The following is a 57,671-nucleotide window of genomic DNA, read 5'->3' as shown; positions in this document are numbered from 1 at the left end:
TGGCTGGACGCCGTCCGCAGCCGCGACTCCAAGAGGCTGTATTGTCCCGTCGAGGCCGGTTACGGTCACTCCATCGCGTGCATCATGGCGACCGACGCCTACTGGAGCGGAAAGCGCATGGTGTTCGATCCGAAAACACGGATCATTCATGCCGGCTGACAAAGCGCCAGGGCCCCGCGGTCCGGGCAGGAACTTCGATCCTGTTTCAAATGCGGCCCAGGCCGTTCGCAGGTGCCGGTTTCAAACCCGGACGCAATATGAAATTATTGTGGCGCTGGCGTGATTTTCTCATGACTGGGCTGAGCGCATCGAACCATCCCCATCTCATGGGATTGCGTCGGAGGCATCGTACATAATGTTGACCAACTTGCACACGCACCCGGACTGAACAGTACTAACTATTTGGAGGCACATCATGGCGTCATCGTTTCCGCGAAAGCAGTGGTTTCCTGAATGGCTGTGCTTGCGCGCAGCCGGCGTACTTGCAATACCGATTCTGGCAACGGTAATGGCTACGGGTTCTGTTGCCGGCCAATGTCTTGAGGTCCGGGTCCTGGATCAGTCAGCCGCGGCAATAGCGGGCGCGTCGGTCCTGATTGGAGATCAGGAACAGACCACCGACGAATCCGGTACGGTGGAATTCTGCGATCTGGGCCCGGCTCCCCATGCGGTCGTGATAGTCGCACCCAACTTCCAGGTGCTGGAAGACCTGGTGGACAAGTCCGAGGGCAGAGTCTCTTTCACACTGGAGGTTTTGCTGGAGACCGAACTGATCGTGGTCGGGACTCGTGCCGAAGCGCGGTCCAGCACCGAGTCGATGGTTCCCGTCGACGTGATCGGCGGCACGGATTTCACCAATCAGGGGGCGACTGACGTCACCGACCTGATGCGCACGCTGACACCCTCCTTCAACGTCAACACCCAGCCCATCAGCGACGCGGCCACCATCGTGCGGCCGGCCAACCTGCGCAACATGGCCCCGGACCACACGCTGATCCTCGTCAACGGCAAGCGCCGCCACCGCGCGGCCGTCATCGCCTGGCTGGGCAATGGTATCGCCGACGGAGCGCAGGGGCCGGATCTGTCCACCATACCCGCCATCGCTCTGCGGCAGGTCGAGGTGCTGCGCGACGGCGCGGCCGCGCAATACGGTTCCGACGCCATTGCCGGCGTCATCAACTTCGAGTTGAAGAACGCCCGCTCCGGGGGCAGCATGGAATTCCGCACCGGCCAGTACTTCGACGAGAACGACGGGGACGCGGGCTCGTGCGGTGCCATCGGCCGCTCGTGCAACGGCATCGGCGGTCGCGGCAGGAACTTCGCTTTCGCCGGTAACGTGGGTCTGCCGCTCGGCCCCGAAGGGTTCCTGAACGTCAGTGTCGAGTACGGCGGCACGAACCCCACCAATCGGGCCATCAATGACAGCGGTACGGCGGCGGTGATCAACGGCGGCAACACCAACGTGCGCACCACGTCGCGTGTCTGGGGCGTGCCGCTGGTCGAGGACGACCTGAAGCTGTTCGCCAACTTCGGCACCGGCGGGGACCAGGTGGAGTTCTACGGCCATACGAACTACGCCAGTAAACTGGTGACCGGCGGGTTCTACTACCGGAATCCCAACAACCGCAGCAACGTTTATTCGATCGACGGCGGCGAGACGTTGTTGGTCGGCGACGTGCAGGAGGCGAAGGGCCTGGGCGTGGGCGTGTCCAATTGCCCGACGGTCAGAGTCGTCGACGGCACGCCGGATCCGGCCGCCTTCGCGGCGGTCCGCAACGATCCGAACTGCTTCACATTCCACCAGCCGTTCCTTGGCGCACCGAACGGCCTGCCGGGCGGCTTCACGCCCCAGTTCGGCGGCGACGTCTACGATTACTCATTTGTCTCCGGCTTGCGCGGGACCCTGGCGAACGGACTGCACTGGGACGTCAGCGGTTCCACCGGCCGGAACCACGTGCAGACCTTCATCTTTGACACGGTCAACGCCTCTCTCGGCCCCGACAGCCCGACCCGGTTCGAGCCGAACCTGCTGCAGCAGACTCAAAACAGCTTCAACACGGACCTGTCGTACGCCGCGAGCGACATGGTCAACGTCGCCGGGGGCTTCGAGTGGCGGAACGAGCAGTACCACCTCGGCGAAGGTGATCCGGCGTCCTGGGCGATCGGCCCTTACGGGTCTCAGGGCTTCAGCTCCGCCTCCAACGGCTACAACGGCACGCGGCCCGAGAACGCCGGCACCTGGGACCGCGCCAATTACGCGTTTTACGGCGATGTCGAACTGCACGGCGGCGCCAACGACTGGAACGTCGGTGGCGCGGTACGCGTCGAGGACTTCTACGACAGCTTCGGCACGACCATAAACGGCAAGCTGTCGGCGCGCTACGGCTTCACCGACATCTTCGCGTTGCGTGCCGCGGTCAGCAGCGGCTTCCGCGCCCCGACGCCGGGTCAGCAGAACGTGCTGAACGTAACGACCGAGTTCGACTACGCGCTGAACGACCTGATCAACAACGGCACCATCCCGTCCACGTCGCCGGTCGCGGCGCTTCGGGGCGGGGTGGCACTGCAGCCGGAACAGTCGATCAACTACTCGCTCGGGGCGGTTGTCGACACCGGTGGGCCGTTCACCTTCACCGCCGACTTTTTCCGCGTCGACGTGTCGGACCGGCTCACCATCACGAGGAACTACAACCTTTCGGAAAACGAGGTCGAGACGCTGCTGGCCGACGGGATTACCGAAGCCGGCAACCTTGCCGCGTTCCGCTTCTTCGTGAACGACTTCTCGACCCTCACGCAGGGGGTCGATCTCGTCGCGTCCTGGACGCCGCTGGCCATCGGCGGGCGGACCACGTTCACCGGCGTCTTCAACTTCACCGACACGGACGTGACCGAGTTCAGCGCGGAGCACTTCGACACGGACCGGGTCACGTCGCTGACCCTGGGGCTGCCGAGGATTCGCTGGAACTTCGGGGCCACCCACACCACAAGCCACTGGACCCTGATGGCCCGGATGCACTACTACGGTTCGTACTGGGATCGGGAGGACGCGCGCTCGGCGATGGGCGTGGCAAATTCGCACCTGTATCCGCTGTACGCCGGCAAACCGCTGGTCGACGTCGAGCTCGGCATCCCGATCAAAAACGTCACGCTGTCGGTCGGAGCGCAGAACGTCTTCAATACCTACCCGGACGAGAATCCGGGCGCCCTGGCCGGAGTGGGCAACCGCTACGGCCAGTTCGGGCCGTTCGGCTTCAACGGCGGCTACTACTATGTCCGGGTCGGCTACACCTGGGGCAACAACTTCTAGGGAGCGGCGACATGGAGCGGCGACATTCCTGTCGCCGAGGGAGCGGAGCGACCCATTCCCGGCGATATGGAGCGGCGATTGACCAGTCGCCGGGAATGGCGTGCTTCAGGCTCCGCGAGGGATTTCCAGGGGGGACGTCAGTCCCCCCTTTCCATTTCCCGAATAAAGAGGGCACCCAAAAGGGGTGCCCCTACATCCGGTAATCGATAAACACCTCCACCCCCTGAACCCGCACCGGTTGGAGCGGTCCCCGCCCGCCCCGTCGCCGCAGCCGAATCGTCAGCTCATTGAGGCCCTGCCGGACAGGCGCATTCTCGAAGCGCAACCGACCGTTTCCCATCTCTCCCCGCAACCTCCGCCCATTCAGCACCAGTCGCAGGTCGTCGTCCCACCGGCTGTTTGCGCTCAAACTCACCACCAGACGCAGCGATTCCAGGACCCCATCCTGACTCGCTGCTTCCACGTCGTCGCCCACAAATAGGCGGAGAATCCTCTCCCGGTCCTCGTCAAGATCGACAGGAAGCTGCATCTCTCCCCCCTCCTCCGGCGTCCGGCCCGCCATGTCCCTGGTGATGAAGTAATGCTTGTCCTTCCGCGAGATGAGCTCCGGATCGCCGATCTCCGTCAGCATCTGCCGCTCTTCAGGACTCAGGAGCGGCTGCCGGGAGGTATCGATCAAGGAATTGACGGCACTGTGCCCCTGGATGCCGCTGGCGTGGCAGTCGAAGTTGAACAGGTGCAGCCCGCTCACGCCCTGCCCCCAAAAACTCTGGGCCGCCGCGCGCATCATCTCCGGACTGGCCCGTCCCGTCTTGGAGCCGGTGTAGTCTCTGACGTAGAGGTCCGAGATCCCGCCCAACACCTGAACCTGCGTCCCTCGGGCCGCCTCCACGAAGCTGGCCAGATCCGGGTTCATATCCAGGTAACCTCGAGTGGCAGGAGCGATCACGTCCACCAGTCCCTCCCGAATCCAGGTCACGACGTCGAAACCGATCTCCCGGTTCAGGCCCACGGTCGGCAGAACCCGGACCATGAGGGTGATCCGGCGCCCCTTCCGGCGCCCGATCTCTTCCAGCCGGTCGCGAATCCGCCGCACGAAGCCGGTCATGATGGGCATGCCCGCTTCCTCCTGCCCCTTCCTGAAGACCATGGGGTGGCTCAGAAAGTCGAGTTCGATTCCGTCCACGTCGTAGTCGCGGCAGATCTCCTCCACCAGTCCGAATTTCAGGTCCCTGACCTCCTGCCGGGCGTAGTCGAAGGCGTAGCTGAAATCCCGTCCGTAAAGGCTCACGTAACGGTCCGGGACGTCCTTGCCGATGGCCACGTGTGGCCGCTCCCGCTCCCACCGCCCCCGCTTCGAGGGCCAGCGGTCGACCCAGTCCTTGTGGATGTCATTCATCCTGAGGCTGGCCCAGAATTTCATACCCAGCTCGTGGGTCCGGGCCGCCCAGATCTCCAGGGGGTCTGTCCCCTGTTCCAGGAGGCCCAGGACGTTTTGGGCCAAACGCCCGAAGTTGGGATTCTCGAACTCGGTCATTCCGCGGCCGTACACTTCGCCGACCTGAGTGTCATAGAGCACGTATGTCCCATACGATGCGCACTGGATGAAGACGTCCACCTGGGTCCCTTCCAGTTCGTTGACGACGCGGCAGACCTGATCGGGCGTGATGGGAGGGCCGTTCGCGTACAGGGCTCCGCTTCCCCCGTCGCTGTTGAGGTAGAGGCGAGCCATCTTCGGGGACGGCACCTCCGATTCCTCTGAATCGATCGAGTTCCGCTCGGGCCCGGCGCCTCCGCAGCTTCCGAGAAGGAGCAGAGCCACCAGCCCGCAGGCCGCCATCTTCCGGTTCACGAGTCTCATCTCCACCTCTCCTGGACCGCCGGATCCTTCACCTCTTCAATCCCGGTAATCGATGAACATTTCGACGCCTTGGACCCGGATGGGTGCCTGACGAGAGGCCGGCCGGTTCCGGAGGTTCAGCGACAGCAGGTTCTTTCCCCGCTTCGGGGTCACGCCCTCGAAACGGAGGGCGCCCCCCTCGAACCTCCCCCGTAGCCTGTGGCCGTTCAACTGCACCCTCAGATCGTCGTCCCAGCGATCGTATCCCTGCAGCGAAACCAGCAGGGAGGTGGATTCCAGAGTTCCCTCCTCACGGGCCGCCGCCACGTCGTCCCCCACCAGGAACCGGAGTTCCCGGGTGTCGCCCCGGACCATCTCCGTGGGAAGCTGCATCTCACCTCCCGCCTCCGGGGTCAGCCCCCCCATTTCGCGAGTCACGAAATAGTGCTTGTCCTTGCGGGCGATCACGGACGGATCTCCGATCTCCTTGAGAGCCTGAAGCTCGCCGGGACTGAAGAGCACTCCCGGCTTGCCCTTGCCGGTGGCGTGGCAGTCGTAGTTGAAGAGGTGCAGGCTCGTCACGCCGGACTGCCAGGCGGCCGACGCTGCCGCCCGCAGCATTTCGATGGTGGCCCGGCCGGTCTTCTGTCCGGTGTAATCTCGCACGTAGAGGTCGGACAGGCCCCCGGAGATCTCGACACCGGTCCCCCCGGCCAACTCCACGAAAGGAGTCAGGTCCGCCGAGATGTCCAGGTAGCCTCGGGTCGCCGGCGCGATCAGGTCCACCCACCCCTCCCGGATCCAGGTGGGGAGGTCCAGCCCGATCTTCCGGTTGAGTTCCAAAGAAGGGAGGACCCGCGCCATGAGCGTCAGCTTGCGCCCCTTGGCCCGGCCGATCTCGTCCAGCCGCGCGCGGACCTGGCGCACGAAATCGTTCATCAAGGGCAGGCCATGGGCTTCCTGTCCCTTTTTGAAGTAGTAGGGGTGGCTCAGAAAATCCATTTCGAAGCCGTCCACGTCGTAGTCGGCGCACACTTCCGCGATGATGGCCAGCTTTCGGGTCCGAACTTCTTCCAAGGCGTAGTCCATGGCCCAGGAGTAGCCGTGAGAGGGTTGGGGCGAGCGGTTCGCCTGGTGCAGATAACGGTCGGGGACGGCGGATCCGAGCCGCACATGAGAATTGTCCCGTTCCCACCGGCTCCGGAAGGAGGGCCAACGCTCCGACCAGTCCTTGTGAATGTCGTTCATCCTCAGGCTGGGCCAGAATTGCATTCCCGCCTCACGGCTCCGCCGGCTCCAGATCTCCAGGGGGTCCCGGCCCGCGTCCAGCAAGGAGCCGACGTTCCGGGCCCAGCGCCGGATTCCGGGATACTCCTCGAAGTCCCGCTCGTGTTCCTCGCTGATGGGCTTGGCATAAACTTCGGCGACCCGGGTGGGATAGAGCATCTGCTCGTCGCTCCACTGGACGCATTGGATGAAGACGTCCACTTGGGTTCCTTCGGCCTCGTTCACCACCCGGCAGAGCTGGCCCGGAGTGATGGGCGGCTCGAAGGCCATCAACGCGCTGTCGCCGCCGTCGCTGTTCAAGAGGAGCCGCAACTGGCCTTGGCGCCGGGTTTCGCCGCGGGTCTCGGAAGAGGCCGGCTTTTGGACGGCGCAACTCGACGTCACGAGAATCACGACAAGGGTCGGCATCAGGCGGAAAAACTTGTCCATCGAAACCCTCCCGGCAGGTGTCCGTCGGGGGTGAGTATAGGAACGTCACAGCCCGAAGTGTAGTCTCTGTGAGACATACTCCAGGGCCGTGGGCTCCAGTCGGAAACTCGTTGCCTGCATCTGGTGCTGGCCGCGGCGTTGAGTTGCGGGTCTCTTCTCGGGGGCGGAGAGTCTCCGCTGCATGCGGGGAGCACGAAACAGCTCTTCCTGGGTCCCTGGACGGAGGACGCCGGGCCGAGCCTGGGAGACCAAGATGAAACACCTTTTGGAACGAATCTTCGTCCTTGCCGCGACTCTCCTTTGCGCGTGTACCGGCGGACTCCAGACCCCGATGCCCGAAGCGGGTCCGAGACCCGGCCTGGAGGAGGACGGGGCCCAGTTGGGCCGCATGCGATCCGCCTTCATTCGCGCCATGAACGAAGGAGGAGTGGAGGAATGGATCCGGTCCCACCTGGACGCGGGCGTGGCCGTCATGCCCCCGCAGCAACCGACGATCTCGTCGCGGCAGGAGGTGGCCGTCTGGGCCCGAAGGTTCCTGCAGGAGCACCGGATCCACGATTTCGCCTTCACCGGGTCCAAGACCGTAGCCGGCGACTGGGCCTTCGAAAACGGGGTCTACCTGCTGGAGTCGAGTCCGTCCGCCGGAGGCGAGAAACAAAGCCGGCGGGGCAAGGTGATCTTCATTTGGAAGCGGGGACCCGATGGATGGAAAGGGGCGCTCATTTCCTTCAACTTCGATGGCTATTGGCCCTGAGGTTCCACCTGCAGGGGCAAAGCTGGGCGGCAATAGACGCTGCCGGCGGCAACCTGTCGCAATAGTGATCCAGCTTCGGAATCGTTGCTGCCCGCCGGCTGGTTTGAGACTCCGGTCACCGATGAAGATTGCCAGACTATCGTTTCCAATTACTCAATAGAAAGAGTAATATTACTCATTGTGTTGAGTAATTTGGGATATACGCGCCCTCATGCTGCAGAATTACACTCTCGTCTACGCGAACCGCGCCGTTTCCTCCAGATCGTCACCGGGGCTCGCCAAGTCGGCAAGACCACCCTGGTCACACAAGTCGCCGAACAGTGCGGTTTGCCCCATCACTATGCCAGCGCCGATGAGCCGACTTTGCGCGGCCCGGATTGGATCGCCGGACAGTGGGATGTTGCGCGGCTCCTGGCTGGCGGTGCGAAAGCCGGGGGTGGTCTTTTTGTACTGGACGAAGCGCAGAAGGTGCCCAACTGGGCCGAGGCCGTAAAGCGCCTGTGGGATGAAGATACGCGGCGCGGGCGCCGGCTCAAGGTGGTGTTGACCGGTTCGGCACCGCTCCTGATCGGCCGGGGCCTCACCGAAAGTCTGGCCGGACGATTCGAAATACTGCATCTGCCGCACTGGGAATTCCCCGAGATGCAGACCGCCTTCGGTTGGTCCTTGGAGGAATTCCTGTTCTACGGCGCCTATCCCGGCGCAGCTCCGCTGATCAAACAGCCGGAACGGTGGTCACGTTACATCCGCGACTCGCTCATCGAAACCACCATCTCCCGGGACGTCCTGCTGCTCTCCCGGGTGGATAAACCCGCCCTGTTGAGACGGTTGTTCGAATTGGGCTGTACGTATTCGGGTCAGATCCTTTCCTACACCAAGATGCTGGGGCAGCTCCAGGATGCCGGGAACACCACGACCCTCGCTCACTACCTCGATCTGTTGGCGGGTGCCGGCATGCTGACCGGTCTGCAGAAGTACGCCGGTGCTGCTGTTCGCCGAAGAAGCTCCAGCCCGAAGTTGCAGGTCCTCAACACGGCCCTGATGACGTCCGGTTGCGGCCTCACTCTGCAGCAGGCCCGCGCAGACACCGAGTTCTGGGGAAGACTGGTTGAGTCAGCCGTTGGGGCTCATCTGGCGAATGCGGCAGCTGCCGGCTCCTGCCAGGTCTTCTACTGGCGAGACCGAAACCGCGAGGTCGATTTCGTCGCAAGTGCCGGCCGGACGCTAACGGCGATTGAAGTCAAAAGCACCAGCGGTCGCCAGTCACTGCCGGGAATGGCAGCCTTCACCAAAGTATTTCACCCGACCCGTTGCTTGTTGATCGGGTGGGATGGCATCAGTGTAGAGGAATTCCTGTCGAAACCGATAGAAAGCTGGGTGGGTCCGTGATGAGATTCAAGTCTTCGTTTGCAGTCTTGTTTTTCTCGCCGAAATGCACCCGATCCAAATGAGGTCAGGCGTATGGCCGGGTACATAGGAACCGGAGTGTAAGGAAGCGGTCGAAACCAGCCCAGATTGCCGCTGCAGGGATCCTCGACTGACTCCTAGAAACTGCTTCCCCACGAATAGTTGAGGCGGGCGTAGTAATAGCCGCCGCTCAGGCCCCAGGGGGTGAACTGGCTGTAGGGGAGCCCGAAGATGTCGGCGAAGAGGTCCATCCGTTGGGAGAATGTGTTGAACACGTTCTGGCCGCCAAATGCCAAGGTCACGCCTTCTCCGAACCGGATGCTCGCCTCCAGGTCGACGATGTAGCGGCCCTCCAGAAGTGGCGAGTCGGCGCCTCGGACGAACCTGGCGTCGAAATGGTCGACCCATGACCCGAAGTAGTTCAGGCGGCCCAGCAGGCCGACCCGGCCCACCCTCTGGTTGACGGCGGCGTTCCAGCGGATCCGGGGCACGCCGCGCTGCAGGCCCAGGACGTCGCCGGGGGTGAGGAGCTCCGATTCTTCCGTCAGTTCCGTGTGGGTGTAGTTCATGGCGAAACTGAGCACCGTGCCGCCGCCCAACCCGGGCGGAGTATAGGTCGAGACCAGGTCGATTCCCTGGTTCCGGCTCGAGAAATCGTTGATGAAGAACCGGAAGAAGGCCAGCGTGCCGGCCGAGGCGATTCCCTCCGAGATCAGCAGCGCCCGTTCGTCGTCCGTGAGGGTGAACGTTTGCGAAAGAGCGAGGCGGTTGGAAAGGTCGACGCGGAAGTAGTCAGCCGTCAGCGTGAATGGTCCGTTGTCGATCACCAGCCCGGCCGTGGTGTTGACCGACGTCTCCGGCTCCAGCGGTTTGCCCCCCTTCAGCTCCGCCGCCAGAAAAGTCGAGGGCACGTTGGCGCTGTCGACCAGTTGCAGAGTGTCCGGGTCGATGGTGGTCTGCACGTTGAGCGTATTTTGCTGGCCGGGCGTCGGAGCGCGGAACCCGGTGCTGACGCCGCCCCGCACCGAAACCGCGTCGCTCAACCCGAAGCGGGCGGACAGCTTCCCGTTGGTCGTGGAGCCGAAGAGGTCGAAGTGCTCGAACCGGAGGGCGCCGCCCACCGTCCACCGGTCCCCCGGGTCCCGCAGTTCCAGGTCGCCGTAGAGCGCCACGTTGCTGCGATTCCAGGCGCCGGCCGTATAGTCGGGGAAGCCCGGAAATCCGTTGGAACCGGAGACGAATCCCTGGGCCGCGTACGGTCCCACCTCCCAGGACGGCCGGCCGCCGGCGCCGATCTCGAAACGCTCGTTTCGCCACTCGCTGCCGGCGGCGATGTTGATCATGTCGGTCGCGGCGTAGGAGACGTCGAAATTGAGGTTCACGTCCTCCTGACGGTAGAGGCCCGGATCGAATTCCGTGGGAGTTTCGGGTCCGAGCGAGGCGTTGACGGTGTTCTTGAAGAAGAAATCCGACTCGTGGGCGCCGTAGCTGGCGCTGGCGTCCCAGTTCAGCCCGTTGGCAAGGACTCCACGGACGCCTCCCACCACCGACATGTCGGTGACCACGCCGCCGAACTGGGGTGTAAAGCCGCCTGGGAACAACTCCCGGAAGGAGAAGCAGTTCGGGTCTGCGGACACCCGCGCCAGGGCTTCCTGATCGGGTACGTTGCCGGTGATTCGCACGACGGGACAGTTTGCCGATCCGTCCACGACGCCGTCGCGCGCGTCCAGCAGGTCGGCGATCATCAGGGTCTCGCCGCCGTCGAGGCTGTAGATGTTGGCCCGGTTGTTGGGATTCCGGAAATAGAAACCCTCCGTCACCTTCTTCTCCGCGAAATTGGTGTGGCCGTAGATCTGTGTGCCATTGGAGAACAGGTGGCCGAAGTTGCCGAAGAACTTCAGGTCGTCCTCGATGGTCGGGTTGCCCCAGATCTGGGCCGGATCGGCCACCTGGGTGTTGCCGGCCGCGATGAGGGCCGCCGCGTCGGCGCGTTGCACGCTTCGGTTCGTCGGGTCGGAGTTGCCGTACTCCAGGCTGAGGTTGGCGAAGCCGGTTTCGCCCAGCGGCAGTCCCACGTTGCCGGCGAAGGTGTAGGAATCACCGTCCCCCGCGTGGTAGGTGCCGGTGTTGAACTCGACGCTGCCTCCTTCCCGGGCGTCCTTGAGCAGGAAGTTGATGACGCCGGCGATGGCGTCCGAGCCGTATTGGGCCGACGCGCCGTCCCGCAGCACCTCCACCTGGCGCAGCGCGATGGCGGGAATCGTCGAAATGTCCGGACCCTGCGCGCCGTCCGTGACGCCGGAGAACCAGGCGATGACCGACGAGCGGTGGCGGCGCTTGCCGTTCACCAGCACCAGCGTGTGATCGTGCGCCAGGTTTCGCAGGCTGGCCGGCCGCACCAGGGTGGCGGCGTCACTGATGGGATGGGTGGCGACGTTGAAGGAGGGAACCAGTGTGCGCAACTGGTAGTCGAGGGTGGTTGAGCCTTGGCTGATGACATCCTCCAGGGGGATGGCGTCGATGGGGACTGGAGATTCGGTCACCGACCGCGGCTGGGCTCGGCTCCCGACCACCACCAGCTCCGTCTCCAGGAGGGCCTGGAGGGTGATGGCGACCATGCCCTCCGAATGGTCCACGGAGCGTTCGTCGACCTGAAAGTTCTCCGCCGAAACGATGACCCAGTGTGGCCCGGAGCCGAGACCGCAGAATGTGGCGACGCCGGAGTTGCCGGTCCTCTCCTCCCGTTCCCCGATGGTGACCGTGGCGCCTTGTATGGAGGCGGAGGAAGGGTCCAGGACCCGAACCTCGAGGCATCGTTCTTCCTGTCCACCTGTCTGTTGCCCGAACGCGGGTAACATCAAGGCGAGCATGAGCAGAGTCGATAAACCGGTTGTGGGGCCGGTCAGTCTTCCTTTCATTTTCGCTTTTCCTCGCTTTCCGTAAAACGCAATACGGCCCGAACCTATGAGGCCGCAGTGTGAGCACCTGACTGAATGGGTGGAAAATACCGGACGGAAAAAAACGGGTGAGGTTGGTAGCGGGGGGGGGATTCGAACCCCCGACCTTTGGGTTATGAGCCCAACGAGCTACCAGGCTGCTCCACCCCGCAACAGAGACGGGAAATCGTAGTCGAAGGCGGGAGAGCTTGTCAAGTTCTCCGGTCGCCTGGGTCATGGGCCGATCGCTGCGGCTACTGCTCTCCGCCACCCTCCGCGGGAGCCTCTTCTTCGGCATCCTTGGCGCAGCGGAAACCGGTCCCGTACTGAGCCTTGGCCGGGTATCCGCTACGGGTCAACAGATTCATGCTGCTTCCCTTGAAGGCGAAGGACGAACCTCTCAAGGAGTAGAGCCTGAACCGGGACGTGAATGCAGGATTGTTGCGGACCTTTCTCGTGCTCTGCGGATAAGGCCGGAGCCGATCGCTGGTCCACTCCTGGACATTGCCCATCATGTCGTAGACGCCGTAACCGCTCTTGTCCGTCTCGAAGCTGCCGACTTCGACCAAGCCGTTGAAATTCATGTCGTTGGTGTTGGACTTGCTCGGATCGTAGACGTCTCCCCACGGAAACCGGAGGTTCTCCGGCCCCCTGGCGGCCCGCTCCCACTCCGCCTCGGTGGGGAGGCGTTTTCCGGCCCACTCGCAGTAGGCCTTGGCGTCGTCCAGAGTCAGATTGGCGACGGGAACGTCCTCCTTGCCGATGGAGTACATGGGACGCCAGTTGCTTTCCACCTTGGTGCGGCTCTCGGTCAGGAACTTGATCCACTGGCCGTTGGTCACCTCGTAGACATCGATGTAGTAGGGGTTGTCAAAAGTCACCTTGTGAGCCGGCGTCTCCAGACCTGCAGCGTTATTCGGGACGCTGTCGGTCCCCATCATGAACTCCCCGGCGGGGATCAGGACCATGTCTCCCGGTTTGGGCGGGGGCGGGGGTAGATCGACCGGAGCCTCAGGCTCCGGTGGCGGCGGTTCCGAGCAACTGAACCAAGCCAGCGATCCGATCACGAGAACAACGAAGAACGGGATTCTGGGTATCATGGTGTCCCATTTATAACACCCGACTCGGCGATAAGATAGTTGCGCGGCCCCGAATCGTCAGTGCCGCCGGCTATGTTCCATGCGTCTTCCGAACCCATGACAAAGCCTCGTCCCGCGCGGTCAGGATCCCCTCCAGTTGGAGGTCTTCGGCTTGCTTCAGGATCTCCGAGAACAGGGGCCCCGGCTCCAACCCCAGCGCGATCAGGTCGTGCCCGTTGATGAGCGGCGGGGGAGCCAGCGCCTCCCGATCCAGTTCGCTCAGTTTCTCCCGGCAGAAGTCATAGTTGGAAAGATCGCCGTGGCTGGCCAGGCAGTCCAGGCGATGCAACTCCAGGTGTTCTTCGAAACCTTCCGTGCGAAGAAAGCGGCGAAGCGTGCTCTCCCGCATCTGCCGGACGTGCATGAAGCGGAGGTGATCCTTGACCAGACGCACCACGTGCTGAATCTGAACGCCCGGGAGCTTGAGCCGGCGGCAGATTTCCTCGGCCATCCGGGCCCCCAATTCGGCGTGGCCGTCGAACCGGATCCGGTCCCCAAAGGCGAAGGTGCCGGGCTTGCCCACGTCGTGAAACAGCACTGCCAGAGCCAGGGTCGGACTCAGGTTCCGAACCAGGGAGAACATGAGCCGTGTGTGCTGAAAGACGTCCCCTTCCGGATGGAATGCCGGCGGCTGCATCACGCCGTGCATGTCGAAGACCTCCGGCAGCACCTCCTCCAGCACGCCCGAGTCGGATAGCAGCGACAGGCCCCGCGCCGGTGCGGGACCGCAGAGAATCTTCAGGAGTTCGTCCCGGATCCTCTCCCGGCTGATCTGCGAGAGCCGATGAGCGTAGCGGGTCACGCCGTCGTAGGTGGGGCCGTCGATCCGGAAGCCGAGCTGGCAGGCGAACCGGATCGCCCTGAGCACCCGGAGCTTGTCCTCTTCGAACGTCAGCAGGGGGTCCCGGACGGTCCGGATCAGGCCCCGGTCCAGGTCCTTCCGTCCATTGGTGTAGTCGATGACTTTCCCGGTGACCGGGTCCAGGAAGAGGGCATTGACGGTGAAGTCCCTGCGCAGGGCGTCCTGCCGGGCGTGGGTGAAGCGGACCTGGTCCGGACGCCTTCCGTCCGTGTACCCCGACTCGGCCCGGAAGGTGGCGATCTCGTAGTTGGTGCCGCCGACCACGGCCACGACGACGCCGAATTCGCGCCCCACTCCGATGGTCCGGGGAAAAAGTCTCTCGACAACGTCGGGAGGAGCCGCGGTCGCGATGTCGATCTCGTCGAAGCGGCGGTTCAGGAGAAGGTCCCGGACGGCGCCTCCCGCGAAATAGGTCCGATAGCCCTCCGCGGCCAGAATGTCGTGGATGTGGAGGGCGCCCTCCCGAAGACGCGCCTCGATTCGTTCCAGCACTCGCCGCCCCTTCGGTTCGATTTCAGGATGGAAGGATCGGGTTCCTCGTCAGGTTCGGATCGTGGCCCGGCCCGGACTTATTGTGACATCTTTGATGCCGTACGGCATGGTGAAAGGCTTGCGGGGATCGTCGGAGAGCTGGGTCGCCTCCATGAGGCGGTCCACGAGGGAGTCCAACAGCATGGCGGGAAAGGGCACCCCATCCAGATTCAATCCCACCAGCCGGTATTGGCCGCGCCCATCCTCCACCTCCAGGACTCCGTCCACTTCCACCTGGTGGCGCCCGCCGAGGAGCGCCGCCAGGAGACCCGCTTCGGGAGCTTTCCGGCTCGAAACGACCTTGCTGAGGTCGACGTCGGCCCGAACCAGCAGACGATCCTGGCGGAAGACCACCCTCACCGATTCGACCCCCTTGGGATTGTATTTCCGCAAGCGAAAGGCCAGAAACGCATTGAGGTCCTCTTCGCTGAGGACGTAGGTTTCGGGAGGGGACCCGGGAGACTCGGAACGCGTCTCCAACTGCTGGAAGAGCCGCTCCACCCGGGCGGCCGCCTCGTCCGCCTCCCCGAAGGCGCCTCCGGAGACGGTAGCCAGGAACGCGGCTGAGAGCAGGAACCCGGCGGCTCCGCGAAGAGTCCCAGCGAACCGCATCATGAGGGGCCGTTCCCGTGGCTGAGGACGGTCTTGGCCGCCGGCAATTCCGAGGGAATCGATTCGAAGATCTCCCGTTCGGCGCCGGCCAGTGCGGCCGCCACCAACTCTTCCACGTCCAGTGCGGCCTCGATCTCCTCGATGGCGGCCGCTCGCGCGCGAGTCTCGGGGTGCTTGGGAACGAAGAGGGAGCAACAGTCCACGTCGGGCAGTATGGAGACGGGAAAGGTCCCGATCCGCCTGGCCGTCTGAATGATCTCCTCCTTGTCGTCTCCCACCAGCGGACGGAGCACGGGCATGCTCACGGTACTGGAAATCACTGACAGGTTGGCCAGCGTCTGGGAAGCCACCTGGCCGATGCTGTCTCCGGTCACCAGGGCCAGCGCGCCCTCCTTGAGAGCCAGCCTTTCGGCGATCCGCAGCATGAATCGACGGTAGAAGACCACCCGGGTCTCCGGCGGAGTCAGGGCGACGATCTGCCGCTGAGTGTGGGCGAAGGGCACTCGGTAAAGGACGGACTCGAACTGGAATTCGTTCAACAACCTCACCAGGCGCCGGACCTTCTCCTGGGATTCCAGGTTGGTGAAGGGATAGCTGTGAAAATGGACGAAGATCACCGGGCAGCCCCGCTTCATGATCTTGTACGCCGCCACCGGTGAATCGATCCCGCCGGAGAGGAGCACGACGACCCGGCCCGAAGTGGTGACGGGAAGGCCGCGGGCGCCCGGCAACCGGGTGAAGTAGAGGAAGGCGTACCGTTCCACGATGTCGACGTGGCAGGTCAGATCGGGAGCGGTGAGGTTCACCCCTTTGCCCGAACGCTCCACCACATGGGAACCGAGCAGTCGGTTCAGTTCGGGTGACGTCAACGGAAAGCTCTTATGGGCGCGCCGGGCCTCGATCTTGAAGGTGTCGAACTCCCGGTCCCGGACCAGCGTCCAGAGGTTTCGCTCCAGGTCCTCCAGAGATTGCCCGGAGAGCCACGCGGAAGAACAGGACGCCACCCCAAAGACTTTCTGGAGGCGTTGTCCAATCCGCTCGTGAGGGGCATCCTCCGGCACTTCCACCAGAATCCGCCCGGAGATTCGCCGGACCGACTTGTACGGATACTCTGCCAGAGCCTTGCGGATGTTCTCGCAGAGTCGCCTCTCGAAGAAGGCGCGATTCCCCTTCTTGAGGCCGACCTCATGATAGTGGCAGAGGAAGAAGCGGCGCACGAAGGCAATTATAGACCGAACCGGAGCGGCGGTTTCCTAACCGCCAAATCCCGCACCGCACACGTAGCGACGTGGAACCGGACGACAAAACACCCGTGCCTTCAATCGCGTCCCTTCAATCGTCCATCCTGCCTCGAAAACCTGGCGCAGACGGCGAGTCCGATCGGCGTGCGGTAGAATCACCGCATGAATCGTCGCAACTGTCTTCTTGGTTTTCTGGGAATCGGCCTCTTTTCCGGCCGCGCTTCCGCTGCTGCCCATCACAAGCCGATCCAGCTTCACGTGGACCTGGAAGTGGACCCGGCCCGGGAAGGAGAGATGGTGGAGAACTTCCACAAGATCTTCCGGCCGGCCATCAGCGCCCAGCCCGGCTTCGTCGAGGTCCGCCTGATGAAGCTGCGGCAGGCCCTGGCGGGTCCGGCTCCCGGCAACTTCAAGTACCGGCTCCTCATCAGCTTCAAAACCGAGGAGCAGCGCCAGACCTGGGTGGCCACGGATGAACACCAGAGGGTCTGGCCCACCATCGAGAAGACCCTCACCGGGTCGAAGTACGGTGTCCTGCTCTACGACGTCGTCTGAAGCTTTCTTCGAGCCGTCAGGTGACGATGTTGCGCGGACGCCCCTCGAGGAAGGCGATGACGTTGTCCACGACCCCCTGATTGAGGAGGTCGTAGCCTTCGGGGGTCTGGTCCGCGCTGTGCGGGGTCAGGACCACCTGCTCGCACTCAAACAACGGGTCGTTTCCGGGGAGCGGCTCGGTGTCGTACACATCCAGACCGGCGCCGCCCAGATGCCCTGAGTCGAGGGATTCCACCAGCGCAGCCGTGTCGACGATGGCTCCCCGTGCCGTATTGACCAGCAGACTCCCCGGTTTCATCAGCGACAGCTCCCGGGGGCCGATCAGATGCCGGCTCTCCGGGGTCAGTTTGAGGTGAAGCGTCACCACGTCCGCCAGTTGCAACAGCTCGTCCAGCTCCAGGAAGCGCACCCCCAGCTTTCGCTCCCGCTCGTCGGTCGGATTGAACGTCCAGGCAACCACATCCATTCCCAGCGCCCGGCAGAGCTCGATCATCTTGGCTCCGATGGCGCCGGTCCCGATGACGCCGGCGGTCTTGCCCCGCAGGTAGACGTTGTTCATGCCGATCCATCGGCCCGCCCGCAGCTCGGCCGTCTGGTAGGAGACCCGCTTGGAGGCGGCCAGCATGAGAGCCAGTGCATGCTCGGCCACCACCGCGGCCGTCATCCCGGGAATGTTGGAGACGATGATGCCTTGCTCCCGTGCCGTCTCCAGATCAATGGAGTCGGTGCCGATCCCACACACGGTGATGAAACGCAGGCGGGGAAGTTGCTTCAACAGGTGCCCGGGCCATTTGACGGCGCCCCGGGAATTGATCATCGCCTGCGCGTCCCGGACGCGGGCCAGTTTCTCGGCGTCGCCGTCGGGACGAGTGGAGTAGAGGGCCACCTCTCCATAGGGGCGCAGCCGCTCCAAGTGAGGTGATCCGGCCAGTTGCACCGGGTGGTCACCGGGAACCACGATCAAGGGTTGCTTTGCCATTGCAGTAGTACCTTTCCTCTGGACGATGGTAGGATCGGGGCCAGATTTTCTTGCTGAACGCCGACCGGAACAGCGTTCACATTAGTACTTCGGGCCGGGGTGCGGCAAGACCCACCTGAACGAGACCCGTGAAATGATCAGGCGCCGAGATTTCCTCCGGAAGACTGCCGCAGCAGGGGTCCTGGCCATGAGCGGGAAGGTGGTTCCAGGCGCCGCCGCTTCCGGCAGAGGAGACCAGGGAACCGCCGTTCCCGTCCCCTTTTCGTACGAGATTCCCCACACCCGAAAGGCGATTCCCATCCAGGGCGCCAGGATCTACCCCATGTCCAGCCCCTTCTCCCGGACCGACACGCGGACCGGCCTGACCCCGGACGGCCGCGTCTTCGCGGCGGGCAGCGGCTATTTGTGGGAGTCCACGGACCGCGGCAGGACCTGGACCATGCGAAAGCTCCCGGTGGGCACCGGCGGCGGGTTCGGAATACTGGACGACGACGTTTTCATCCTGATCCACGACGCGCCGGACCACTCGGTGACCTATGTCCAGCGCTCCACGGACTACGGTGAGTCCTGGAGCGAGCCCTTTCCCCTGGACGTGAGCCCCTACACCTTCAGCGGCTCCGGGTGGAGCGACGTCTACCAGCATCCGGACGGAACCGCCATGATCACCGTGACCCTCCGCCACCGCGACGGGGTCGACGAATGGGACAACCCTCGAATTCGGGGTTTCCACGACCACATCTTCCGGTCCCGGGACGGGGGCCGGAGCTGGGGAGACCGGACCCTGATCCTACCCTATTCGGCCGAGAGCACCTTGATGGCGGTCAAGGACTCGAACCGGATGTTGGCCTACATCCGAGCCCAGAGACCGATGCTCCAGGAGGACCCACCCGACTTCCGGGAGAAGACCGGAGCCAGCCCCACCGAGCAGTGGGTACTGAAAAACGGGGTGATCGCCGAGTCTTCCGACGGCGGCCGAACCTGGGTCAACCCCAGGCTTTTCGACCTGCGGGGCAGCATCCCCGGCGAGTTCGTCCAGGTTCCCGACGGAAGGATCGCGGCCATCTGGTTGCAGCGCTACCCCTACGAGCTGGCCGGGATCCGGGCGCGCATCAGCTCCGACGGAGGACGGACCTGGGACCCGACGACCTATTCGCTCATGCACGGGCACGGCTACCCGGACAGCGTCGTCTACCCCGACGGCACCATCGTCACCGTCTGCGAAAATACGGACTTGAACCACCGGGGCCGGGTGGTGGGGAGCCGCACCATGGCAGCCCTCCACTGGCGCCTCGGAGGGGCGACATCCTAGCCGCCCATCGGGAGCGGCGGCTTTCTTGCCGCCGATCGGAGGGGCGACTTTCTTGTCGCCCACTGGGAACGGCGGCTTTCTTGCCGCCGGTCTCCGGAGGAACAACACGCGATACGAGTTGCGGGAGACTCGAAATTCGCCTTTCTCAGGGAGTCAACATGCACCGATTTCACATAATCCACTTTCTGTGGGCGCTCATGTTGAGCTTCGGCTGCAGTCCGTCGACGCGCCCCGCCGGCGAGACCCGGGACGCGCCGGCCCCTCCCGCCCCCTTCACCCCCAACGGAGAAATCCGGATCACCCGGGACCACCAGGAAATCGGAACCCTCCCCGCCGAATACATCCCCCTCGACTATCCCGATATGCCCTGGCGGGGCGACCCCGGCATCGGCATGACCGGGGACGGACGTATCTACGTCTCCCTCTATGCTCGGGTTTTCCTCTCCCGCGACGCTGGAAAGACTTGGGAGAGCCGCTCCATCGACGTCGATTCTCTGGACCCGCCCATGCGGGCCAAGAACTATGACTCCTTCGGAGTGTTGCGGGACGGCACCCTGCTCTGGGCCTACCGCGCCGACGATCCGCCCACCGACTTCCTGCTGCGCAGCACCGACGGCGGCGAGTCGTGGCACTCCTGGAGCCGTTTGGACAACCTGTCTCCTTTCATGCGGGCGGGGGGGAACCAGAACTGCCTGCTGGAGCTTCGGGACGGAACACTTCTGTGGCCCACCATCATGGCTGCCCAACACGCCTATGACAGAGAGGACGCCTCGAAACCGCCGCCCACCACCTATGTCTTCCGTTCCACCGACGGTGGAAAGAGCTGGGAGGAGAAGCATTCCTTGCAGCAGTGGGGCACCGAGACCAATCTGCTGGAACTTCACGACGGCCGCCTTCTGGCCGCCATCCGTTACCAGCGCAGATACGAGGCTCCTCCCCCGCAGAACGAACCGCCGTCCCTGATCGAGGATCACGCCCGGCGGGAGATACAGAAATCCACCGTGGGAAAACGCGTCTTCCTGTCCGATTCCGCAGACGGCGGCAGGAGTTGGCAGAATTTCCGCCCCGTCTGGCGTCAGACCGACGGGCCCATGGATCTTGAGTTCGGCCAGGCCCACGGGCACATGGTCCAGCTCTCCGACGGGACGGTGGTCCTGGTGGTGGAAGACCGCTACCCCTATCCGGAGGGGGACGTCAGGGCCCGGATCAGCCGGGACGGCGGACAGACCTGGTTGCCCGAGGTCTACCATCTGAGCCCGGGTCACGGCTACGGCGCCAGCGTCGTCCTGGAGGACGACACCATCGTGACCGCCTTGGGGAACACACCGCTGGACGAGAGAGGACGCCCCGTCGGAAGCTACACGGCCCAAGTCGTCCGGTGGCGTCTGCCCAACTGAAACCGAAGCCGAACCGGGCCGTCCCCACGGACTGCTATCTGAAACGGATCGAGTAGAGGTCCGCGTCCTTGAGGACGAAGCAGAGGCGGACCGGTTGCCCCGCCAGGGGGGAGACATCCGTCCCGTTTTGCCAGGCGGCGACACGCTCGATCTCATCTCCCACGATTTCCATGGAGTCCTCCAGCGCGTAGCCGGCGACGGGCTCGCCGTTGGAGGACTGAATTTCCACCCGGACGCTTCCGGCGCCCGACGTGGAGGTGTTGAGCAGCAGTTCCTTGCCCGAGAAGGTGAGCGGGCGGGTCACCATTTCTCCGCCGTCATAGGGAGCGTTGACCGACGCGAACCCGTCCACCCTCAACACGTACCGGCGGATGTGCCAGTGTCGGGTGCCGGTCTCGCGGCTGACGTACATGGAGATCTCCCGCGGGCCGGTGGGCACCACGCCGCGAAGGGCGAAGGTGGTGCGCGTGATCCAGTTCCGGGCTCCCGGTCCGGGACGAATGAAACCCTCCCGGAACGTCGTGTCGTAACGGTTGCCGGGTCCACGCGTGGTCATGAGGACCGTCTCGGAAGTGTCCATCCACCTTCCCTCCGGTACCCCGGCCGCCTGGGCATCCTCATCGGTCAGCACCTGCCGGCCCACCATGAGCCGGGCCGGAAACGCGAGATAGATCTGGGGCGCCCGGTAGTAGGGCAGCGTCAGGTTGATGTAGAGGTGATTTTCGGGAATGGTCCCGCCATCCCCATAGCTCATGGGTTGGAATTCGGACCACTCGTACAGGTTGGGAGCCGTGAGCCGGGCGATGGCCCGCCGTCCCACCGATCGGTTGGGGGAGGTGAAGTAACGCGAGTAGATGACGTACTGCTGCTCAACCTCCGACCAGAAGAAGGAAAAGTCTCCGTCGAGCGTTCCGTAAAGGTTGTTCCGGAACAGCGGCTTGTCTCCGAGCCTCTCCCAGGCCCTCCCATCTTTGGAGACCCAGGGGATGACGTCGGTGGGGCTTCCCTGCCAGAAACCCTCCTGATTCACCGTGAGCCTGCGGGCCAGTTCCTCTTCGGTGGGATTCGCACGGTGTCCTTCGTCCAACTTGAGCGCTATCAGGCGCCGTCCGGCTGGCACACCGGGCCGGGTGTCGAGATAGACCCTGGCGGCAGGTTCCTCCAGGTGATCGTAGAGATACTCGCCACCGGCCGTTCCCACCAGGTTGTTCTGCCGGCTCCCGCCGGCCTCGATGAGGCCCAGCGCCGGTTTGGTCCAGTGGACCCCGTCCCCGCTCTCGGCATAGCAGAGCTTGTTGGACCCGTGGTAGTACAGGAGGTACTTGCCCTGGTGCAGGATCACCGTCTGGCCGAAACCGAGTTCGCCTTCCCAGGGGCGGTCTCCCCGGATCACCGTCTCCGCGGGACTGGGGTGATGGAGCTTGAGGCGAGCGCCCTCCAGACGATCGATGAGGTGATGGTCAACGAACAACTCCAAGCGGTCTCCCATCTCGACCAGGGCGGGACGGTTCAATAGGCCGGGAGTGCCGGCAACGGCTCCTTGGACCGTCAGGAATACGAACAGGAACAAGTGAAGTAAGAAAAGCCGGAATCGCATCATTTGGGGTTTCTCTGGTAGAGAATTCGGCTCATGATACTGCAAGCCATGCGTAAGACAACCCCGAGAATCCACATCCCCCTGTTTTTGGCAGCGGCCGGTTTCCTCTCTTGTGGGGCGCCGCGAGACGAGGAACCGCCTCCCGCCATTCAATTCAGCGAACATCTGATCATGGAGGGATACACCTATCCCTTCGGAATCGCGGCCGCCGATCTGGACGGCGACGGCGACCTGGATCTGACCAGCGCCGACGCGCTTCCGCACAACGACCTGTACTGGTTCGAAAACAACGGCGCGGGCGAGTTCACGCGACGTTTCATCCAGCAGGACGACCCCGAGCGGCTCGAGCGCCACGCCGTGGGGGACGTCGACGGCGACGGACATCCGGACGTGGTGATCGTGAAGAACCTGCACGGAGACCTGCTCTGGTTCGAGAACAACGGCAATCCGGCGGACGGACAGCTTTGGAAACGGCGGAACATCGCCAAGGGGACGCTGCCGGGCGCCTATGACGTGGCCCTGGCCGATCTGGACGGCGACGGCGATCTGGACGTGGCGGGCTCTTCCTGGTGGTTGGGCTACCAGTTCGCCTGGTTCGAAAATCCGGGGAACCCGGCGGACCCGGAGGTCGAAGCCTGGGAGCAGCATCTGATCGAAGGCGATCTTCGGGAGACCACCGCCATCCGGGCGGCGGATTTCGACGCCGACGGCGACTGGGATCTGCTGGCCACCGCCGCTCTCGAGGAGATCGTTCCCATCCACACTGCCGAAGCGGGCAACGCCATCGTGGTCTGGTACGAGAACAGCGGCCGGCCATCGTCCGGAACCTGGACGAGGCGCCTGATCGCCGAAGCTCCCCGGGCCCTTCACGGACAGCCGGTGGACATGGATCTGGACGGCGATCTGGACGTGGTCCTGGCCGGCGGACGGGAGCTCACGCCGGGGCAATCGACCCACTCGGTCCTCTGGTACGAGAACGCCGGCGATCCCACCGAAGGCCCGTGGCCGGTCCACGTCATCCGCGAGCCCTACCAGAATGCGTTCGAGGCGGATGCCGCGGACCTGGACGGTGATGGAGACGTGGACGTGGTGGCCACCGGTTGGGGCGACCCGGGCCGTGTCGCCTGGTTCGAGAACGGCGGAGATCCCAAGGGCGCATGGACCATGCATGTGTTGAAGGACAACTGGCGCCGGGCCAACCAGGTCATCATCGCCGACCTGGACGGAGACGCAGATCCGGACCTCGCCGCCGTGGCGGAACGGGGCACGCTGGAATTCCGCTGGTGGCGGAACCAGGGGAGACAGCCATGAAGGTCGTGGAAAGAGGCGTCCTGGCCGAGAGCGAACCCGGAACCCATCGTGCCGTGACCACCTTTCCGGCGCTTGCCGTCCTGGCAAACGGCGGCCTTCTGGCCACCTGCCGCGCCGGTTCCAGCAAGGACGGCGCCGACGAGTGTGCCGAGCTCTTTCGTTGGGACGGGGAGGAGCGGTGTTGGAGCGCTCCGAGCCGTCCCTGGAACGCTCCCACCGTGGACGGAGTCGGGGGGACGCTCAAGATCTGCTACCTCACGGAGACGGCGCCGGGGCGTCTTCTGGCCGCCGGAATGTGGGTGGATCGCCAGACCTACCCGGGCCAGGGCCTGTTCAACGCGGAGACCGAGGGCTGCCTCCCCATGGCGGTGGTCCTGGCCGAGTCGGACGACGAGGGGAGAACGTGGTCGCCCTGGCGGGTCGTTCCCATGCCGGAGGAGATCGGTCCGCCCAGTCTCACCAGTCCCGTCTTTCGCCTCGCCGACGGCACTTTGGGGATGAGCATCGAGACCAACAAGCACTACGACGACGGGTCCAAGTGGTACCAGAAGGTGGTCCTCTTCCACTCCCGGGACGGCGGTCTGAATTGGGAAGATCCAGTCGTTGCCGGTGAAGATCCGACCGGACGCATCTTCAACTGGGACCAGCGCGTGGGGGTGGCGGCCGACGGCCGGATCGCGGCCTTCCTCTGGACCTACGACAGCGAAACCAGGAAATACCTGAACGTCCACCGGCGCCTCAGCGCCGACGGCGGCTGCACCTGGTCCCGCGCCCAGGATCTGGGTTTCCCCGACCAGGCGGCCCATCCGGCCATGCTCCCCGACGGGAGGGTCGTTCTGGCCTGGGTGGACCGGTACGGGACCCACTCCATCCGGGCGCGGCTGGCCGGGAGCGTAGATGCGGATTTCGATCCGGACACCGAGGTGATTCTCTACACCCATGGCCCTTCGGGATCGCAGGACTCGCCGGAGGACGAGACCGGGGAACTGCTTTCGGAAATGTCCCTCTGGAGCTTTGGCTTGCCGTTCGCCGAAACCCTGCCGGACGGGACGGTGATGGTGGCCTACTACGCCGGTGACGCCGGTTCCATGAACTGCTACTGGGCCCGCCTGGATCCGGATGCCTGAAGCCGGCCCGGAAACCCCGGGTATTCTCATCGAGATGAACGTCGGGGTCCCCGTCCGGGACGGCGTCGTCCTCCGCGCCAACATCTTTCGCCCTGATGTTCCCTCTCCCTGTCCCGGTCTGCTGACGCGGACCCCCTACGGGAAGGCGGAGAGCGGATTGGAGCCGCTGGTGCGGGCCGGCTACGCGGTGGTCGCCCAGGACAGCCGGGGCCGATATGCCTCCGATGGGGAGTACGTTCCGTTCACGGTGGAGCGGACTCAGGACGGGGAGGACGGGTACGACAGCGTGGAGTGGCTGGCCGCGCAGCCATTCTGCAACGGCAAGGTGGGCACCTTCGGAGTCTCCTACAACGGCTGGATGCAGTGGTCCCTGGCCCGGCTCCGGCCGCCTCACCTGGTGGCCATGTGCGCCAATTCCATCCCCCTGGAGATCACCGATCTGGACTGGTGGGGTTCCTTCCGTCCGGGACGGCGGGTCAAATGGTGGATGAACAGCATGGCCCCGGACCTCCGCCGCCGCCATGGGCTGCCTCCGCCCCACACTCCGGAGGAGGCCGAGAAGATCTGGGACGAGCAGGAGCAGATGCGTTGGATCTGGTTCCTGCCCTGGATGGATCTCCCCGGTTATCTTCCGCCGGGGCTTCGGGAATATGCTCGGGACTGGCTCCGAAATCCGACCCGCCGCGCCTGGCGATTCGACCGGATCCACCGGGAGGTGGAGGTCCCCAACCTGGACTTCAGCGGCTGGTACGACCACTGCAACGGCTCCATGAGGCACCTTCGACTGATGCAGCAAAACGCCCGGACGAAGGCAGCCAGGGAACAGACCCGGCTCGTCATCGGACCCTGGAACCACAAGCACCTGGGGGAGCGGTCCCTCGGCTCCATGGACTACGGACCGGAGGCCCGGGTCGACCTGACCCAGGTGATGATTCGCTGGTTCGATCATTGGCTCAAGGGAGACGGAGACGGTCTGCGGGGGGAACCGCCGGTGCGGTATTTCGTCATGGGTTCGCAGGTCTGGAAAGGGGCGGCGACCTGGCCTCCGGAGGATGGCGTCGGTTGGCGCGAGTTCTATCTGGACAGCGGCGGGGACGCCCACCGCCCGGACGGCTCAGGGCGGCTTTCGGCGTCGGTTCCGGCGCGGTCCCGTGAAGATGCCTACGAGTACGATCCCAAGGATCCGGTCCCGACGCTCTGGAGCCAAGAGATGTTCACGCAACCCTCCGACCGGTCCGCCCTCGCCCACCGCCGGGACATCCTGAACTACCGGACCGACCCCTTGGAGCAGGAGGTGGAAGTCGTCGGCTATCCCGAAGCCGTTCTTTTCGCCTCGACCTCGGCCCGGGACACGGACTTCTTCGTCCGGCTCGTGGACGAACATCCCGACGGCCGGGCCCTGGACGTCGGTTACGGCATGGTCCGCGCCCGGCACCGGATCTCCATGGATCGGGAGGACCTGGTGACTCCGGGCGAGGTTGTCGAGTACCGCATCAGGCTGGGACCGACCGCCTGCCGGTTCCTCGAGGGACATCGAATCCGGGTGGAGATCACCAGCAGCGACTTCCCGAATCACGATCGGAACCACAACACCGGAGGGAAGGATCTGGCCGAGACCGAACTGGTGACGGCCCGCCAGGTGATCCACCACTCCCGGTGCCATCCTTCCCGGATCGTGCTCCCAGTCGCTCTTGAATTTACTATAAATAGTAAACCCTGACCTCTAATTATCTATGCATAGACAAATAGGTCCTGGACAGTTGGGAGGAGGGACAGTCTTGTCCCTCATTCATTCTTGGCTGGAACGGAACCCGATGTTTCCGATAGACTGCCGACCGAACCCAGGCTCCTCCCATGCCGGCTCCCAATCTTGAATTCAGGAAAGTGACCGGTCATTGCGGCGCCGAAGTGCACGGCATCGACCTCTCCCGGCCGCTTGGGGCGGAGTTGGTGGATGCCCTCTCCAACGCACTTGCCGAACACTGCGTCCTCTTTTTCCGCGGCCAGTCCATGACCCCGGCCCAGCAGAAGGCGCTGGGCCGCAATTTCGGTGAACTGCATATTCATCCCGCATGGCCCCGCCTGGTCGACGGCCATCCCGAAGTCATGGAAATCTACGCCGACGAGAACACCCGCCGGATCGCCGGAGAGGACTGGCACTCGGACGTCTCCTGCGACCGGGAGCCGCCTCTGGGGACGATCTTTCAGATGCTGGAGGTGCCGCCGGTGGGGGGCGACACTCTGTTCGCCAACATGTACGCGGCCTACGAGTCCCTTTCGGCGCCGATGCGGCGGATGCTCGAAGGAATGACCGCCGTCCACGACGGGGAGCAGGTCTACCGCGGCCGTTACGACGACTCCGACGATGAGGGGAAGACCTTTCCCAGATCGGAGCATCCCGTCGTCAGGACGCACCCGGTGAGCGGACGCAAGGCGCTCTTCGTCAACCGCCTGTTCACCACCCGTATCGTCCAGCTTTCAAAGAGTGAGAGCGACGCCGTCCTCGGATTCCTGGTGGAGCACGCCGCCAGCCCCATGTTCCAGTGCCGTTTCCGGTGGAGCCCCGGATCGGTGGCGTTCTGGGACAACCGCTGCGCCCAGCACTACGCCCTGTGGGACTACTATCCCAACCGCCGCCGCGGCCTGCGCGTGACCATCAAGGGAGAGAGGCCGCGTTAGGAGGGGCGACATTCTTGTCGCCCATTGGGACAGGCGACTTTCCTGTCGCCTGCTCTTCCTGCCGGAAAGTGTACAGGGGGACTCCGTCCGCCTAATCTCCAACCGGCGGTAAGAAAACCGCCGCTCCCATCAAGGCAGATTCTCCAGGCGCCAGAACCGGCCTCGGAGGATCTTGTCCCGCTTGTAGGCGCCGAAGGTCAGGAACCGGTTCTTGGAGACTTCGATGGTCGCCGGCACCGAGGCGCTGTAGTGGTCCACCTTGCCCACGTCCCGGAACGCCGGGAACACCATGAACCTCTTGGCCTTCGCCGGCAACTTGGTGCCCTTTTCGGTGCCGTCGAGCCAGGTCTTCCCTCCGTTCAGACTGATTCGGACCACATGATCAATATGATTCTCTCGTTGTCCCGGGTCCTGACCCGCGTGGCTGGCCAGAACCAGCCAGTCATCCTCGGTCCAGACCATGGACCAGCGGTAGCTGGCAAATCCGAACAATCCGCCAGGCACTTCCCGGAAGGATCGGCCGCCGTCGGTCGATTCCAGCAGGAGGCCGTTCTTGTAGGCCCAATCGGGCATGTAGTTGGGCGGCGTCATATCCATGGCGCTCAGCTTCCGGATCGCCTGCAGGTCCTCGCCCGGCAGGGCTTTCCGTTGGATTCGGGTCGCCGCGAAAATGTGGTCCGGGTCGTTGGGATCCACGGCGTAGGCGGTCTCGGTGGCGTGCTGGTGGACGATGGTGGGATCTCCCCAGGTTTTCCCTCCGTCCCGGGTGCGGACCATCACGTCGCGGATGCCGGGCCGGGACTGATCCTCCTGATGCCAGTCATCCCAATCGGGGTAGCGCATGCTGAGGGAAAAGAAGGTGGTCCCGTCGGGCCGCTCCGCGAAGTTGGGGTGGCACCAGGCGGTCTCCATCATCGTATAGGGGTCCGCCCCGGGGTCGGGAGAGAAGCGGCCGTAGTCGATCTCCCGGCTCTCCCAGGTCCGGCCGCCGTCCGTGGATTTCGAGAAAAAGACCCTCCGGTCCTTGTACTCCATGGACTTGCCGTCGGCAGTGTAGGTCGGGGGGGCCTGATGGAGCAACCAGAGACTGCCGTCCCGGGCGACGTGGAAGCCTGCCGTATGCTGGCCGGGAGGGGCCTGCGGCAGTTCGACCGGAATCGTCTCCCAGGTCCGGCCCTGATCCTTGCTCCGGAAGAGGCCCGGCTTCGGTTCGCCGGTATTGAGCCAAATGGCTCCTTCGGGACCGCGAACCACGTTGTAGGCATCCAGGTCGGCGCTCGCGGGGGCGAGGATCACCTCGTCTTCGATGAAGAGCTGGACGTCCGCCAGGCTTCCACCGGCCCAAGCGGTCACGGCCGCCAAACTGAAAACGAACAGAACAATTGCGGAGTCGAGTCGTCTTGTCATGAGCTGTCTTCCCCCATCGGCGGTTGGAATCCGCCGCTCCAATCGGCGACAGGAAAGTCGCCGCTCCGTTACGGCAAGTTCTCCAGGCGCCAGAACCGGCCCCGGAGGATCCGGTCCTTCTTGTAGGTGCAGAAGGTCAGGAACCGGTTCTCGGCGATCTGGATGGTCGCCGGCACCGAGGCGCTGTAGTGGTCCGCCTTGCCCACGTCCCGGTACCCTGGAACCACCATGAATTTCTTCGCCTTCGCCGCCGTGGATGTCCCCTTTTCGGTGCCGTCGAGCCAGGTCTTCCCTCCGTTCAGACTGATTCGGAGCACCTGGTCGCCAGGACTCTTTCGTTGTCCCGGGTCCTGACCCGCGGTGCTCGCCAGGATCAACCAGTCTTCCTCCGTCCAGATCGCGGACCAGCGGTAGCTGCCGAAGCCGAACAAGCCGCCGGGCACTTCCCGGAAGGATCGGCCGCCGTCGGTCGATTCCAGCAGGATTCCGTTCTTGTAGGCCCAGTCGGGCATGTAGTTGGGCGGGGTCATGTCCATGGCGGTCAACTTACGGATCGCCTGCAGATCCTCGCCCGGCAGACCTTTCCTCTGAATTCGGGTGGCCGCAAAGATGTGGTCCGGGTCGTTGGGGTCCACGGCGTAGGCGGTCTCGGTGGCGTGCTGGTGGACGATGGTGGGATCTCCCCAGGTCCGCCCCCCGTCCCGGGTGCGAACCATCACGTCGCGGACTCCGGGGCGCGTCTGATCCGCTTGGGAGTAGTCCTCCCAGTCGTCGTAGCGCATGCTGATGGAGTAGAAGGCGCTCCCGTCGGGCCGTTCCACGAAATTGGGGTGGCACCAGGCGATGTCAATGGACGTATAAGGGTCCGCCTCGGGGTCGGGAGCGAAGCGGGCCTGGTCGAGCTCCCGCGTCTCCCACGTCTGGCCGCCGTCCGTCGAGATCGAGAAGAAACCCCGCCGGTCGGTGGACTCGATCGACTCGCCGTCGACAATTCGATAAGGGGCGGCCTGGTGGACCAGCCAGAGACTGCCGTCCCGGGCGGCGTGAAATCCTCCCAGATGCTGTCCGGGCGGGACATCGGAGAGCTTCACGGCAATCGTCTCCCAGGTCCGGCCCTGATCCGTGCTCCGGAAGAGGCCCGGGTCCGGTTCGCCGGTGTTGAGCCAGATGGCGCCGTCCGGTCCCCGAACCACGTTATGGGCGTTCAGACGGGCGCTCGCAGGGGCGAGAATCACTTCGTCTTCGATGAAGAGCTGGACGTCCGCCAGGCTTCCTCCCGCCGGAGGAGCGCACCCCGCCAGGGCGAGCGCCACGAGCATGATCATGGAATCGAGTCGTCTTGACATGAGCTGTCTTCCCCTGTTTCAGATTGGGACCGGGTCTGCCGTCGTCGGCGTGTTGAGATTTCCTCTATGATGAGGTCAATTGTCCGAACGGATCTCTCTCGTTTTGAGCCGGTTCAGGAGATTCTGATGCAATCACTGCGAAATTCCAAGTACGGGTTCCTGCTGCTGGGATACGTTCTCGCCGGCTGGGTCACGGCCTCAGCCGGGTCCACGTTGGACGTGGCGCAGAACCGGCAGTTGTTCATCGACGACTACATCATCGAGTCCTTGGACGGCGTCGCCAAGACCCTGAACCAGCCGGTCAAGTACGGAGCCGGCCCGGTGCTGCCCATGGTTCCCGAAGGAGACCCGTCCTGGGAAGCGGGGATGCACTTCTGTTTCATCACCATCCTATTCGACGAATCGGACGGGCTGTACAAGATGTGGTACAGCCTCTGGGGAGCGAAAGACCAGTCCATGATCCTGGCCTACGCCTACAGCCGGGACGGAATCCGCTGGGTGAAGCCCTCCCTCGGCATCGTCGAGCACCGGGGCAGCCGCGACAACAACATCATCATGGACAAGGACGGGCTCGAAACGGGTGTCTTCATCGATCCCCGGGAAACCGATCCCGCCAAACGGTACAAGATGCTCTACCAGGGCATTCGGGCCGCCTACTCGGCGGACGGAATCCGCTGGACCGACTACAAGGGCGGGGAGAAGGTCATCTTCCACGCGCCGGGGCATGACAGCCAGCCGGTTCCCTACTGGGACGGCCGGCTGGGCAAGTACGTGGCCATCATCCGGGACCGCACCGGGATGATCAAAGAGGTGCGCAAGAAGATGGTCAGCGATCCCTGGGCGCGGAAGGTCTACGCCCAGCTCTGGGGCGGGCCCAAGAAGGACCGGGTTCCCGAGAACCACAGCCTGCGCCGGGTGGGCCAGGTGGAGAGCGACGACTTCGTCCACTGGACTCCCATGCGGACGGTGGTGGCGGCCGACGACCGCGACCCGATGCACCGGGACCAGTTCTACAACATGCAGGTCATGCTCCACGACGAACTGCGGATCGGGTTGATGACCGTTTTCAGCTATGGGTACGAACGTCCCCGGGGACCGGTGCAGCTCACCTACAGCCGCGACGGCCTGAACTGGCATCGAGGCGGTGGCCGGGAGGTCTTCCTGCCCCTCTCGGAGCGGCCGGGGGACTTCGACTGGGGATTCATCTGGCCGGTGCAGGGACCGCTGGTCCGGGATGACGAGATCTGGATCTACTACGTGGGCTGGGGCGCGGACCACAACTCGGAGCCGCCGGACGGGTTCGCCGGTTTCAAGAGCGGCATCGCGCTGTCTAAGCTGCGCCTGGACGGGTTCGTTTCCGTCGATGCCAGAGCGAAGGCGGGTGTCCTGACCACCAAGCCCTTCCGCTTCCGGGGCGGTGAACTGCTGATCAACGCGGACGCGGGGTCGGGCCGGGTTCAAGTCGAGATTCTCTCCACGGAAGGCCAGCCGTTGGAAAGCTTCGGCCGGGGCGATTGTGACGTGTTGGAATCGGACGCCGTCCGCCATCGCGTTTCGTGGAGCGGACAGGGTAATCTGAAGGGATTGGAGGGGCAGCCGGTACGGCTGAAGTTCTATCTGGAGAACGCCAAGCTCTTCTCGTTCGGTTTTCGAGATTGATAGTGGAGAGTAGGAAAATGACACAGAAACTGGGATGGATTGGGCTCGTCCTGTTGGCGCTTGCCGTCGCCTGCAGCCCGGGTGAAGTCGCTCCTGTAGCGACGATCGAGATCGAAGGCGAGGTGTTGTTGGACCCCGTAGAGTCAGGGCTGAGCCGTTCCATGCTGGGCATGGTCACCCATCCGGACGGAAGCATCTACGTCAACACTCAGACCCAGCAGAGGCTCTACAGGAGTGTCGATCAGGGCCGGAGTTGGACCATGCTGCCGGTGAATCTTTCCGGCGCACCACCCGGCCAGGTTCAGCACGGACTCTATGCCGGCCGTGACGGAAATCTCTGGCTGATGCACCAGTCCCCCGGCGGCAAGGATCTGTTCGTCTCGGTTTCGAGCGACTCCGGGATCACCTGGAAGACCACCGCCATCGATTTCGGGCCTTTCTCACCGGGCGGGTCCGAGGACCCGTACGCTTTCTGCTTCAACGACTACAACACCTTCTTCCAGGAGGCGGACGGGACCATCGTGCTGGGGGTGGGCCTGCGTTACCCGAACCATAGGGATTATCAGCAGGAGGACCGGTCACGGCCGGGATTTCACGAGACGCTGATCCGTTCCCGGGACGGCGGACAAACCTGGAGCGACCCCACCGAAGTGCACCAGCACGTGGCTGAAACCGGCTATGCCGTGGATCCAAACGACCCGATGCGGGTCCTGGCCATGACCCGCATCCAGCGGCCCTCGTTTCCGGGAGAAGACGTGGAGGCGATGTCGAAGCGAAGCGGAGCTCCTCCGGGGGCCGGGGCCATCTACAAGCAGGGAATCCTCCTGGAATCCAGCGACGGCGGACGGACCTTCCGGGAGGTGCCGGGAAGCCTGAACGAATACTACGGGCACCGCGGGACCATCCTCTGGACCCCGGGAAACGTGGTCGCGATCACCCACCAGGGAGGCGTCCCGGGCAAGAGCGCCCCTGACGGCACGGTGCTGGCGCGGGTCAGCCTGGACGGGGGACGGACCTGGGTGAACGATACGGAATCGGGGACCCCCTCCATGGCCGATTCCACCCGGTTCCTGCTGGTGCCCAATCCGCCGGGCCACTCCTTTACGGCCCCGACGGTGGAGTTGGAGCCGGACCACTTCCTGACCGTCTACAACACCCGGCATCCAGGGTGGGAGAGCCGGGCCGTGAAGGGTGTCTTCTGGCGTCTGGCGCGGTCGTCGGCAAACTGAACGGAGAGATCGGCAACGAGCCGGGGAAGGATTATGGATCCGTTTCGACCGGCTCCTGCACGACAAGCAGGCGTCCGGCCGCAACGTCCTTCAGGACCTGGGTGGCGCCGCTGGGCCAGCGGACCTCCAGGCGGTCCGCCCGGGTCGCATCACCCAGGCCGAAGGTCAGCCGCGGATCGCTCTCGGAGAGATAGCTGGAGCCGCTTCGGCGGTAGCGCCGTTGGGTTGTGGAACCCGATTTCACGGTGACCAGGGCGCCGATGCCGTCCCGGTTGGAGCTGCCGCCGACGAGCCGGATCTGGAGCCAGTGGTTTCGGTTTCCCCCCTGGTTGCGAAACAGGCGACCCGGACCTCCGTTCTCCGTCACGGCCAGATCCAGGTCCCCGTCGTTGTCATAGTCGATGGCTGCGGCGCCGCGGCCCGCATAAGCCTGCTCCAGAGCGGGGCCCGCCTCCCCGCCCATGGGCAGGAAGCGGCCGTCCCTCCGGTTGCGGAACAGGAGCGGCCGTTGCCGGTAGGTCAGCCGGGTCTGAACCGTCTCCACCAGGTCGTCGATGTGGCCGTTGACCGCCAACAGGTCTTGCCAACCGTCCAGATCGTAGTCCAGAAAGAGGAGTCCGAAGCCCAGGGTCAATAGGCTGGGTTGCCCGATGCCCGCCGGGACGGCCCGATCGATGAAGTTCAGGCCGCTGCCCCAGCGGTAGAATCCGATCCCCTCGTAGGAGAAGTTGGTGACGGCCACCGCTCCTCGGCCGTCGTTGTCGGTGTCGGCCACGTCGACTCCCATGCCGGCCCGGGCCAGGCCCGATTCGGAAAAGCCGAATCCGTTGCGAGTTCCCACCTCCTCGAAGCGGAAGCCGCCCCGGTTCAGGTAGATCTTGTCGGGCTGAGTGTCCTCGGCCACCACGAGATCCATCAGCCCGTTCCCGTCGAAATCCCACAGGGCCACTCCCAAGGCCTTGCCCGAGGGGTTGAACAGTCCCGCCTCCCTGGTGACGTCCCGGAAGCGCCCGCCGCCCAAGTTGCGAAAGAGGCGCGACGTGTCACCGGTGAAGATCTCGGGAGTGCAGTAGTGCTTGACCCCGGGGCCGTAACCGCACCATTGATCCTGGGAGGGGCTCCAACGCACGTAGTTGGTCACGAAGAGGTCGAGCTTGCCGTCATTGTCGGCGTCCAGCCAAGCCGCACTCGCCCCCCAGGAGGGGTCTCCGACGCCGGCATCAACGCTCACGTTGGAAAAGGTCCCGTCGCCGTTGTTCCGGTAGAGCCGGTTGAGGCCCAGAATCGTCACGTAGAGGTCCGGAAACCCGTCGTTGTCATAGTCTCCGGCCGCCGCCCCCATGCCGTAGGCCCGAACCTCCAGCCCGGCCTCCCGGGTCACGTCGTCAAACGTGCCGTCGCCCCGGTTGCGGTAGAGGACGGATCCAACCCCCTCGGGTCTCCCCCCTTCCAGGCGCCAACCGTTGACGAAGAAGAGGTCCATCCACCCGTCCTGATCGAAATCCAGGACCGCCACTCCCGAGCCGATGGTTTCGGGCAGGTACCGTTTTCCCGTCTCCCCCTTGTAATGCCGGAAGCGGATGCCCGCTGCTTCGGTCACGTCGGTGAACCGGACCGGAGCGGATTCGGCGTGGGCCAGGGCGGCGGCTGGCATCCGAAACCGCTCCCGGGTGAAGGCTTCGGCTCTCACGCGGGTTTCGGAGACGAGGCCGTCCCAGCCTCGCCGCAGCCATCCCAGGAGCCGACCCGCCAACTCGAATTTCTGTGGCCTGCCAAGTGCAGCGGATGGATCGGCGCCGCCCCGGTCCCGGACGAAGACGTCGACGTTCCCGTTGTCGTCCCGGGACACCAGATTGGAGGCGTAGGACTCGAAGGCGACGAAGCGGGCATCGGCGCTGATGGTGGGATCGCGGCTCGGACCGTTCGTTTCCCGGCCCTTTTCGGTCAGGCTGGTCCGGGTCGTCCGTCCCGTCAGCCGGTCGTGCACGAAGACGTCCAGCGTTCCGTTGGTGTCGCCGTCCACCAGGTTGGAGGCGAAGGAGTGGAAGGCGACCCATCGTCCGCCGGCGCTGAGGGCGGCGATTCCGCTGCCCCCGTTGGCTTGTCCTCCCCGGCTGTCGACGCTCACCCGGGTGGTCTCCCCCGTCTGGCGGTCGTGGACGAAGACGTCGATTTCCTGGTTGGTGTCGCCGTCCACCAGGTTGGATCCGTAGGAGCCGAAGCCCACGAAACGTCCGTCGGCGCTGAGACTCGGGGCCGAGCTGCCCCCGTTGGCTTGGCGTCCCCGGCTGTCGACGCTCACCCGGGTGGTCTTCCCTGTCCGGCGGTCATGGACGAAGACGTCCGACACCCGGTTTGTGTCTCCAGGCACCAAGTTGGTGGCCAGCGACTCGAAGGCGACGTATCGGCCGCTGCCGTCCAAGCTGGAGCCGGCACTGGAGCCGTTGCCCTGGCGTCCCCGGCTGTCGACGCTCACCCGGGTGGTCTCCCCCGTCTGGCGATCACGGACAAAGACGTCGGTGGATTCGTTGGTGTCGCCATCCACCAGGTTGGACGAGAGCGACTCGAAAGCTACGACACGGCCGTCGGAACTGAGGCAGGGCACCCCGCTGGCGCTATTGCCCTGGTCCCCTCCGCTGCCGAGGCTGGCTCGCGTGGTCCTGCCTGACTTGCGGTCCTGGACGAAGACGTCCAGCGCGCCGTTGGTGTCGCCGTCCACCAGGTTGGAAGCGAGCGACTCGAAGGCGACGATGCGGCCGCCGGCGCTGATCCTGGGAAACTGGCTCAGACTGTTGCCCTGGTTTCCCGCGTCGTCCACGCTGGCGCGGGTGGTCTCCCCCGTTTCACGGTCGTGAACGAAGACGTCCGACGCCCAGTTGGTATCTCCGTCCACCAGGTTGGAGGCGGTGGAGGTGTAGACGACGAAGCGTCCGGAGGCGCTGATCTGTGCGTACTGGCTGGGACCGTTTCCCCGGTTGGGTCCGTGGACGCTGACTCGGGTGGTGGTCTGGGCGGAAAGATGGGCAGCCGGCAGGATCAGCGGGAGGAGCAGCGTGAGATTGGCGAAAACGCCTGCCGTCGTGCGTGAGCGCCGAACCGGTTTCCTCACGATTCCGCCATCATCCGCCGCAGGGTAGAGTCCGGCTCGACTGAGACTTCAACTCGTTGATAAACCGTTTCCAGACCGGATAATCGGCGGTGTCCCAGATCGAAGCGATATGTGCGCGGGCGTCCTCCCAGGACCAGTCCCGATCTCGCATGGCATGGAGAGAATAAAAGGCGCTGACCCGGTAGTTCGCCGCGCAATGGATCAGGATCTTTTTGTCCCCGGCGTTCTTCATGACGCGTCTGAAGAGGCTGAAGTCCGCTTCCGTCGGGTTCCCGAAGTCTACCGGAATGTAATGGTATTCCAATCCCTGACCCTCGACAATTTCACGTTCGTCGGCGACCGCCACCTCCGATGAATCGGGCAACAGGTTGACCACCGCATCGAATCCCTCTGCCCCGAGACGGCGGAGGCGGTCTTCGGAGACCGATCCGGAGGTCGCGACCCGCTCACTGATTTTCCGATAGTTGACGGCGCCTTCTATGCTCATGGTTTCTCCTGATTCCGGATGTTGATAGGCTCGAATCAAAGCCATCCCGGCCGAGCTTGCGAAAAAAGATACGGAGCGCGACATGAAGGAGTGGAAGATTCTGAGAGTGGACCCGCTGCCGGTGGTGGGCCGGCCGAGTGCGGATCTGTCTCACCCGCATCGCTGGATCGAGGTGGTGATCGAAGATGCGGGGGCTCCGTTCCCGCCCGCCCTGAGACTGGAGACGACGGCGGGAGGCGCAACCCTGCGCTGTCCTGCCGAGCCTTTGCGGGAAGCCGGCAGGTTGTCGCTCCTGGCAGTGGTGAAGGACGTCGCCAGCACCGTTCGGGCCTCGATCCGGCTGCTTGCCGGGGACCGGATTCTGGCCGCGGCCGAGTTCGAGACCGGGCCGGTCCCCCACTTCGAATACCACCTGATGCCCTCCTCCCATCTCTGTTTCGGCTATTTTACCGGTCTGCCCGAACACTGGGAGGCGTTCCGCTCGTTGCGCGACGCCGTCCAGTTGATCTCGGAGGACGACGACTACACCTACAACGTGGAATTTCTCTACGGACTCAAGAACCTGTTGCACAAGCGGCCGCAGTTGCTGGAGAGCGTGCAACGTTTCATTCGGGAGGGTCGGCTGGACATCAGCCCCACCCTGGCGCCGAGTTACGCCGACTTCTATGAGGGGGAATCCTACATCCGGCAATTCGCCGAAAGCCAATGGTGGCTCCGCCGCCGACTGGGGGCGCAGGGCCGCGTCCTCTACTCCTGCGACAGTCCCGGGTTCGACCCGCAGATGCCGCAGATCCTGGACAAGTGCGGGATCTCCTTCTTCTGGCGCGGGCGCTACGGGGGGATCTATCCTCGACCCTCGGGAAGTCAGTTGCTCGACGTCGAAGGAGCGGACGGCACCCGCCATCCCAGCTTCGTTCCGCAGGAAGGGGTCCTGGCCGGGTACACCACGCCCACCATCTCCGCCCTCTGGCGGACCGACGAACTGATCGAGGGAAGTTTCGCCTCCCGGAGCAAGGTGGTCCGCCAGACGGCGGCCTCCATTCGCGCGGTGCTCGCGGCCTGGGACGCCCCCTACGTGGGTCACGCTGCGGCCCGGGACCAGGCCGAATCCAGGCGGGCCCTGATCAACCGGGTGGCGGCCTGGAACCGAAGCTTCGTCACTCCCCAGGCGCGGTTCAATACCCTGAGCCGGTTCTCGGACCGGGTCGCCGCCGACTCCCGGGTCCGGCGGGATCCCCACCAGGGCTACCTGCCCCACTTCGCGCTGAACGCCCATGGGATGTACCCCATCATGGAGCAGTCCCATCGAGCCGGCTACGCCCTGGCGGCCGCGGAGAAGGCCGCCGCCCTCGACTATTGCGTCACCGGCGCCCTCTATCCCCGGGACCTGCTGTCCGCCCTCTGGTCCGACCTGCTGTTCACCCAGCAGCACGAGCAGATCGGCTGGTCCGGCGACGAGACCATCCAGCACACCCGGGACATCTTGAGGCGGGTCCAGGGAGCGGCCGACGATGTGGCCGCTTCGGCCGCGCACCGGATCGCCTCCAAGATCGCCTTCCGGCGGGAGGACCCGGCCGTCGTGGTCTTCAACCTCCTGAATTGGGACCGCCGGGACGTGGTTGAGCTTCCGCTTCCCGGCTCCGTCGACACGGGACGGCTGGCAATCTCCGATTCCACTGGTTCCCCGGTCCCGCACGAGCTGGGGCAGGACGGCGCGCTGCGTTTCAGCGCCCGGGTCCCCGCCATGGGATACGAGACCTTCTATCTGACTGGGAACGGGAAACGGGAGGAGATCGACAGCCCCCTCAAAACGGGTCGGCGCTCCATCGAAAATGAGTTTTACCGCGTCCGTTTCGACCCGGCGACCGGCTTCTGCGAGAGCCTCTACGACAAGACCTCGGGAATCGAGCTGGTGGACGGGTCGGCTCTTTTCGGCGCCGGTGAGCTGCTCATCGAGGAGGACAGCGGCCGGAGCTGCATCGACTTCGATCCCGCAGGGCGGGAGTACCGCAGCCGCGATCATGGCCCGGCGGAAGTCCGGGTCACGGGAGGAGCCGTATCTGCGAGCATCGAGGTGCGCCGTCCTCTCCTGACACCGAAAGACGGATCCGCGTTTTTCGGAGGCTACTGGAGCCAGCGCTGCGTCCTCTACGCCGGTCTTCGGCGCGTGGACTTCTTCTTCCGTTGGCACTGGGACAACCGTCCGCTTCACGGGTTGCGTTGGTTCTTTCCTCTGAACCTGGAGAAACCCGAAATCGTTTTCGACACACTGTTTGCCACTCAGGAGCACGAGCGGCACCTGACCGACCGCCTGGGAGCCGACGAGGTCTGGCTGGCTGGCGAGAAGGCGAAGGCCGACCGGGACCCCCGCATGACGGGCCGTTTCCTCAGCGTCCGGGACCGCCGGCGCGATTTCTGCGTCACCGTCACTCCGCCCAAGAGCATGATGCGGTTCGACCGGGGCGTCCTCTGCGCCCAGCTCTCCAGCAATTGCAGCATCTACGCGCCCACCTTCAACTTCTTTCCGGGAGAACAGGAGGCTCGACTCTCGCTGACCTCCCACGCCGGGGACTGGAAGAGCGGACGGGACTGGCGGTTCGGCTGGGAGCATCTGGCAGGATGGAACCGGCTTCTGCCCATCGTTCCCGATTGCCGCTACGACATTCTTCCGGAGCAGGCGAGCCTGTTGGCCGTGGGGCCGGACAACGTGGTGCTCTCGGCGTTGAAGCTGTCGCAGGACGGAGAAGACCTGGTGGCCCGGGTCTTCGAAGCCGAGGGCCGCCCGGTGAACATGACCTGCGAGATCCTGGCCCCCTTCGTCACCTTCCGCCCCTATGAGTTGGCCCTGCACCACCGCGGAGGGGCGCCGCTGATCCCCCGCCAGTTCGATCCGTTGCCGGTGGTCGAAGCCTGGGAGAGCAATCTGCTGGAGGACAATTTGAAAAAGCTGGGCCGGGAAGCGCCGGCCCAAGGAGTACCCCTGGCCGCCGCTGAGATCAAGACCCTCAGGCTGGTCCTTCCCGAAGTTCTGCGGGGCGACGTCAGCGCGGATCTGGGAGAGCGAACCGTCTACCGGCTCGAGAAGGCCCCGCCCGAACCGGAAGGCAGCGGAGGCGAGCCGGAAGAACCCATCACCGGCACCTCGCAATACCTGGGGGTCGGATAAAACTTACGTCGGGGCGCCCCTCGTGGACGCCCTCTTCGGACCAAAACGAAGCAAGAAGCAAGAAGCAAGTGGGATTTCAAATTTGAGATTTGGTGCTTGTCGCGCAGCGGCTCTATTCGTCCTGATGTGCCTTGGAGTGGCTCCCGTTTTTGCGGAGGACCCCGCGCGGCTCCTCAGGGAGCAAAGCGTCCAGATTCTGCGGCAAGCGCTGGAGGAAGAGACGGAATGGGTTCGCATTCGGGCCGCTGAAGCCCTGCTCTGGAACAACTCCAGCGAAGGCGTCAGGGAAGCCTTCTCCCACGAGACGGCCGAGCCCGGCTCGAGTCACGAGATCGGCGTCTGGCAGATCCTGGCTCAGGCGACGTTCCGGAAAAGCCAACATGAGCTGGAGCGGCAGCAGTATGTGGATCGGATCCTCGAGGCCTTCCTGTCAAGCGAGGGCGAACGGGGCAGCCGGGCCGCAGAAGCCTTGGCCAAGCTGGGTTATGCCGACCGGCCAGCCGAGTTGCTGAGGCTGGCTGACGAAGGCGATGGGGTCCGGCAAGTGGACGCCCTCTGGGTGCTGGCCGGATCCGGAACGGTCGACGACCAAACCGGGTTGGCCTCCCGTCTGGAATCCGGCGACGCGTCCGTCCGCGCTCGCGCCGCCTATGCGCTCCGCCGCCTGGAAAGCGCCGGTCCCGAGGTCCGTGCCGCTCTGGAGCGGGCTCTCTCCGGGGAGGACGTGGATTCAAGCGTCCGGGTCTACCTGCTGAGCGCGCTCTACGTGCACGGGTCCGGTACTCCTGTTTCGAAGTCCGAACTCCAGTCCTACGTCCGGAACGGGACCCGGGAACAACGGTTGGAAGCCATCGAGGCCTTGGCCCACGCCGGAGGCAAGGACCAGATTCCGCTCTTGGAGCCGCTACTGGTCCACCAGGGAATCGATTCGGAAATCCGTGCCGCCGCCGCCAATGCCCTGCTACGGATCGAGCGGAGGGACTTCCGGGGCCTGGGATGGCTGGACTGGTTCGTGGTCGTCGCCTACGGCGCCTTCATGCTCGGCGTGGGCTGGCACTACTCGCGCCGCCAGACCGACACCGAGGAGTATTTCCTGGGCAGCCGCAGCCTCGGTTCGTTCGTGATCGGGATTTCGCTGTACGCCACCCTGCTGAGCACGATTTCGTATCTGGCGGTTCCCGGGGAGCTGGTCAAGCACGGGCCGGGCATCCTGGTCTGGGGAACGTTGGGGATACCGCTGATCGTCGTCTGTTGCGGTTTCTTTCTCATCCCCGTTTTCATGAAGCTGCCCATCACCAGCGCCTACGAGCTTCTGGAGGGCCGTCTGGGAATCGGGGTCCGGCTGACGGCGGCGGTGATCTTCATCCTGACGCGCCTGGTCTGGATGGCTCTGCTCATCTATCTGGCGGCCAAGGCCGTGGTGGTCATGGTGGGCTGGCCCGAGTCGATGACGCCGACGGTGGTGATGGTGGCCGGGGCGGTCGCGGTGCTCTACACCGCCCTCGGGGGTCTGCGGGCCGTCGTGATCACCGACGTCATTCAGTTCCTCATCCTCTTCGCCGGAGGTCTGATCACGATTGCGATGGTGACCATGGACATCGGTCTCGGTGGTTGGGTGCCGACTTCATGGGCGCCGCACTGGGACCAAATTCCTGTCTTCGACTGGAATCCGGCAATACGAGTGACGGTGATCGGTTCGATTCTCTCCGGGGCGGTGTGGACCATCTTCACCTACGGTTCCGATCAGGTGGCCATTCAGCGTTACCTGGCGACGCGGGACGCCAAGGCCGCCCGGCGCGCCCTGTACATCAACGTCGGCGCCGGCTTCGCCGTCTCCGTGCTGCTCGCCGGGCTGGGCTTCTCGGTCCTGGGCTTCTTCCAGACCCACCCCCACGCCATCGCCGACGGCAAGGACCTGCTGGCGGACGCCGATTTCCTGTTTCCCCACTTCATCGCCAACTATCTGCCGCACGGATTGGCCGGCCTGGTCATCGCGGCCATGTTCGCCGCCGCCATGTCGAGCCTCGACTCGGGCATCAATTCCATCGTGACCGTGTTCCACGTCGACTTCCTGGGCCGTTTCCGCCGCCGGAAACTGCGGAAGGAACACAGCGTCAAGCTGGCCCGGGCGCTGGTGCTGGGCATCGGCATCGCCGTGGTCCTTCTCAGTGCGCCGGTGGGTAACGTCCCCGGCAACATCACCGAAGTGACCAACAAGACCAACGGGCTGTTCGTCGCTCCCCTGTTCGGGCTCTTCTTCATGTGCCTGTTCGTGCCGTTCTCGACTCCGTTCGGAGCGATCGTGGGGGCCGTCTACGGTTTTTCCTTCGCCATCCTGTGGGCTTTCTGGGACATTTTGACCGGTGGCCCCAGTCTCAGCTTCCAATGGATCTATCTGTTCCCCTTCATCGTCCACGTCGTGGTGGGTTCGGCGGCGAGCCTGCTGCCCACGCGGGGCCGATCCTGGCGTTACCTCCTTCTCTGCAGCCTCGCCGCCGGGGCTCCCATTGCCATCGTCTTCCTGCTGCTGAGCTCGTGACCCTGCGCCCCTACTCGGAGTTCAGCTCGATGCTCACCCGGTCCAGGATCGGGTAGCTGTCTCCATTGCCGGACTCGAAGACGGCCTGGTACTGCAGGACGCGGTCGCCGCTCTCCAGGGGGAATCGGTCCCCGTTCACTTGACGCCAGGGTTTTTGCTCCAGTCCGGACGGTTCGGCTCCCGAACGGACGCGGAACCTCAGCCGGCTGTGGGCGGGCGTTTCCGCCTTGGCCTCCAGCCGGCCGCCGCTACGCTCACCGTCCCAGAGAAACAGGGAGGAATCGTAGGTCTGGCGCCAGCTCCGATCGTAGATGTGCCCGACGTCGGTGAGGTAGATGGTGTGTCCCCCCAGGGTGGGAAGCCCCACCGTCCTGGGGGCGGCAAAGCGATTTCCATCGTTGTAGAACACCTTCGAGTCGACGCGGTGGTCCCCGTGGCGGGTATGGCAGACGACCGCCAGGTCGAGAAGCCCGTCCTGATCGAAATCTCCCGCCATGGCGTCGCTGGCGCTGTCGCAGACGAGCCGGGTCTTGTTCTCGGCGCGCAGGCCGTCCCGGCTTCCCCAGAACAGGTATGAGGGCATGGACTCCCGGACGCCGGTTCCGTGATAGGAGGGCGCGAACAGGTCCAGGAAGCCGTCCCGGTCGAAGTCGGCCACCAACGGGCCCAGTTGTCCCATGCCGGGCAGCCACTGGGCGTTCCAGGGAGTGAAGCCCTCGACCGATCCCCAGAAGATGAAGAGTCCGACATCGGAGATCCGGGTGGTGGGATCGGCGTAGCCGCCCACGATCAAATCCAGGTGTCCGTCGGCGTTGAGGTCGGCCGTTTCCTGGTTGGCCGCCCAGGGGACGTATCCTATGGATTCCAGTTCGCGGCTCGGTCCCTCCGGGCCGCCCCAGAGGATCCCCACCGCTCCGCTCGGCGCGCTCCCGGACAGGTCCAACCAGCCGTCCCGGTTGAAGTCGGCCACGGTCAGCACCGAGGGCACGACCAGGCGCCGGCTCCGGTGGAATCCAGTCTCCGATCCGTAGTAGAGGGTGGTTTGGGCCGGATCGAAACCGTTCAGGATCAGGTCCAGGTAGCCGTCGCGGTTCAAGTCGGCGACGTTGCCGGAAGAGAGATGATTCTCCGAGAGGATGGTTCGGTGTCCGTCCAGGTCGAACCCCCGGGATGTCCCCCAGAGAATGTGGGCTCCCACGTCGGGGTCCGCCCGTCCGCTGTGTCCGGAGTTCATGGCCACCAGATCGGTGATGCCGTCGGCGTTCAGGTCGGCGCCGACGGCGCCGTAGCCGCCGCTGAAGGGGATCACCCAGCGGCGGTCCGGGTGGAAGCCCCCCTTGCCGCCCCAGTAGACGTAGAGGGGAACCCTCTCGTTGAGAGTGCCGCCCTGGCTGTTGCAGACGACGACCCGGGCCGGCAGGTCTTCTTCCGCCGGGACCACCAGCACGTCCGCGGCTCCGGAGGAGGGGATGCCGCGCCTTGCCCGCCGGAAGGAGCGGTCGCCGTTTCCGAAAAAGACGGCGGACTCCGCGGCAAAGTTTGACGTTCCCTGGTAGACGGCCGCCGCCAGATCGGACCTTCCGTCGCCGTCCAGATCGCCGATGGCCGAGGCCGAAGGGTGATCCACCTCCAGGTGGAGCGAGTGCGCAGGATCGAACTTTCCCGCCTCTCCCCAGAGGATCCGGATCCCTCCCGGACTGTCGGCGGCGCCCCGTTCTCCTCCCGAAGCATGCCGGATACCGAACTCCGTCAACGCCAGGTCGGCGTGTCCATCGCCGTCCAGATCGCCGACCGAGATGTGGGAAGCCGGCGCCGCTTGCCTCCGTGCCGGCTGGTTCCATTTTCGATGGGCGCCGGCGGTGACGGTGTAGAGGGTCCCGTCGAAAGTTCCCGCCACCAGGTCGGTGCGCCCGTCTCCGTCGATGTCCCCGGCCGCCACGCAGCCGGCCGCAGGGCCGGAGAGAGGAATGCGAGTGGCGTTCAAGATCACGGGCACGGCGGACGGCTCGGAAGACGCCCAGAAGATCCGGATCTCGCTTTCGGCGGTCAGCACCGCGATGTCCCGTGCTCCGTCGGCGTCGAAATCGGCCGCCTTCATGTCGACCGAAATGGGGAGTTCCTGGATTTGACGCCGGGCCAGGTAAAAACCCAGTCGACCGCCCCAGAACACCTTCATCACCATGCTCTTGACCGGTGTCCCGTCCGGCTGCCTCCGGGGCGCCTGGGCCAGGACCACGATGTCGGGCCAATGGTCGCGGTTCAGGTCGGCGACGGCCACCGCCCGGGGGTTCCAGGCCGGCAGGACCCCACTGATCCGGTTGGAAGTCCAGCCCTCCGCACCGCCCCACGCGATGGAAATGAACCTGCGGGGGTGTTGAATCCCGTCGGGGTTGGGACAGAAGACCAGGTCGGTGATGCCGTCCCGGTTCAGGTCTCCCGCGGCCGCCCGGAGACTCCCCAACACCGCCAGCGAAGAATGGGTGAGTGTCCGGGCGGAGTCGAAGCCGGCCCAGGTGGCATCGACGTAGGTGATGCTGTCATGCGTATTGTTGAAGATCAGGTCCAGGTGGCCGTCCTGATTCAGATCGAAGCGGTGGATGGTGCGGACGGTCCCGTTCCGAGACACGTAGATGTTCTGGCCGGAGGCGTCCAGGCGGCCGTCGGCAAAGTCCTCGTAGCTGTCTTCGTACCAACTCTGGGCCGCCAGTGACGGGAAGCCGGCCCCCAACCAGAGGGCCAGGAGTAGGGGGACAAAGGGTGTTCCGCGACTTGGATTCAGCATTGCCAATCTCCTCTCCCCCGTCGGACGCCGGTCCACCCGGAAGATATCGGCTCCGCGTCCGGGGGAGCACCAACTATTCCGCCGGGATGCGACCGTGGAGAATAGGCCGCCGGACTCCCGACGCGGCATCGGAGAGTAGAGGACTGGAGGACAGGAAGGTCCCCCCTCCCAACTACTCCGGCAGCGGCAACTTGCTCATCATCCCTCCGTCCACGTTGATGGCGATTCCCGTGACGTAGGCGGACAGAGGGGAGGCCAGAAACAGGGCCACGTTGGCGATGTCTTCCGGCAAACCTACCCGTCCCAAGGGCAGGGAGGCCTCCAGCCTTTCCATGTAGGCGTCCCGGTCGGCGGTGCTGGTGAAGGACCGGTCCAGCATGGGGGTCTGAATGCATCCGGGACAGATGGTGTTGACGCGGATGTTGTACTGGCCCAGGTCGCGGGACATGTCCCGCGTCATGGCCAGGATGCCTCCCTTGGCGGCGGCGTAGGGTGCGATCTGTCCGGTGGTGGCCAGGGCCTGCACCGAGGCGGTGTTGACGATGCTGCCGCCCCCGTTCCGGATCATGGAAGGAATCACCCGCCGGCTGCAGAAGAACACGCTCTTCAGGTTGACGGCGATCTGCCGGTCGAACTCCTGGTCCGTAAATTCCAGGAATTCCTGGTAGTGCTCGATGCCGGCGACGTTCACCAGGACGTCGACGGCGCCGAACTTGTCCAGGATCCTCTCGAATGCGGCGTCGGTGCTGCTCTCCTCGCCGACGTCGGCCTGCAGCTCCAGCGCTTCTCCACCGCTCTGCCGGATCTCGCGGGCCGTCTCCCGGGCCGTGCCGAAATTGATGTCGATAGCCGCCACACTGGCCCCGTGTTCGCCGAATTTCAACGCCACCCCCCGGCCGATGCCGGCGGCGGCGCCGGTGACGACTGCCGCCTTGCCTCTCATGTTCACTTGATCCGTCCTCCCAACTCCGGAAATCTGGTTTCCCAAGCGCTCAATGGTGAAAAATGCGAGCTAAATAGTGATTCAAAAATCGATATTGCAATCCTGGATGACACATGATACCTTTCGATCACTGCTCGGGTCCGTATCCCAGGGGGCTCGAAACTCATTTTTTCCTGGACGAAATAGACCAGGAACCATTTTGGTAGGAGTTAGCCCATTCAGGCGACCCCCAGTCAACCCGGCTGCATGCAGCTTTTTGTCTCCTGCCACGACCGAGTGCATTCCCAGGCGCTCTCTTCAATCCGTTTTCTTCTGAAATAAGGAGAGGTCATGAACAACAGACGATTTTTCCGGGTTCTGCTGATCCCGGCGCTTATCCCCCTCCTGCTGACACCAGCACAGGCGCAGACCACGGCCGCCACCGTGCTGGGAACCGTCACCGACACCGGGGGGGCGGTAGTCCCAGGGGTAACGGTGACCTTGACCAACCAGGACACTGGGTTCATCCGCGAGACCATCAGCGACGATCGCGGGGACTTCGAGTTCGCCGTGGTGCAGGCGCCGAACATCTACACCCTCAGCGCGGAGCTGCCCGGTTTCAGGAAGTATGTCAACGTTGACAACTATCTGGCCACTCGGGTCACCCAGCGGTTCGACGTCAAACTGGAAGTGGGTGAGGTGGCCGAGCAGGTGACCGTGCGGAGCGCGGCGCCGGTGATCAACACCGACACGCCCCAATGGAGTGAGACCCGGACCGACCGGCTCATCAACGCGGGACCGCGTGGGACCATGGTCATGAGTCGCTTCGGCCACGGCACCCGGCCCCTGAGCCTGGCCTTCATCAACGCCGACGTGGCCGACAGCTACAAGAGCAACGGCTCGCGAACCACCATGACCCAGACTTCGGTGGACGGGACTCCCATGAACGGCGAGCAGGTGGGGCCTCCCTTCTCGGCCATCGCCGAAGAGAAGACGGTTGCCTTGAACGCCGCCGCCGAATTCCGGGCTCCGCTGACCGTCGACGCCGTCACCAAGCGCGGTGAGAACCGGCCCCATGGGATGTTCACGCTGAACATGCGCCACCCTCGGCTGCAAGCCCGCTGGCCCGGCCCTCCCGGCGCGGTGCGGAATCCCAACGCAGTGTGGGCATTTCGCTACAATTTCACCGGGGGCGGTCCCATCTACATCCCGAAAATCTACGATGGACGGGACAAGAGCTGGCTCTTCATTTCATTCGAGCAGAATCCGCCCACCAACATCACCTTCGGGCAGGGAACCTGGCTCAACACCCCCACCCAGGCCATGCGGAGGGGCGACCTTTCCGCGTATCTGGCCAAGGTCCGGCCCCAATTGGGGGAATTGAAGGATCCCCTCACCGGGGAGACCTTCGCCGGGAACATCATTCCCCGCTCCCGTTGGAACCCGGTTGCCATCAACATGATCGACAAGTGGCTCCTGGAGCCCACCGGATCCAACCTCGGCGACCCCGACATCCCGGAGCAGAATTTGCAGTATACCGGAAGCCAGCAGGGGGCCAACAAGCAGTGGATCTATCGCTTCGACCAGAGCATCCTCAACCGGAACACCTTCGGGATCATGCACACCCAGAGAGATAACTGGGAGACTTGCCATTGCGGGGGTTCCACCTTTTTCGGCCAGCGCCATCCCGCCACCGGACAGGACTGGTTCGGCAGTCTCAATGACGTCATCAACGTCTTCGATACTCATATCTTCACTCCCGGTCTCATCAACGAGTTCCGCTTCGGCTTGTTCCGCCGGGACAACTACAACCGGACCGAGCACTCCGCTGCCCTCTTCATCGACTCGCTGGGGATCGACCTGGGCGATGACGCCGCCACCCGCAAGGCGTTCAACACTCTCCCCTACATCAGGGTCGACAACCTCCACACCATCGGTACCCGCGCCGCCGCCACCAACGAGACGGTGAGCAACTACTACAGCATCCGCAACAACCTCAGCTATCGCACCGGAATCCACAGTTGGAAGCTGGGCTATGACCACGCCATCCGGCGCATTTCCGACCTCCGGGCCCTCAGGTCGGTGGCAGGTGACTGGAATCACACGGGTTTCTTTACCGGCGATCCCTTCGCCGACTTCCTGCTGGGACTTCCCACCCAGACCGGGCGCCACACCCCACGGCCGGCCGTGGAGGGGCGCTACAGCGAGTTCGGGTTGTTCGTTCAGGACGACGTTCAGGTCAGCTCCAGGTTGAAGCTGAACATCGGGGTCCGCTACGACCGGATCTCCCCGCGCACGGACGCCAACGGAGCTTGGTACAACTTCAACATGGCCACCGGCGCCCTGGTGGTGCCGGAAGCCGGACGGGGTCTGATCGCCCCGGCCTTCCATCCCGCCATCCCCATCGAGACGGCCAGCGAGGCCCGCTTCCCCAACCACCTGGTCAATTCCTTGACCAAGTGGTCGCCGCGTCTGGGCTTCGCCTACCGGCTCGACGACAAGACCGTCCTGCGGGTCGGTTACGGCATGTTCATGCACGACGCCGGGAGCACCAACAACTACTTCGCGACGCTGCTCACGGGCGGGCCTTTCGCTCTGGACGAGACCTTTCGGAATACCATCACCGACGGCGTCCCCCTGGTCACCACCGACCGGCCCTTTCCCCGGGCGACCGTCGGGGGCTCGGCTCCGGCCACCTTCAACATCCAGGGCGTGAACCCCAAGATCAAGGAGCCCTACCTGCAGCAGTGGAACGTGACCTTGGAGCGGCAGTTGGGACGCGAAACCTCCTTCCGCTTCTCCTACGTCGGCTCCTCGGCTACGAGCCTCTGGTACTCCAGGGACATCAACATTCCTACGGCGAGTCTGACTCCCTTTACCGAAGAGCGGCTCAACTACCCCCACAACCCGGGTTTTGACGACATCATCTACCTGGACAGCGGCGGCCACATGAGCCATAGCCAGTTCCAGTGGCAGTTCACTCGCCGAATGTCCCGGACTCCTATCGGCGGGCTCATGTTCGACGGAATATTCCAGTGGATCAAAGAGATCGAGGATGTGGACGACACTACGGCGTTCGCGTCCGCCTACGGGCGGGGCATAGCGCCGCGCCTCGGAGGCTATGCCGGGATCGAGGATCCCTACGACCGGAACCGGGATCGGGCCGACGCCTATCTGAACCCGGCCTCAATCCGCATCAACTTCATCTGGGAGCTCCCGTGGGGTCCGGATCAGCCTTACCTGTCGCACCTGAGGAAAGGCTCGATCCTGAGCGCCCTGTTGGGTGGCTGGGAATTCGCGGGCATCTTCGATGCCGCTACTGGACGTCCTTACCACCAGTACTACAGCGGATTCGATCCCACCAACACCGGCCGCTTCAGCGGCCGGGCCAGCATGTCCAAGGCTGGCTGCGACCCGCAGGTCCGCCCCCACAGCTATACGCGGCCGACGACCGTCAACATCAACTGCTTCAAGGTCCCGGATCCGGGCACCTACGGTACGACTCCGCGCGACGCCGTGAGCCGGCTGCCGGGCTGGGCCTTTGACGCGACGTTGTACAAATTCTTCCCCATCCGGATGCTCCATGAAGACATTAGAGCCCGGCTCTCCATGACCATGGTCAACCCATTCCACCACGTGGTGGCGTCGAGAGACCGCGGCCTCTACGTCACGAGTCCGGCTCGCTTCGGAATCCCTTCACGGGGCGGAGGCCTGCTGCGGTTCGGGTCGGCTCCCCGTAACGTCCACTTCCAGTTCCAAATCGTCTGGTAGGTCGGGGTCCCAAGCCGACAAAGGTTGATTTGACAGGGGGGAGGGAAGCAGTTCCCTTCCCCCCTTTTTTTGTTACGAGGTGCAGGCCATGAACAGAACGAGTCACTGCCTGTCGTCTTTATTGGGAGCATTCTTCCTGCTGGTCTCGGGCCCAGCCGATGCCCAAGTCCACCGTGGAACGCTGCAGGGTCAGATCAAGGACCATGAGGGCAAGCCTCTTAAGGACGTCGCGGTCAGGATCGATGGACTCAACGGCAAGCAAACGTACCAGCTCAAGACCGACAAGGGAGGACGATATTTTCACATCGCCGTCGACCCCTATCTGTCCTATCGAATCGTGGCCATCAAGGAAGGCTACTGGACTGAGGAGTCGGTGGGTGTCCGAGCCTCACGGTCACAAAGCGGCGGCGTCAACAACTTCACCATGAGACCCGGCCACTCCACTGACGCCGAGATGACCCGAGCGGAGAGAGACAAGCTGGTCCGAGAGCTGCGCCAGGCGGAGGAAATGAAACGGACAGTGAAGGTCATTGACGAGAGCCACAAGGTGGCCATGCGATTCATCGACGAAGGTCGATACGCGGAGGCGGCGGAGGCGTTCCGCAGGGTGGTGGAGATGCAACCGACTCTGGCGCCCACTTGGGCCAACCTGGGACACGTCTACAACAAGCTGAAAAAGCCCTCGGATGCAGTGGCCGCCTACCGGAAGGCCATCGAGCTCGATCCCGAGAACGCCTCCTTCTACCAGGACCTGGGACACGTCTACTCGGACATGGGGGAGGCCGAGAAGGCCACGGAGATGTACCAGAAGGGTGCGAAGTTGACCGGGGATCAGGACCCCAAGGAAACGGCGAAATCCCAATACTTCATCGCCGTGAACCACCTCAACTCGGGGAGAGAAGCGCAAGCCATGGAGGCTTTGCGAGAAACCCTCGCCGCCGACCCCCAACACGCAGATGCACACTACTACGTCGGCGTTCTGCTACTTCAGGAAGATAGGCTGGCCCAAGCCCTGGAACATCTGGAAAAACACCTGGAACTCGCCCCCCAGAGTTCTACCGCCGATGATGCCCGGGCGCTCCTGGACGCGCTGAGACAAATGCCGAAGACTGAATAGTAGGAGCGGCGTCTGGAGCGGCGACATTCTTGTCGCCCGGACCGGCGGCTTTCCAGCCGCCGATCGCCAAATCAACAGACCAAAGAAACGGCACCGGGCGAAGACGATGGACCGCCCAAAAATTCGTTCCTCCAATCCTGGTCAGCGTTTCAACACCTGAGCTTGGCCGGCGTCGACGGCCGGCTTCAGAATAGTAAACTTTTCCTCGCGGCTGGTGCTGTTTCCTCCGATCCGGTCTGCGATCTGCGCACTGAGTGTGTACTTCCCCGGTTGCAGCCGGTCCAGGGGAAACCGTTGCAGCAACATGGTGCGGCGATTGGAGGAGAAGTAGACCGACTTGCCCAGGGAGTCGTGGATCTCGAAGACGATCTGACCGTCTTTAAGGATGAAGTAGTCCGCCTTGATGGAGGGTTTGCTGGAGGCTGAGTCCAGTTCCAATCCATAGATTTCCAGGTAAACCCATAGCGGATTCTCGCCGTCGAAACTCCTTGAGACACTGGGGCGGATCACCAGGTCTCCCATGACGAACATCTCGTATTGCTCCGGGACGTAACCCAACTGTCTCACGTGATCCGACAGCAGCAGGGTACTGGCTCCCAGACCTTCATCCCGGGGTCGAAAAGGATTGATCGCCAGGGTCTTGCTGCCCACCTTTCCACTCTCCAGGTCCTGCAGAAAGAGTTCCAGCTTGCAGCGCTGCCCCCTGTCCAGGGCAAGGACCACCTGGTGCAGGGAGAGGTCGTTCAGCCCTCCCGCCAACTCGTCCGTGGCCACGTGGACGGCGATCTCCTGGTCGATCTCGGCCACATGCTGGTTGGTCATGTTGGTCACCACCCCGTACAGGTCCAGCGTGGCCGTAGCCGTGTCCGCACCGCCCGGTTTGAAGTTGAGCTCCTTCTTGGGCACTTCCAGCGTCAGCAGCACCAGAACTTCCTCGCCATTCAGCTCCAACTGGTCGTTCCTGAGCCGAAAGGGAAGCGGCTCATACGAGACACGGGTCCTCACGAACTTTTTCAGGTCGTCGTACTTGCCCTTGGTCTGTCCCATGGTGGCGGTAGTGACGCGGAGCCGGTCGAAATACTTCTGCACCTGGAGCCAGTCGCCGGCGCCGCTCGTGTCCATCATGGGGTAACCGTGCCTGAGCCAGCGCTCGGACCTGTCGGTCCATCCTTGTACCTCGGCCCACTTCATGCCCCCGAATCCCTTGTCGTCCATCAGGTCCTTTTCGTCGGGGTGGTAGGCGAGCTTGTAGTCTCCCGTCATGGACTGGTCGACAAACTCGATGATGATGTTCGATCCGATGCCCTCCAGGTTCCGGTAGCGCCAGCGCTCAAAGGGAAAGACGATGGTGGTGCCGAGTCCTTCTTCCAGAGTCCTGTCGTAGCGGCCGCCGGCAGGAAAGCTCTCGATTTCGGCCGGCGGACCGTGCATGATGTAGATTCGGCCCCGATCCGTATTCCGGCCCGCGAGGCCGCTGGAGAAGTGATCGTCGGCATAGGCGATCCGGCGGTAGTGCTCCTCCTTGAACTCGTTGATCATGGTGCGCGGGTCGGGATCCCGGCGACGCCAGAATTGTTCGATGAAGTTCTCCTTCTCCTCGGGACTGGTCAGCTTCTCGAAGACCGCCCGCTCATCATGGGCGATGATGTGGACGACCGTGTCATTCAACCACTTGTTGTAGTAGTCGACGGCCTCTTCGCTGGAGGCGTCCTTTTCCTTGGGGCCGGCCCAGACGACTGCGAGGGTCAGTGTCAGGACGAGGAGCAACGAGGTCGCTGATCTCGATTTGGAATAGGAGAAGATCATCCTGGTTTCAAGCAGTTTAGGCCCGAACCGGAGGCAAGGTCAAGCCGGGAATGGGAGTAACGGAGTGGTGGTCTTCACCCCACAGACTCGCAGTCAGGCCAAACTTGCCAAGTGCATGATCCGGTCCGAAAGGTATGGGTGATCCCGCACTTTGTGGTGGAATCGCGCATCGGCGGTGATCACAGGGTATTGTTCCTGAACCGCAAGCGCGAGATAGAAGCAGTCGTAGACCGGATGGTCGAGATCGACCGCAAGCCGGGCTGCCGCGGCGGCAAGCTGGCGCATCGAGAAGGGTACCGCGACCGGAACCGCTCTCAACGCATCGATAGCATCGGCAAGATCGGCGCTGTCGATATCGCCGCGGCGGCGCATGGCCCAAAGCGCGTTGGAAACTTCGGCAAACAGGAGTTCCGGAGCGATCAGTGTGGCTTTGGCTTCCAGCAGGCTCGATGCCTCGTCGGACCATTTTTCCTCCACGAACCATTTCACAACGATGCTCGCATCGACGACATAGCCCTTCATTCCGAAGTGTCCCGATCCCGGTCGGCCCTGATGACCTCGGTGCTGTCGACGGAGGATCGAAGACGTTGTCGTAGGTTCTTGGCGCGGGAGGCGAAGTTCTCATCTCTTTCGAGCAGCGCCCGACGCAAAATCTCCCTGTGTTCGGCTTCAGCGGATCGGCCATGGGCCGCAGCCCTCCGCTTAAGAGCACGAACCACTTGCTGGGTGACGTTCCGAACAGTTAGTTGTGCCATGGGAAGTGCCTGCATAGAAGTGCCTTCATTGCTTTCAATTCTAGCTTCTTTCAAGGTTGCGTGACAAGCATCTGAGTCGCCTCACATCGGAAATCTACCCGAAACAGGCGTTCAGCCGGAGGCAAAAGGTCGTTTTGGCATTCTATCGGGCCTGCAACTCAGCGGACGAGATTGCCATCTCCATTCAAAATGGGGAAACTCAAGCGGATGATTCTCCGATCCGCCGCGAGCCTATTCTGCGGCGCAGTAGCCTTCGGTTTCGCCTGCGGTGTCGAACCGGCGCCCCAACGGCATCCGGACACCGTTCTATTGGCCATCGACGACCACCTGCTCCCCTTCCGGCGCAACCTCTGCTACTACCTGTCCCGGCCGCAGGTCCGAAAGGATCCGGTGCTGGTCCCCAGTGGCGACGACCCCGTCGCGGCCGACCAGTTGGCGGCCCATTTCTACGGGACGGTGATGGTGGACGAGGGCAGATTTCGCATGTGGTACTACCCGGTCCGTTTGGGCGCCCGGCCTTCCGGATTGGAATTGGGTCCCGCTGCCTACGCCGAGAGCGAGGACGGCATTCGTTGGATCAAGCCGTCGCTGAAGCAGGTCTCCATCAAGGGGAACCTGGAAAACAACGCCATCCGTTTGCCCGACGACAGGGTCATGGGGGTCACGGTCATCAAGGACGAGGAGGAGACCGACCCCGAACGACGCTACAAGATGGTCTACAATCCCGTCGCTACGCGGGATCGGTGGGCCGAACCGAAGTTGAACGGGTTGGCCCGATCCACCCTCCGAACCGCCACCAGTCGCGACGGATTGACCTGGACTGCGAGACCCGACCTGCCGCTCGACGTCTTCGTCGAGCTCTCCTCCTTCTTCAAGCACAACGGGCTCTATCTGGCCCACGGCCAGGGGAAACTGTTTGGTGAGGGGGGAGAGCTGCACGAACGCCGGGGTTACGCCTGGGTGTCCACCGACTTCGAAAACTGGCTGGCGGGCCAGGCCGAGACCTTCGGATTACCGGAGCCCCGGACCCTGGGTCCGAGAGGAGCCGCCGGGGAGTACGACCAGGTCCACCTGGGTGTCGGCGGGGCCAGCTACGGCTCGGTGGCGGTGGGTCTTTACGGCATCTGGCGCCAGGGCGGCGCGGGAGTCGGCGGGACCACCTGCGACCTGGGACTGGTGGTGAGCAATGACGGGATCCATTTTCGCGAGCCGGTGAAGAAGCATGTCTACATCTCGCGGCACGATTCTCCGGTCACGCCGGTGGCCGGGAAGGAATACCCCACGATCCTGTGCCAGGCCAACGGCATTTTGAACGTGGACGACGAGACCTGGATCTACCATGGCCGCTGGCGGAACGCGCCGGTGGGCCCCGAATATTATGGCGAGGTCGCCCTTGCCACCTTGCCTCGCGATCGATGGGGCGCCGTGGGGTTGATTCGGGGCGTCTCGGAGGGCTGGGTCTGGTCGGCGCCCTTCCGCCTGCCGGAGGGGGAGGCCCAGGTCTTTCTGAACGCCGATTTCGCATCGCAAATGCGGGTCGAGGTGTCCGGCGTCGATTTCAATCTGCTCCCCGGCTACTCCGATGCCAATGCCGGCACGGTCTCCTGTACCGGAAGCGCGGGGTGGCTACAGAAGCGGAGCGGAGGGCTCGACTGTTCCGTGGTCTGGCCCGGCGGTCAGCTTTCCGACCTTGCGGGCCGGCAGGTGCGGCTTCGCATCCGGCTCACCTCGGCTGAAGGCGACCCCAGGCTCTACGCGGTGTATGTTCGCGGTGAATGAAGAACCGGTCCTCTCTCGTATCCGGGAAACGGTCCGCTAAGGGAGTTTGAGAATGTCGAAGGTCCTCTGCGCGGGCGCCGCCCGAAGAATCATCAACCCTCCCCTGGGAACGAAGCGGCCGGGGATCCGGCTGTTCGCCGAACCGCTCCAGGCCGTCGAATCGGATCTGTCGGCGACCGCCGTTGTGCTTTCCAATCAGGCCAGCAAGGTGGTCATCGTCGGCATCGACATCTGCGTCATCTTTCTGCCTGTCGCGCTCGAGATCCGGCGGCGCATCGGCGAGGCGGTGGGAACGCCGGCGTCCCATGTCCTGATCAATTTCAACCACACCCACAGCGGTCCGGCCCTGCCCGATTTCCTGCCCGACTCGCCCGGGCAGATGAGGCTTCAACGCGCCTACCAGGATCGGCTCATCGAATGGCTGGTGCAGACGTGCGTGGAGGCGGACCAGTCTTCGCAACCGGCCCGGATCGGGGCGGGATGGGGTGAAGCCCATATCGGTATCTACAGGAGGGAGACGGGTCCCGACGGCCGCGACGTGCTGGGAGAAGATCCCAGCGTTCCCATCGATTCGGCCGTCGGCGTCCTCAGAATCGACGATCTGGAGGGCCGGCCCATCGCCACCTGCTTCAGCTACGGCTGCCACACCGTGACCATGGGACCCCGCTCCTCGCTGGTCTCCTCCGACTTTCCCGGTCCGGCCCGCGATCTGGTGGAAGACACTTTAGGCGGGCTTTCAGTCTTCCTGCAGGCCTGCGGCGGAAACGTCAATCCGGTCCATGGGATTGGTTACGAGGTGGATTGCCGGGACACCAAGAACCGGACCGGCCTGATTCTGGGCGCCGAAGTGGTCAAGGTGGCCGCCGACATCCGCACCGACGTCCGGCGCGGGAAAGAGCGCCGGCCCATGGGGGTCATTCCCAACATCCTGTTCTGGCCGTGGGAGCCGGTCGACGGCGATACCTGCACCTATTTGGGCGCCGTCGACGAGATCATCCAATTGGAGTTCGGGGAACTGCCGCCGTTGGAGGAAGCGGAGGCCATCCGTGACGAGTGGCGACAGAAGTTGGACCAAGCCCGGGCCGGCGACGCCAGAAACTGGGAGATCAGCGTCGCGATGCGCTTTACCGACTGGGCCGAAAAACTGGTCGAAGCCGTGCACGCCGGGAACCCGCCGTTGGATACGCTCATCCAGGCGATTCGGATCAACGACATCGTCCTGGCCAGCGCCAGCGTCGAGGCCTTCTTTCAGACCGGACAGGACGTCAAGGCGCGATCGCCCTTCGAGCATACCCAGTTCCTGGGGTTCTCCAACGGCCTCGTCGCCTATCTGCCCCGTGCCGAAGACTATCCTCAAGGAGGCTGGAGTGTTCACGAACGGTACGCCGTACCGGACCTGCTGGTGCAGAGCCATTCCATGCCGGTGGCATTGCGCCCGGACGCAGAACAGACCGTCGTCGAGCGGGTGTCCAACCTGATCCGGCGGCTTGTCTGATCGGCGACGGAGGAATACAGGAATGAAGGGAACGCTAACCGGCAAGGTCGTGTTGATCACAGGTGCCGCGGGCGGGATCGGGACGGCCATCGCCCGGGCTGTCACCAATGAGTCCGCCAAGGTCGTGCTCTGCGACATCAACACCGAGGGAGTCCGGCGACTGGCGGATTGTTTGACCCGGGAAGGGAAGTCGGCCGCCGCCTACACTCTTGACATTTCCCGGCCATCGGAGATCTCGACTGTCGTCGAGAAGATCGTGACGGAGCACGAGCGCATCGACGTGCTGGTGAACAACGCCGCCATCTGCCCGCGAATCCCTCTGGAGGAGGTGACCGAGGCGGACTTCGATCGCATCGTGGGGATCAACCTCAAGGGGACCTTCTTCGTGTCGCAGGCGGTGTCGCCGGTGATGGTCCGGCAGGGCTCGGGAAGGATCGTGAACATCAGCTCCGTCGGCGCCCGGACCGGAGGCGTGGCTGCCTCGTCGGTCTATGCGGCCACCAAGGCGGGGATCATCGCCATCACCAAGTCGTACGCCCGGACACTGGCTCCCAATGTCACCGTGAATGCCATCGCGCCTGGAGTTGTCGATACGGACATGATGCGGATTCCGTCGGAGCAGGTGGCGGCGATCGTCGACCAGATTCCCCTGGGACGGCTGGGCGACCCGGAGGAGATCGCTTCCGTCGTCGTCTTCCTGGCCTCGGAGGAAGCCTCCTATTTCACCGGAGCCACCCTCGACGTCAACGGCGGCTGGTTCATGTATTAGGGGAACGACGCCTTGGAGCGGCGACTTGGAGCGGCGGTTTCCAACCGCCGACAGGGGGGGTAGGGGGGACGGTAGTCCCCCCTTTACACTTTCCGGCAAGAAGACCAAGCGACAAGATAGTTGCCTGTCCCAGTGGGCGACAGGAAAGTCGCCGCAGAGGGGGACTAACAGTCCCCTCCTCCTAGTGTGATGTCCCGCAAATACGTGTAGCAAGGCGCTCCACTTTGTCGATGA

Annotated in this window: 38 protein-coding genes and 1 tRNA gene (1 of these 39 running past the window's edge); 20 read left to right on the top strand and 19 right to left on the bottom strand. The window is 64.0% G+C overall.

Annotated elements, in window-relative coordinates:
• Both OXT71_11085 and OXT71_11080 read left to right on the top strand, forming a co-directional pair.
• A protein-coding gene (locus OXT71_11085) for a Gfo/Idh/MocA family oxidoreductase (protein ID MDE2926929.1) crosses the window boundary here: on the top strand, window positions 1–159 show its end. It extends 1,137 nt beyond the left edge of the window; the window shows 159 of its 1,296 coding nt (coding positions 1,138–1,296); its start codon lies beyond the left edge, outside the window; its stop codon occupies window positions 157–159.
• A 256-nt stretch (window positions 160–415) separates the two neighbouring features.
• On the top strand, window positions 416–3,307 hold the full coding sequence (locus OXT71_11080; GenBank protein ID MDE2926928.1) for a TonB-dependent receptor: 2,892 nt from the start codon (window positions 416–418) through the stop codon (window positions 3,305–3,307).
• Between the two features lie 190 nt (window positions 3,308–3,497).
• Here the strand turns inward: OXT71_11080 and OXT71_11075 are convergent, their stop codons facing one another.
• Window positions 3,498–5,168, bottom strand: coding sequence for a hypothetical protein (locus tag OXT71_11075; protein ID MDE2926927.1), 1,671 nt, complete (start codon window positions 5,166–5,168; stop codon window positions 3,498–3,500).
• 36 nt (window positions 5,169–5,204) lie between these two features.
• Complete coding sequence (locus OXT71_11070; protein MDE2926926.1) at window positions 5,205–6,863, bottom strand: hypothetical protein; 1,659 nt, start codon at window positions 6,861–6,863, stop codon at window positions 5,205–5,207.
• Between the two features lie 253 nt (window positions 6,864–7,116).
• On the opposite strand from OXT71_11070, the gene OXT71_11065 reads away from it, so the two are divergent.
• Both OXT71_11065 and OXT71_11060 read left to right on the top strand, forming a co-directional pair.
• On the top strand, window positions 7,117–7,617 hold the full coding sequence (locus OXT71_11065; protein ID MDE2926925.1) for a hypothetical protein: 501 nt from the start codon (window positions 7,117–7,119) through the stop codon (window positions 7,615–7,617).
• 180 nt (window positions 7,618–7,797) lie between these two features.
• Window positions 7,798–9,006 (top strand): ATP-binding protein, encoded by a 1,209-nt coding sequence (locus OXT71_11060; GenBank protein MDE2926924.1) that lies wholly within the window; start codon window positions 7,798–7,800, stop codon window positions 9,004–9,006.
• A gap of 155 nt (window positions 9,007–9,161) precedes the next feature.
• Here OXT71_11060 and OXT71_11055 read toward each other — a convergent pair whose 3' ends face one another.
• From OXT71_11055 to thiI, 6 genes are all read right to left on the bottom strand, one after another.
• Window positions 9,162–11,942, bottom strand: a complete 2,781-nt coding sequence (locus OXT71_11055; protein MDE2926923.1) for a TonB-dependent receptor — start codon at window positions 11,940–11,942, stop codon at window positions 9,162–9,164.
• A gap of 114 nt (window positions 11,943–12,056) precedes the next feature.
• A tRNA-Met gene (locus tag OXT71_11050) sits at window positions 12,057–12,133 on the bottom strand.
• 81 nt (window positions 12,134–12,214) lie between these two features.
• Window positions 12,215–13,060 carry an SUMF1/EgtB/PvdO family nonheme iron enzyme gene (locus OXT71_11045; GenBank protein ID MDE2926922.1) on the bottom strand — a complete coding sequence of 282 codons (846 nt, stop codon included), beginning with the start codon at window positions 13,058–13,060 and terminating at the stop codon, window positions 12,215–12,217.
• 70 nt (window positions 13,061–13,130) lie between these two features.
• Window positions 13,131–14,453: an HD domain-containing protein gene (locus OXT71_11040; GenBank protein ID MDE2926921.1), complete on the bottom strand. Its 1,323-nt coding sequence runs from the start codon at window positions 14,451–14,453 to the stop codon at window positions 13,131–13,133.
• Between the two features lie 48 nt (window positions 14,454–14,501).
• Complete coding sequence (locus OXT71_11035; protein ID MDE2926920.1) at window positions 14,502–15,107, bottom strand: hypothetical protein; 606 nt, start codon at window positions 15,105–15,107, stop codon at window positions 14,502–14,504.
• A complete protein-coding gene (thiI, locus tag OXT71_11030) occupies window positions 15,104–16,321 on the bottom strand; it encodes a tRNA 4-thiouridine(8) synthase ThiI (protein MDE2926919.1) in 1,218 nt (405 codons plus the stop codon). Before thiI ends, OXT71_11035 begins: the two co-directional genes overlap by 4 nt.
• A 186-nt stretch (window positions 16,322–16,507) precedes the next feature.
• Here thiI and OXT71_11025 point away from each other — a divergent pair, with 186 nt between their 5' ends.
• Entirely contained in the window at window positions 16,508–16,900 is a 393-nt protein-coding gene (locus OXT71_11025; protein ID MDE2926918.1) for an antibiotic biosynthesis monooxygenase, read from the top strand.
• 16 nt (window positions 16,901–16,916) lie between these two features.
• On the opposite strand, the gene OXT71_11020 is transcribed toward OXT71_11025, so the two are convergent.
• Entirely contained in the window at window positions 16,917–17,879 is a 963-nt protein-coding gene (locus OXT71_11020) for a 2-hydroxyacid dehydrogenase (GenBank protein MDE2926917.1), read from the bottom strand.
• A 133-nt stretch (window positions 17,880–18,012) separates the two neighbouring features.
• On the opposite strand from OXT71_11020, the gene OXT71_11015 reads away from it, so the two are divergent.
• Together OXT71_11015 and OXT71_11010 are read left to right on the top strand one after the other, a co-directional pair.
• Window positions 18,013–19,188: a sialidase family protein gene (locus OXT71_11015; GenBank protein ID MDE2926916.1), complete on the top strand. Its 1,176-nt coding sequence runs from the start codon at window positions 18,013–18,015 to the stop codon at window positions 19,186–19,188.
• Window positions 19,189–19,346: 158 nt separating this feature from the next.
• A complete protein-coding gene (locus tag OXT71_11010; GenBank protein ID MDE2926915.1) occupies window positions 19,347–20,585 on the top strand; it encodes a sialidase family protein in 1,239 nt (412 codons plus the stop codon).
• Window positions 20,586–20,619: 34 nt separating this feature from the next.
• Here OXT71_11010 and OXT71_11005 read toward each other — a convergent pair whose 3' ends face one another.
• Entirely contained in the window at window positions 20,620–22,185 is a 1,566-nt protein-coding gene (locus tag OXT71_11005) for a hypothetical protein (GenBank protein MDE2926914.1), read from the bottom strand.
• Window positions 22,186–22,230: 45 nt separating this feature from the next.
• On the opposite strand from OXT71_11005, the gene OXT71_11000 reads away from it, so the two are divergent.
• From OXT71_11000 to OXT71_10985, 4 genes are all read left to right on the top strand, one after another.
• The gene (locus OXT71_11000; GenBank protein MDE2926913.1) at window positions 22,231–23,493 is read left to right on the top strand and encodes a VCBS repeat-containing protein; all 1,263 of its coding nucleotides are present in this window, start codon (window positions 22,231–22,233) and stop codon (window positions 23,491–23,493) included.
• A complete protein-coding gene (locus OXT71_10995) occupies window positions 23,490–24,620 on the top strand; it encodes a sialidase family protein (GenBank protein ID MDE2926912.1) in 1,131 nt (376 codons plus the stop codon). The genes OXT71_11000 and OXT71_10995 overlap by 4 nt, the downstream gene beginning before the upstream one ends.
• Complete coding sequence (locus OXT71_10990; protein ID MDE2926911.1) at window positions 24,613–26,340, top strand: CocE/NonD family hydrolase; 1,728 nt, start codon at window positions 24,613–24,615, stop codon at window positions 26,338–26,340. The genes OXT71_10995 and OXT71_10990 overlap by 8 nt, the downstream gene beginning before the upstream one ends.
• 134 nt (window positions 26,341–26,474) lie before the next feature.
• Complete coding sequence (locus OXT71_10985) at window positions 26,475–27,299, top strand: TauD/TfdA family dioxygenase (GenBank protein ID MDE2926910.1); 825 nt, start codon at window positions 26,475–26,477, stop codon at window positions 27,297–27,299.
• A 129-nt stretch (window positions 27,300–27,428) separates the two neighbouring features.
• Here the strand turns inward: OXT71_10985 and OXT71_10980 are convergent, their stop codons facing one another.
• The gene (locus OXT71_10980; GenBank protein ID MDE2926909.1) at window positions 27,429–28,706 is read right to left on the bottom strand and encodes a sialidase family protein; all 1,278 of its coding nucleotides are present in this window, start codon (window positions 28,704–28,706) and stop codon (window positions 27,429–27,431) included.
• A gap of 68 nt (window positions 28,707–28,774) precedes the next feature.
• Window positions 28,775–30,052: a sialidase family protein gene (locus OXT71_10975; protein MDE2926908.1), complete on the bottom strand. Its 1,278-nt coding sequence runs from the start codon at window positions 30,050–30,052 to the stop codon at window positions 28,775–28,777.
• A 126-nt stretch (window positions 30,053–30,178) separates the two neighbouring features.
• On the opposite strand from OXT71_10975, the gene OXT71_10970 reads away from it, so the two are divergent.
• The gene (locus OXT71_10970) at window positions 30,179–31,711 is read left to right on the top strand and encodes a hypothetical protein (GenBank protein MDE2926907.1); all 1,533 of its coding nucleotides are present in this window, start codon (window positions 30,179–30,181) and stop codon (window positions 31,709–31,711) included.
• 17 nt (window positions 31,712–31,728) lie between these two features.
• Window positions 31,729–32,940 carry a sialidase family protein gene (locus OXT71_10965; protein ID MDE2926906.1) on the top strand — a complete coding sequence of 404 codons (1,212 nt, stop codon included), beginning with the start codon at window positions 31,729–31,731 and terminating at the stop codon, window positions 32,938–32,940.
• A 31-nt stretch (window positions 32,941–32,971) separates the two neighbouring features.
• Here the strand turns inward: OXT71_10965 and OXT71_10960 are convergent, their stop codons facing one another.
• Both OXT71_10960 and OXT71_10955 read right to left on the bottom strand, forming a co-directional pair.
• Complete coding sequence (locus OXT71_10960; GenBank protein ID MDE2926905.1) at window positions 32,972–36,049, bottom strand: FG-GAP-like repeat-containing protein; 3,078 nt, start codon at window positions 36,047–36,049, stop codon at window positions 32,972–32,974.
• Window positions 36,050–36,059: 10 nt separating this feature from the next.
• Complete coding sequence (locus OXT71_10955; protein ID MDE2926904.1) at window positions 36,060–36,536, bottom strand: protein tyrosine phosphatase family protein; 477 nt, start codon at window positions 36,534–36,536, stop codon at window positions 36,060–36,062.
• Window positions 36,537–36,618: 82 nt separating this feature from the next.
• On the opposite strand from OXT71_10955, the gene OXT71_10950 reads away from it, so the two are divergent.
• Together OXT71_10950 and OXT71_10945 are read left to right on the top strand one after the other, a co-directional pair.
• Window positions 36,619–39,702 (top strand): hypothetical protein, encoded by a 3,084-nt coding sequence (locus OXT71_10950; protein MDE2926903.1) that lies wholly within the window; start codon window positions 36,619–36,621, stop codon window positions 39,700–39,702.
• A gap of 136 nt (window positions 39,703–39,838) precedes the next feature.
• Window positions 39,839–42,241 (top strand): sodium/solute symporter, encoded by a 2,403-nt coding sequence (locus OXT71_10945; GenBank protein ID MDE2926902.1) that lies wholly within the window; start codon window positions 39,839–39,841, stop codon window positions 42,239–42,241.
• Between the two features lie 10 nt (window positions 42,242–42,251).
• Here the strand turns inward: OXT71_10945 and OXT71_10940 are convergent, their stop codons facing one another.
• Window positions 42,252–45,023 carry a VCBS repeat-containing protein gene (locus tag OXT71_10940; protein MDE2926901.1) on the bottom strand — a complete coding sequence of 924 codons (2,772 nt, stop codon included), beginning with the start codon at window positions 45,021–45,023 and terminating at the stop codon, window positions 42,252–42,254.
• Between the two features lie 172 nt (window positions 45,024–45,195).
• On the bottom strand, window positions 45,196–45,966 hold the full coding sequence (locus OXT71_10935; GenBank protein MDE2926900.1) for an SDR family NAD(P)-dependent oxidoreductase: 771 nt from the start codon (window positions 45,964–45,966) through the stop codon (window positions 45,196–45,198).
• Window positions 45,967–46,296: 330 nt separating this feature from the next.
• On the opposite strand from OXT71_10935, the gene OXT71_10930 reads away from it, so the two are divergent.
• Window positions 46,297–49,716 carry a TonB-dependent receptor gene (locus OXT71_10930; protein ID MDE2926899.1) on the top strand — a complete coding sequence of 1,140 codons (3,420 nt, stop codon included), beginning with the start codon at window positions 46,297–46,299 and terminating at the stop codon, window positions 49,714–49,716.
• An 88-nt stretch (window positions 49,717–49,804) separates the two neighbouring features.
• Complete coding sequence (locus OXT71_10925) at window positions 49,805–50,833, top strand: tetratricopeptide repeat protein (GenBank protein ID MDE2926898.1); 1,029 nt, start codon at window positions 49,805–49,807, stop codon at window positions 50,831–50,833.
• 141 nt (window positions 50,834–50,974) lie between these two features.
• On the opposite strand, the gene OXT71_10920 is transcribed toward OXT71_10925, so the two are convergent.
• The 3 genes from OXT71_10920 to OXT71_10910 form a co-directional block, all read right to left on the bottom strand.
• On the bottom strand, window positions 50,975–52,639 hold the full coding sequence (locus tag OXT71_10920) for a GWxTD domain-containing protein (GenBank protein MDE2926897.1): 1,665 nt from the start codon (window positions 52,637–52,639) through the stop codon (window positions 50,975–50,977).
• Between the two features lie 93 nt (window positions 52,640–52,732).
• Window positions 52,733–53,161, bottom strand: a complete 429-nt coding sequence (locus tag OXT71_10915; protein ID MDE2926896.1) for a type II toxin-antitoxin system VapC family toxin — start codon at window positions 53,159–53,161, stop codon at window positions 52,733–52,735.
• On the bottom strand, window positions 53,158–53,394 hold the full coding sequence (locus tag OXT71_10910; protein MDE2926895.1) for a hypothetical protein: 237 nt from the start codon (window positions 53,392–53,394) through the stop codon (window positions 53,158–53,160). Before OXT71_10910 ends, OXT71_10915 begins: the two co-directional genes overlap by 4 nt.
• 207 nt (window positions 53,395–53,601) lie before the next feature.
• Here OXT71_10910 and OXT71_10905 point away from each other — a divergent pair, with 207 nt between their 5' ends.
• The 3 genes from OXT71_10905 to OXT71_10895 are packed head-to-tail and all read left to right on the top strand — an operon-like array spanning window position 53,602 to window position 57,437.
• A complete protein-coding gene (locus tag OXT71_10905; protein MDE2926894.1) occupies window positions 53,602–55,173 on the top strand; it encodes a hypothetical protein in 1,572 nt (523 codons plus the stop codon).
• 52 nt (window positions 55,174–55,225) lie between these two features.
• Window positions 55,226–56,668 carry a hypothetical protein gene (locus OXT71_10900; GenBank protein ID MDE2926893.1) on the top strand — a complete coding sequence of 481 codons (1,443 nt, stop codon included), beginning with the start codon at window positions 55,226–55,228 and terminating at the stop codon, window positions 56,666–56,668.
• 22 nt (window positions 56,669–56,690) lie between these two features.
• Window positions 56,691–57,437, top strand: coding sequence for an SDR family NAD(P)-dependent oxidoreductase (locus OXT71_10895; protein ID MDE2926892.1), 747 nt, complete (start codon window positions 56,691–56,693; stop codon window positions 57,435–57,437).
• Window positions 57,438–57,671 lie beyond the last annotated feature (234 nt).

The organism is Acidobacteriota bacterium, from assembly GCA_028874215.1.
In the GTDB taxonomy this organism is placed as follows: domain Bacteria; phylum Acidobacteriota; class UBA6911; order RPQK01; family JAJDTT01; genus JAJDTT01.
Note: the sequence above shows the minus strand (reverse complement) of the source record. Positions and strands in the feature narration are given on the sequence as shown.

Coding starts and splice junctions, on each gene's coding strand:
- OXT71_11080 (MDE2926928.1), top strand. CDS start 416: ATGGCGTCATCGTTTCCGCGAAAGCAGTGGTTTCCTGAATGGCTGTGC.
- OXT71_11075 (MDE2926927.1), bottom strand. CDS start 5,168: ATGAGACTCGTGAACCGGAAGATGGCGGCCTGCGGGCTGGTGGCTCTG.
- OXT71_11070 (MDE2926926.1), bottom strand. CDS start 6,863: ATGGACAAGTTTTTCCGCCTGATGCCGACCCTTGTCGTGATTCTCGTG.
- OXT71_11065 (MDE2926925.1), top strand. CDS start 7,117: ATGAAACACCTTTTGGAACGAATCTTCGTCCTTGCCGCGACTCTCCTT.
- OXT71_11055 (MDE2926923.1), bottom strand. CDS start 11,942: ATGAAAGGAAGACTGACCGGCCCCACAACCGGTTTATCGACTCTGCTC.
- OXT71_11045 (MDE2926922.1), bottom strand. CDS start 13,060: ATGATACCCAGAATCCCGTTCTTCGTTGTTCTCGTGATCGGATCGCTG.
- OXT71_11035 (MDE2926920.1), bottom strand. CDS start 15,107: ATGATGCGGTTCGCTGGGACTCTTCGCGGAGCCGCCGGGTTCCTGCTC.
- OXT71_11025 (MDE2926918.1), top strand. CDS start 16,508: ATGAATCGTCGCAACTGTCTTCTTGGTTTTCTGGGAATCGGCCTCTTT.
- OXT71_11020 (MDE2926917.1), bottom strand. CDS start 17,879: ATGGCAAAGCAACCCTTGATCGTGGTTCCCGGTGACCACCCGGTGCAA.
- OXT71_11015 (MDE2926916.1), top strand. CDS start 18,013: ATGATCAGGCGCCGAGATTTCCTCCGGAAGACTGCCGCAGCAGGGGTC.
- OXT71_11010 (MDE2926915.1), top strand. CDS start 19,347: ATGCACCGATTTCACATAATCCACTTTCTGTGGGCGCTCATGTTGAGC.
- OXT71_11005 (MDE2926914.1), bottom strand. CDS start 22,185: ATGATGCGATTCCGGCTTTTCTTACTTCACTTGTTCCTGTTCGTATTC.
- OXT71_11000 (MDE2926913.1), top strand. CDS start 22,231: ATGCGTAAGACAACCCCGAGAATCCACATCCCCCTGTTTTTGGCAGCG.
- OXT71_10995 (MDE2926912.1), top strand. CDS start 23,490: ATGAAGGTCGTGGAAAGAGGCGTCCTGGCCGAGAGCGAACCCGGAACC.
- OXT71_10990 (MDE2926911.1), top strand. CDS start 24,613: ATGCCTGAAGCCGGCCCGGAAACCCCGGGTATTCTCATCGAGATGAAC.
- OXT71_10985 (MDE2926910.1), top strand. CDS start 26,475: ATGCCGGCTCCCAATCTTGAATTCAGGAAAGTGACCGGTCATTGCGGC.
- OXT71_10980 (MDE2926909.1), bottom strand. CDS start 28,706: ATGACAAGACGACTCGACTCCGCAATTGTTCTGTTCGTTTTCAGTTTG.
- OXT71_10975 (MDE2926908.1), bottom strand. CDS start 30,052: ATGTCAAGACGACTCGATTCCATGATCATGCTCGTGGCGCTCGCCCTG.
- OXT71_10970 (MDE2926907.1), top strand. CDS start 30,179: ATGCAATCACTGCGAAATTCCAAGTACGGGTTCCTGCTGCTGGGATAC.
- OXT71_10965 (MDE2926906.1), top strand. CDS start 31,729: ATGACACAGAAACTGGGATGGATTGGGCTCGTCCTGTTGGCGCTTGCC.
- OXT71_10955 (MDE2926904.1), bottom strand. CDS start 36,536: ATGAGCATAGAAGGCGCCGTCAACTATCGGAAAATCAGTGAGCGGGTC.
- OXT71_10950 (MDE2926903.1), top strand. CDS start 36,619: ATGAAGGAGTGGAAGATTCTGAGAGTGGACCCGCTGCCGGTGGTGGGC.
- OXT71_10940 (MDE2926901.1), bottom strand. CDS start 45,023: ATGCTGAATCCAAGTCGCGGAACACCCTTTGTCCCCCTACTCCTGGCC.
- OXT71_10935 (MDE2926900.1), bottom strand. CDS start 45,966: ATGAGAGGCAAGGCGGCAGTCGTCACCGGCGCCGCCGCCGGCATCGGC.
- OXT71_10930 (MDE2926899.1), top strand. CDS start 46,297: ATGAACAACAGACGATTTTTCCGGGTTCTGCTGATCCCGGCGCTTATC.
- OXT71_10925 (MDE2926898.1), top strand. CDS start 49,805: ATGAACAGAACGAGTCACTGCCTGTCGTCTTTATTGGGAGCATTCTTC.
- OXT71_10920 (MDE2926897.1), bottom strand. CDS start 52,639: ATGATCTTCTCCTATTCCAAATCGAGATCAGCGACCTCGTTGCTCCTC.
- OXT71_10915 (MDE2926896.1), bottom strand. CDS start 53,161: ATGAAGGGCTATGTCGTCGATGCGAGCATCGTTGTGAAATGGTTCGTG.
- OXT71_10910 (MDE2926895.1), bottom strand. CDS start 53,394: ATGGCACAACTAACTGTTCGGAACGTCACCCAGCAAGTGGTTCGTGCT.
- OXT71_10905 (MDE2926894.1), top strand. CDS start 53,602: ATGATTCTCCGATCCGCCGCGAGCCTATTCTGCGGCGCAGTAGCCTTC.
- OXT71_10900 (MDE2926893.1), top strand. CDS start 55,226: ATGTCGAAGGTCCTCTGCGCGGGCGCCGCCCGAAGAATCATCAACCCT.
- OXT71_10895 (MDE2926892.1), top strand. CDS start 56,691: ATGAAGGGAACGCTAACCGGCAAGGTCGTGTTGATCACAGGTGCCGCG.